This window comes from Pseudarthrobacter sp. Pseusp20, from assembly GCF_059492155.1.
In genome coordinates this window covers 2,664,391-2,721,632 of the sequence record NZ_CP168521.1, presented here as the reverse complement: position 1 = coordinate 2,721,632, position 57,242 = coordinate 2,664,391, and the positions used below count along the sequence as shown (strand labels likewise).

Annotated in this window: 54 protein-coding genes (2 of these 54 only partly in view); 42 read left to right on the top strand and 12 right to left on the bottom strand. The window is 66.3% G+C overall.

The features are described 5' to 3' along the window. Together ACEN9K_RS12500 and ACEN9K_RS12495 are read left to right on the top strand one after the other, a co-directional pair. Window positions 1–656, top strand: the 3' end of a protein-coding gene (locus ACEN9K_RS12500; protein WP_018769358.1) for an ABC1 kinase family protein. Its footprint begins 1,057 nt before the window's first position; only the last 656 of its 1,713 coding nucleotides appear in the window; its start codon lies beyond the left edge, outside the window; its stop codon occupies window positions 654–656. A 68-nt stretch (window positions 657–724) separates the two neighbouring features. Continuing rightward, the gene (locus tag ACEN9K_RS12495) at window positions 725–1,474 is read left to right on the top strand and encodes a lipoate--protein ligase family protein (protein WP_495634476.1); all 750 of its coding nucleotides are present in this window, start codon (window positions 725–727) and stop codon (window positions 1,472–1,474) included. 39 nt (window positions 1,475–1,513) lie between these two features. Here ACEN9K_RS12495 and ACEN9K_RS12490 read toward each other — a convergent pair whose 3' ends face one another. Then, window positions 1,514–1,771, bottom strand: coding sequence for a mycoredoxin (locus ACEN9K_RS12490; protein WP_018769356.1), 258 nt, complete (start codon window positions 1,769–1,771; stop codon window positions 1,514–1,516). 132 nt (window positions 1,772–1,903) lie between these two features. Between ACEN9K_RS12490 and ACEN9K_RS12485 the strand changes: the two genes are divergently transcribed. Continuing rightward, complete coding sequence (locus ACEN9K_RS12485) at window positions 1,904–2,665, top strand: SOS response-associated peptidase (RefSeq protein ID WP_081620193.1); 762 nt, start codon at window positions 1,904–1,906, stop codon at window positions 2,663–2,665. A gap of 96 nt (window positions 2,666–2,761) precedes the next feature. Here the strand turns inward: ACEN9K_RS12485 and ACEN9K_RS12480 are convergent, their stop codons facing one another. After that, window positions 2,762–3,184: a VOC family protein gene (locus tag ACEN9K_RS12480; protein ID WP_223991672.1), complete on the bottom strand. Its 423-nt coding sequence runs from the start codon at window positions 3,182–3,184 to the stop codon at window positions 2,762–2,764. 19 nt (window positions 3,185–3,203) lie between these two features. Between ACEN9K_RS12480 and ACEN9K_RS12475 the strand changes: the two genes are divergently transcribed. Next, window positions 3,204–3,524 (top strand): chorismate mutase, encoded by a 321-nt coding sequence (locus ACEN9K_RS12475; protein WP_051081370.1) that lies wholly within the window; start codon window positions 3,204–3,206, stop codon window positions 3,522–3,524. 27 nt (window positions 3,525–3,551) lie between these two features. On the opposite strand, the gene ACEN9K_RS12470 is transcribed toward ACEN9K_RS12475, so the two are convergent. Continuing rightward, window positions 3,552–3,941 (bottom strand): hypothetical protein, encoded by a 390-nt coding sequence (locus ACEN9K_RS12470; RefSeq protein WP_018769352.1) that lies wholly within the window; start codon window positions 3,939–3,941, stop codon window positions 3,552–3,554. A gap of 132 nt (window positions 3,942–4,073) precedes the next feature. Between ACEN9K_RS12470 and ACEN9K_RS12465 the strand changes: the two genes are divergently transcribed. The 6 genes from ACEN9K_RS12465 to pdxS all read left to right on the top strand — a co-directional run bounded on the left by ACEN9K_RS12465 (window position 4,074) and on the right by pdxS (window position 12,342). After that, window positions 4,074–4,424: a DUF6504 family protein gene (locus ACEN9K_RS12465; RefSeq protein WP_018769351.1), complete on the top strand. Its 351-nt coding sequence runs from the start codon at window positions 4,074–4,076 to the stop codon at window positions 4,422–4,424. 19 nt (window positions 4,425–4,443) lie between these two features. Then, window positions 4,444–7,935, top strand: coding sequence for a DNA polymerase III subunit alpha (locus ACEN9K_RS12460; protein ID WP_144599777.1), 3,492 nt, complete (start codon window positions 4,444–4,446; stop codon window positions 7,933–7,935). 115 nt (window positions 7,936–8,050) lie between these two features. Next, window positions 8,051–10,060 (top strand): threonine--tRNA ligase, encoded by a 2,010-nt coding sequence (gene thrS, locus ACEN9K_RS12455; protein ID WP_056390502.1) that lies wholly within the window; start codon window positions 8,051–8,053, stop codon window positions 10,058–10,060. Between the two features lie 17 nt (window positions 10,061–10,077). Further along, window positions 10,078–10,665, top strand: a complete 588-nt coding sequence (locus ACEN9K_RS12450; protein WP_018769348.1) for an HIT family protein — start codon at window positions 10,078–10,080, stop codon at window positions 10,663–10,665. Continuing rightward, window positions 10,655–11,278, top strand: coding sequence for a phosphatidylinositol phosphate synthase (gene pgsA / locus ACEN9K_RS12445; protein ID WP_134164696.1), 624 nt, complete (start codon window positions 10,655–10,657; stop codon window positions 11,276–11,278). Before ACEN9K_RS12450 ends, pgsA begins: the two co-directional genes overlap by 11 nt. A gap of 137 nt (window positions 11,279–11,415) precedes the next feature. Continuing rightward, the gene (gene pdxS / locus ACEN9K_RS12440) at window positions 11,416–12,342 is read left to right on the top strand and encodes a pyridoxal 5'-phosphate synthase lyase subunit PdxS (protein ID WP_026265780.1); all 927 of its coding nucleotides are present in this window, start codon (window positions 11,416–11,418) and stop codon (window positions 12,340–12,342) included. Window positions 12,343–12,573: 231 nt separating this feature from the next. Here pdxS and ACEN9K_RS12435 read toward each other — a convergent pair whose 3' ends face one another. After that, entirely contained in the window at window positions 12,574–14,586 is a 2,013-nt protein-coding gene (locus ACEN9K_RS12435) for a M3 family metallopeptidase (protein WP_495634475.1), read from the bottom strand. Window positions 14,587–14,731: 145 nt separating this feature from the next. On the opposite strand from ACEN9K_RS12435, the gene ACEN9K_RS12430 reads away from it, so the two are divergent. Then, a complete protein-coding gene (locus ACEN9K_RS12430) occupies window positions 14,732–16,114 on the top strand; it encodes a ferredoxin reductase family protein (protein ID WP_495634474.1) in 1,383 nt (460 codons plus the stop codon). 48 nt (window positions 16,115–16,162) lie between these two features. On the opposite strand, the gene ACEN9K_RS12425 is transcribed toward ACEN9K_RS12430, so the two are convergent. After that, entirely contained in the window at window positions 16,163–16,918 is a 756-nt protein-coding gene (locus ACEN9K_RS12425) for a type 1 glutamine amidotransferase family protein (RefSeq protein ID WP_134164698.1), read from the bottom strand. Further along, the gene (locus ACEN9K_RS12420) at window positions 16,915–18,207 is read right to left on the bottom strand and encodes a Mur ligase family protein (RefSeq protein ID WP_208324258.1); all 1,293 of its coding nucleotides are present in this window, start codon (window positions 18,205–18,207) and stop codon (window positions 16,915–16,917) included. The genes ACEN9K_RS12425 and ACEN9K_RS12420 overlap by 4 nt, the downstream gene beginning before the upstream one ends. Before the next feature lie 90 nt (window positions 18,208–18,297). Between ACEN9K_RS12420 and pdxT the strand changes: the two genes are divergently transcribed. From pdxT to ACEN9K_RS12375, 9 genes are all read left to right on the top strand, one after another. After that, window positions 18,298–19,008 (top strand): pyridoxal 5'-phosphate synthase glutaminase subunit PdxT, encoded by a 711-nt coding sequence (gene pdxT, locus ACEN9K_RS12415; RefSeq protein WP_056390487.1) that lies wholly within the window; start codon window positions 18,298–18,300, stop codon window positions 19,006–19,008. A 3-nt stretch (window positions 19,009–19,011) separates the two neighbouring features. Beyond that, window positions 19,012–19,767 (top strand): YebC/PmpR family DNA-binding transcriptional regulator, encoded by a 756-nt coding sequence (locus ACEN9K_RS12410; protein WP_018769340.1) that lies wholly within the window; start codon window positions 19,012–19,014, stop codon window positions 19,765–19,767. 62 nt (window positions 19,768–19,829) lie between these two features. After that, window positions 19,830–20,408 (top strand): crossover junction endodeoxyribonuclease RuvC, encoded by a 579-nt coding sequence (ruvC, locus tag ACEN9K_RS12405; protein WP_018769339.1) that lies wholly within the window; start codon window positions 19,830–19,832, stop codon window positions 20,406–20,408. 89 nt (window positions 20,409–20,497) lie between these two features. After that, window positions 20,498–21,142 carry a Holliday junction branch migration protein RuvA gene (ruvA, locus tag ACEN9K_RS12400; protein WP_018769338.1) on the top strand — a complete coding sequence of 215 codons (645 nt, stop codon included), beginning with the start codon at window positions 20,498–20,500 and terminating at the stop codon, window positions 21,140–21,142. Continuing rightward, window positions 21,135–22,220, top strand: a complete 1,086-nt coding sequence (gene ruvB / locus ACEN9K_RS12395; RefSeq protein WP_018769337.1) for a Holliday junction branch migration DNA helicase RuvB — start codon at window positions 21,135–21,137, stop codon at window positions 22,218–22,220. The genes ruvA and ruvB overlap by 8 nt, the downstream gene beginning before the upstream one ends. A 212-nt stretch (window positions 22,221–22,432) precedes the next feature. Beyond that, window positions 22,433–22,840 carry a preprotein translocase subunit YajC gene (yajC, locus tag ACEN9K_RS12390; protein WP_144599771.1) on the top strand — a complete coding sequence of 136 codons (408 nt, stop codon included), beginning with the start codon at window positions 22,433–22,435 and terminating at the stop codon, window positions 22,838–22,840. 99 nt (window positions 22,841–22,939) lie between these two features. Then, window positions 22,940–24,697 carry a protein translocase subunit SecD gene (secD, locus tag ACEN9K_RS12385; RefSeq protein ID WP_018769335.1) on the top strand — a complete coding sequence of 586 codons (1,758 nt, stop codon included), beginning with the start codon at window positions 22,940–22,942 and terminating at the stop codon, window positions 24,695–24,697. Continuing rightward, window positions 24,697–25,713: a protein translocase subunit SecF gene (secF, locus tag ACEN9K_RS12380; RefSeq protein WP_056390484.1), complete on the top strand. Its 1,017-nt coding sequence runs from the start codon at window positions 24,697–24,699 to the stop codon at window positions 25,711–25,713. Before secD ends, secF begins: the two co-directional genes overlap by 1 nt. A 149-nt stretch (window positions 25,714–25,862) precedes the next feature. Continuing rightward, window positions 25,863–28,253 (top strand): RelA/SpoT family protein, encoded by a 2,391-nt coding sequence (locus tag ACEN9K_RS12375; RefSeq protein ID WP_026265777.1) that lies wholly within the window; start codon window positions 25,863–25,865, stop codon window positions 28,251–28,253. On the opposite strand, the gene ACEN9K_RS12370 is transcribed toward ACEN9K_RS12375, so the two are convergent. The 3 genes from ACEN9K_RS12370 to ACEN9K_RS12360 all read right to left on the bottom strand — a co-directional run bounded on the left by ACEN9K_RS12370 (window position 28,134) and on the right by ACEN9K_RS12360 (window position 31,545). Further along, window positions 28,134–28,907: a hypothetical protein gene (locus ACEN9K_RS12370; RefSeq protein WP_495634473.1), complete on the bottom strand. Its 774-nt coding sequence runs from the start codon at window positions 28,905–28,907 to the stop codon at window positions 28,134–28,136. The genes ACEN9K_RS12375 and ACEN9K_RS12370 overlap by 120 nt on opposite strands. A 102-nt stretch (window positions 28,908–29,009) precedes the next feature. Then, the gene (locus ACEN9K_RS12365) at window positions 29,010–30,659 is read right to left on the bottom strand and encodes a DUF349 domain-containing protein (RefSeq protein ID WP_495634472.1); all 1,650 of its coding nucleotides are present in this window, start codon (window positions 30,657–30,659) and stop codon (window positions 29,010–29,012) included. A 67-nt stretch (window positions 30,660–30,726) separates the two neighbouring features. Then, entirely contained in the window at window positions 30,727–31,545 is an 819-nt protein-coding gene (locus tag ACEN9K_RS12360; protein ID WP_134164700.1) for a peptidylprolyl isomerase, read from the bottom strand. 229 nt (window positions 31,546–31,774) lie between these two features. On the opposite strand from ACEN9K_RS12360, the gene hisS reads away from it, so the two are divergent. Then, window positions 31,775–33,145, top strand: coding sequence for a histidine--tRNA ligase (gene hisS, locus ACEN9K_RS12355; protein WP_018769329.1), 1,371 nt, complete (start codon window positions 31,775–31,777; stop codon window positions 33,143–33,145). A gap of 8 nt (window positions 33,146–33,153) precedes the next feature. Here the strand turns inward: hisS and ACEN9K_RS12350 are convergent, their stop codons facing one another. After that, window positions 33,154–34,407: an APC family permease gene (locus tag ACEN9K_RS12350; RefSeq protein WP_056390475.1), complete on the bottom strand. Its 1,254-nt coding sequence runs from the start codon at window positions 34,405–34,407 to the stop codon at window positions 33,154–33,156. A gap of 96 nt (window positions 34,408–34,503) precedes the next feature. On the opposite strand from ACEN9K_RS12350, the gene aspS reads away from it, so the two are divergent. Together aspS and ACEN9K_RS12340 are read left to right on the top strand one after the other, a co-directional pair. Next, a complete protein-coding gene (gene aspS / locus ACEN9K_RS12345) occupies window positions 34,504–36,300 on the top strand; it encodes an aspartate--tRNA ligase (protein ID WP_018769327.1) in 1,797 nt (598 codons plus the stop codon). Between the two features lie 88 nt (window positions 36,301–36,388). Beyond that, a complete protein-coding gene (locus tag ACEN9K_RS12340; protein WP_495634471.1) occupies window positions 36,389–37,189 on the top strand; it encodes a GNAT family N-acetyltransferase in 801 nt (266 codons plus the stop codon). An 18-nt stretch (window positions 37,190–37,207) separates the two neighbouring features. On the opposite strand, the gene ACEN9K_RS12335 is transcribed toward ACEN9K_RS12340, so the two are convergent. After that, on the bottom strand, window positions 37,208–37,876 hold the full coding sequence (locus ACEN9K_RS12335; RefSeq protein ID WP_056390471.1) for an acVLRF1 family peptidyl-tRNA hydrolase: 669 nt from the start codon (window positions 37,874–37,876) through the stop codon (window positions 37,208–37,210). Window positions 37,877–37,952: 76 nt separating this feature from the next. On the opposite strand from ACEN9K_RS12335, the gene ACEN9K_RS12330 reads away from it, so the two are divergent. The 14 genes from ACEN9K_RS12330 (at window position 37,953) to nusB (ending at window position 51,539) form a co-directional block, all read left to right on the top strand. Then, complete coding sequence (locus ACEN9K_RS12330) at window positions 37,953–39,434, top strand: replication-associated recombination protein A (protein ID WP_056390468.1); 1,482 nt, start codon at window positions 37,953–37,955, stop codon at window positions 39,432–39,434. 168 nt (window positions 39,435–39,602) lie between these two features. Next, window positions 39,603–40,229, top strand: a complete 627-nt coding sequence (rpsD, locus tag ACEN9K_RS12325) for a 30S ribosomal protein S4 (protein WP_009357431.1) — start codon at window positions 39,603–39,605, stop codon at window positions 40,227–40,229. 144 nt (window positions 40,230–40,373) lie between these two features. Then, window positions 40,374–40,748, top strand: coding sequence for a DUF948 domain-containing protein (locus tag ACEN9K_RS12320; protein WP_018769323.1), 375 nt, complete (start codon window positions 40,374–40,376; stop codon window positions 40,746–40,748). Window positions 40,749–40,765: 17 nt separating this feature from the next. Next, window positions 40,766–40,996: a DUF6167 family protein gene (locus ACEN9K_RS12315; protein ID WP_222430050.1), complete on the top strand. Its 231-nt coding sequence runs from the start codon at window positions 40,766–40,768 to the stop codon at window positions 40,994–40,996. 123 nt (window positions 40,997–41,119) lie between these two features. Further along, a complete protein-coding gene (gene alaS, locus ACEN9K_RS12310) occupies window positions 41,120–43,798 on the top strand; it encodes an alanine--tRNA ligase (RefSeq protein WP_142072760.1) in 2,679 nt (892 codons plus the stop codon). Window positions 43,799–43,805: 7 nt separating this feature from the next. Then, a complete protein-coding gene (ruvX, locus tag ACEN9K_RS12305) occupies window positions 43,806–44,405 on the top strand; it encodes a Holliday junction resolvase RuvX (protein WP_056390463.1) in 600 nt (199 codons plus the stop codon). After that, on the top strand, window positions 44,402–46,138 hold the full coding sequence (gene mltG, locus ACEN9K_RS12300; RefSeq protein WP_056390459.1) for an endolytic transglycosylase MltG: 1,737 nt from the start codon (window positions 44,402–44,404) through the stop codon (window positions 46,136–46,138). Before ruvX ends, mltG begins: the two co-directional genes overlap by 4 nt. Further along, on the top strand, window positions 46,135–46,995 hold the full coding sequence (locus ACEN9K_RS12295) for a shikimate dehydrogenase (protein ID WP_056390456.1): 861 nt from the start codon (window positions 46,135–46,137) through the stop codon (window positions 46,993–46,995). Before mltG ends, ACEN9K_RS12295 begins: the two co-directional genes overlap by 4 nt. A 23-nt stretch (window positions 46,996–47,018) precedes the next feature. After that, complete coding sequence (gene aroC, locus ACEN9K_RS12290; protein WP_026265774.1) at window positions 47,019–48,218, top strand: chorismate synthase; 1,200 nt, start codon at window positions 47,019–47,021, stop codon at window positions 48,216–48,218. Beyond that, a complete protein-coding gene (locus ACEN9K_RS12285; RefSeq protein WP_018769316.1) occupies window positions 48,218–48,787 on the top strand; it encodes a shikimate kinase in 570 nt (189 codons plus the stop codon). The genes aroC and ACEN9K_RS12285 overlap by 1 nt, the downstream gene beginning before the upstream one ends. Beyond that, window positions 48,784–49,875, top strand: a complete 1,092-nt coding sequence (aroB, locus tag ACEN9K_RS12280; protein ID WP_056390453.1) for a 3-dehydroquinate synthase — start codon at window positions 48,784–48,786, stop codon at window positions 49,873–49,875. The genes ACEN9K_RS12285 and aroB overlap by 4 nt, the downstream gene beginning before the upstream one ends. After that, a complete protein-coding gene (locus ACEN9K_RS12275) occupies window positions 49,875–50,393 on the top strand; it encodes a hypothetical protein (RefSeq protein WP_018769314.1) in 519 nt (172 codons plus the stop codon). Before aroB ends, ACEN9K_RS12275 begins: the two co-directional genes overlap by 1 nt. Before the next feature lie 172 nt (window positions 50,394–50,565). Further along, window positions 50,566–51,129: an elongation factor P gene (efp, locus tag ACEN9K_RS12270; protein ID WP_018769313.1), complete on the top strand. Its 564-nt coding sequence runs from the start codon at window positions 50,566–50,568 to the stop codon at window positions 51,127–51,129. Beyond that, window positions 51,129–51,539: a transcription antitermination factor NusB gene (gene nusB / locus ACEN9K_RS12265; protein WP_018769312.1), complete on the top strand. Its 411-nt coding sequence runs from the start codon at window positions 51,129–51,131 to the stop codon at window positions 51,537–51,539. The genes efp and nusB overlap by 1 nt, the downstream gene beginning before the upstream one ends. 64 nt (window positions 51,540–51,603) lie before the next feature. Here the strand turns inward: nusB and ACEN9K_RS12260 are convergent, their stop codons facing one another. Continuing rightward, on the bottom strand, window positions 51,604–52,875 hold the full coding sequence (locus ACEN9K_RS12260) for a PrsW family intramembrane metalloprotease (RefSeq protein ID WP_018769311.1): 1,272 nt from the start codon (window positions 52,873–52,875) through the stop codon (window positions 51,604–51,606). Window positions 52,876–53,060: 185 nt separating this feature from the next. On the opposite strand from ACEN9K_RS12260, the gene pyrR reads away from it, so the two are divergent. The 5 genes in view from pyrR to carA are tightly spaced (each overlapping or abutting the next) and all read left to right on the top strand, a layout consistent with a single transcriptional unit that may run on beyond the window. Continuing rightward, complete coding sequence (gene pyrR, locus ACEN9K_RS12255) at window positions 53,061–53,648, top strand: bifunctional pyr operon transcriptional regulator/uracil phosphoribosyltransferase PyrR (RefSeq protein ID WP_018769310.1); 588 nt, start codon at window positions 53,061–53,063, stop codon at window positions 53,646–53,648. Next, a complete protein-coding gene (locus ACEN9K_RS12250) occupies window positions 53,645–54,673 on the top strand; it encodes an aspartate carbamoyltransferase catalytic subunit (RefSeq protein WP_018769309.1) in 1,029 nt (342 codons plus the stop codon). Before pyrR ends, ACEN9K_RS12250 begins: the two co-directional genes overlap by 4 nt. After that, window positions 54,673–56,013, top strand: a complete 1,341-nt coding sequence (locus ACEN9K_RS12245) for a dihydroorotase (RefSeq protein ID WP_018769308.1) — start codon at window positions 54,673–54,675, stop codon at window positions 56,011–56,013. The genes ACEN9K_RS12250 and ACEN9K_RS12245 overlap by 1 nt, the downstream gene beginning before the upstream one ends. Continuing rightward, on the top strand, window positions 56,013–56,531 hold the full coding sequence (locus tag ACEN9K_RS12240; protein ID WP_018769307.1) for a PH-like domain-containing protein: 519 nt from the start codon (window positions 56,013–56,015) through the stop codon (window positions 56,529–56,531). The genes ACEN9K_RS12245 and ACEN9K_RS12240 overlap by 1 nt, the downstream gene beginning before the upstream one ends. Then, on the top strand, window positions 56,512–57,242 hold the 5' portion of the coding sequence (gene carA, locus ACEN9K_RS12235; RefSeq protein WP_488314587.1) for a glutamine-hydrolyzing carbamoyl-phosphate synthase small subunit. Its footprint extends 568 nt past the window's final position; only the first 731 of its 1,299 coding nucleotides appear in the window; it begins with the start codon at window positions 56,512–56,514; the stop codon falls past the right edge of the window. Before ACEN9K_RS12240 ends, carA begins: the two co-directional genes overlap by 20 nt.

Genomic DNA, 57,242 nt, shown 5'->3' with positions numbered 1-57,242 from the left:
CACGCGACGGCAAGGGACTCGTGGCGGCGATCAACGACGTCGGCGTCCTGATGCCGTCGGCGGACAGCGTGGGCCTGGAACGCGCCATGACCCAGCTCTTTGCCCGCTTCGGCGGCATGGGCTTTGCCGAGCTCCGCGAAGTCGACCCCCGGGAGTTCCGGGATTTCGCGGTGGAGTTCGGCGACGTGGTCCGCTCGCTGCCGTTCCAGCTGCCGGAGAATTTCCTGCTGATCATTCGAGCCATGTCCCTGACCTCCGGTGTGTGCAGCGCGCTGGATGAACGTTTCAACCTCTGGGACTCGGTGGAACCCTACGCGGCGCAGCTGCTGCGCGACGAGCGCGGCAACGTGGTGCAGGACGTGGCCCGGCAGGCGCTCGATGCCGCCGGTATTGCCTTGCGCCTGCCCGGCAGGCTGGACGCGCTGGCCGGCCGGCTTGAGGAGGGGTCGCTGGAGGTGGCTGTTCCGCGGCTGGAGCGGCAGGCGGCGCGGCTGGAACGGGCGGGACGGCGCGCGGCCTCCGCCGTGGTTTTCGCTGCCCTGCTGGTGGCCGGCGCCATCGTCCGCGCCGACGACCTGGCGGCCGGGAACGCGCTGATGGCCGCGTCGTCCCTTCCGCTGCTGCACGCCCTGTGGGCCGGGCGCCGGGTTCGTTAAGGCGGTTGCCGCCGTCGGGCGTAACCTAGGGATGGCCTGCCCGCACCCGACCCAGGAGTTTCGCAACAATGCACCACACCGGTACTGGACTCCGCACGCTTACCGTGGTGCGGCAGGACGTGTCCCTCGGCGCGGGCCGTGACCTCGAATTCGGCCTGGAGCTGCTGGCCAGGGCCAGGAGCGGCGGCATCGGCCCCACCCTGCGGCTGTACCGGCCGGCTCCCACTGTGGCGTTCGGGCAGCGGGACACCCGCCTGCCCGGCTTTGACGCCGCCGCCCGGGCCTGCCGGGACAACGGCTTCGAACCCCTGGTCCGGCGGGCGGGGGGACGCGCGGCCGCCTACCACCGTGGCACCCTTGTGTTGGACCATATCGAACCGGACGCGGACGCCGTCGCCGGTTCCAAAACCAGGTTCGGTTACTTCGGTGAGCTCTTTGCGCAGGCGCTGCGGGGCGTTGGGGTGCAGGCGGCGGTGGGGGAAATCCCAGGCGAGTACTGTCCCGGTGAATTCAGCGTGCATGGAACGGATCCAGCGGACAACTCCCGGCGGGTGAAACTGGTGGGTACCGCGCAGCGTGTGGTCTCGGGTGGCTGGCTCTTCAGCTCCGTCATCGTGGTGGAGGATTCCGCGCCGATCCGCAAGGTCCTCACCGACAGCTATGCCGCGCTCGGCCTGGACTGGGACCCGGCAACCGCCGGTGCCGCCAACGACCTGGTGCCCGGCCTTGACGTGGCAGCCGTTGAGCGGTCCCTGCTGGAAACATATGCGGGCCATGCCACCCTGGAAACTGCTTCCTTCAGCAGCCTGGGGGCATGACCCGCACTAAAGTTGCGGCGATGCCGCGCCTTGGGCCGGTCAGGCAGCCAGCCGGCTCTTGACCTCGGCAGCAGACGGGTTGGTGGCTGCGGAGCCGTCCGGGAAAAGCACGGTGGGAACCGTACGGTTGCCCCCGTTCAGCTGCTCCACGAGTTCGGCAGTGCCGTCCACCTCTTCGATGTTGACTTCCGTGTAGCCGATGCCCTGCGCGTCCAGCTGCTTCTTGAGCCGGTTGCAGTAGCCGCACCAGGTGGTGGAGAACATCGTGATGGTGCCGGATTCGGGAGTGAAGTCCACAGGGATCTCCTATACGTCGCTTGAAAGGTTTCCTTACCGTCAACCGTAGCGTGGCTGCCGGTATTCCCCGGTGCCTGACGCCTGGAACGGCGCCGGATGACAGTTTGTGGCGGGCGGTGGCAAGCTGGTGCCATGTGTGGACGCTACGTAATGGCACGTGCCGTGGGGGACCTGCTGGCTGAGTTCGATGCCGAGCTGGAGAGCGAGGTGAGCATCCCGCCGTCGTGGAACGTGGCACCCACCGATGCCGTCCCCATCGTGCTGGAGCGCCTGGTGGATGACAGTGCCGCGCCCCGGCAGGTGCGCCAGCTGCACGTGGCACGCTGGGGCCTGGTCCCGTCCTGGGCCAAGGACCCCGGAATCGGTTCCCGCATGATCAACGCCCGGAGCGAATCGGTGCTGGAGAAGCCGGCGTTCCGGAAGGCAGTCCAGTCCCGCCGCTGCGCGGTCCCGGCCGATGGCTACTACGAATGGAAGCAGGGACCTGGGAAGTCGAAGCAGCCCTACTACGTGCACCCGGGCACGGACCACGGGCTGGTCTTCGCCGGCCTCTACGAGTGGTGGAAGGACCCCTCCGTTCCCGAAGGGGATCCGGGCCGCTGGCTGCTCTCAACGTCCATCCTCACGGCAGACACGCCTCCGCCGGGGTCTGAATCCACCATCTTCGGGAAGCTGACGGAGCTGCACGACCGCGTCCCCCTGCCCATGGACAGGGACACCATGGAGGCATGGCTGGATCCGCAGGCGGATGACGCCGCCGGACTCGTGGACCTGGTGCGGTCCGGCGTCAAGAATGCCGCGGCCGACTGGCGGGTGGAGTCGGTGGGCAAGGAAGTGGGCAATGTCCGCAATAACGGCCCCGAACTGATCCGCCCGGTCGAAGCCCTGTTCTAGCTGCCCTGTTCTAGCTGCCCTGTTCTAGCGCCCTGTTTTCCCAGCCCTGTTTTTCAGCCCAGCTCCAGCAGCCGCACCCCATGGTGAGGCCGGGGATCAGACGGTGACCCTGCCGGCGTCGTCCACTCCCCACGTGGGGTTGTACGCCACTTCCCAGCGGAACCCGTCGGGGTCGGCGAAATACCCCGTGTAGCCGCCCCACGGCTGGGTGACCGGCTCGGCAATGATGTCAGCGCCGGCCTTCGCGGCCTCTTCCATGACCCTGTCCACGTCCCCGGGACCGGCGACGTTGTGGCTGAGGGTGATGCAGGGGATGCCGGCGGGAGGGCTGGTGCCCGCTTCGGCCTGCATCTGGCGGACGTCCCACAGGGACAGCACCAGGCCGTGGTTCACCTGGATGAACAGCACTTCCCCGGCAACCTCACGGTGGACCGGCCAGCCAAGGCCATCAACGTAGAAGTCGCGGGATGCCTGAACATTGCGGACTCCGAGGGAGATAAAGTCGACTCTTGGCTCCATGCTTCGATACTGTCAGATGATGGCGACAATTCAAGGAAACGATAGGGATGCCCGGGCCGACAAGGAACAGCTCGCTGCCGTTCGGGTTGCCGTTGATGAGGTGGATGAACAGATTGTCACCCTCATTGCCCGCCGCGAACGGCTGATCAGGATCGCCGGGACCCTCAAGGGTGATGACGCAGAGGTGCGTGCCCCGGGACGGGTGGAGCGGATCATCGAGCACGTCCGGTCCGCCGCAGAGAAAAAGGACATCGATCCGGACATCGTCGAAGCAACCTACCGGGCGATGATCTCCGCGTTTATTGAACTTGAACTGCGGATCCACAAAGAAAACAGCTGACCTGTTCCGGGGGCTGGCGGAGGAGCCCTAAAGGGCTTCCTCCACCGGCACCCCGTGCTGGAACTCCCGGCCGTCCGCCTCACTGAAGGCTGACAGGACATGGCCCTGCCCCAGCCCGGTCAAGGCCGTCGCGGGAAAGCTCCCGGTAATGCTGTTGTCCGAGTGGGACACTCCCGACAGGTCGTAGTCTTCCTCGATTCCCTGGTCCCGGTTGAACGAGTAGCAGGCGATTGCCTCCCCGTTCATGAACTCAATGCACAGCCGTCGTTGCATGGAATAATCCGGCGAGGCTCCCATCAGGCCCACCACATAGGCCCCGGAGTCCGGAATGGTGCCGTCGATGTCGAACCGTGCAACCAGGGTGGAGTCCTGGGTCTTGATGCTTGCCTGCTTCAGGAGTGCGTCATCGGTACTCATGCCATCATCCTGCTCCCTGCCGCACGCTCCGTCCACCCCCGCCTATGTTTTGCTGCCTCCCCGGCGTAGACTGGATTCGTTCGAATACATATTCGAATAAGGGTCAAAATCTGCAGCTGCAGGGAGGCGCACGTGGGCATGTTCAGCGAGTCCGTTGACGTGGTGTGCTCCGCTTCCGGGCAGCCGGAATCCCTGACGTGGGCAGGAACGTCATACATCGTCTGTGCCGAACCTGTCCGCTGGTATGAACGCCGGCAATGGTGGGCAGAGGATACCCGGGCTCCGCTGGGAAGCGGACCGGGCGTGGTGGACCACGAAATCTGGCGGGTCCAGGTACTGCCTGCCAAAGTGGCGTCCCGCCCGATGGGGCCAGGAGAACCTGCCGTTGCCGAACCCCTCACCCTTGACCTGACCCGCCATATCCGCAGTGGCCGTTGGCGGCTGCTGCGGATCCATGACGGCCTTCGCCCCAAAACCGCATGAATCCCCACCTCCCATCACCATGAGCTTTACCCACCTCCACGTTTCCACGGCATTTAGTGCCCACTACGGTGTCTCCTGGCCTGAAGAGCTGGCAATGGCGGCCGCAGCCGACGGCGCAACGGCCCTTGCCTGCACCGACCGGGACGGGCTGTACGGCACCATCAAGCACCTCAAGGCCTGCATGGCGGCGGGCATCGACCCCATAGTGGGGGTGGACCTTGCAGTATTTGACGACGACGGCGATCACCGCACACAGGTATCCGGCAGGGTGGTGGTGCTGGCCCGCGGCCACAACAACGGTGCCGGGTACCGTGCGCTGTGCCGGCTGGTTTCCGATGCCCACGCCAGGACCTCGGGGAAAGCCGGGGGAGCGGTGCCCGCCGCGGTCACCCGTGCCGAACTCGCCTCCCGCACCCTTGACCCCCAGACCCTCAAGCCGGTGCTGACCGTCCTGATTGGACCGGATTCCGACGTCGGACGGGCCATGGGTGGCCGGCGCTACCTGCGTCCACGGACCCTGTTCAAGCAATGGCTGGATGCCATGCCCGCTGGAACGGTCGTGGCGGAAATTGTCTCCCAGCTCAGCGCTCCGGGGACTCCCTTCAGCACCGCACATGCAGTCCGCATGCTCAGGCTCGCAGAGGAACACCACGTACCCGCCATCCTCACCAACGCCGTCAGGTACTGTGCCGCAGACGGCGCACCAACCGCCGACGTCCTGGATTCTGCCCGGACCCTGAAGTCCCTTCCGGAACTTGCAGGTGAACCGCTCCTGCAGCCCACCGGGCAGGGCTGGCTGAAAACCTCCGAACAAATGCTGGGACTGGGAAAGGAAATCATTTCCGCTGCCGGTTACGGTGCAGCAGACCTCAAACAGCTGATGGCGCAAACAGAGGCGCTCGCCGACCTCTGCCGGATCGACCCCAGCACCGATATGGGGTGGAAGCAGCCAGTGGTTCCGGAAGCATCGGTTATTGGGATCAGCCAGGATCCGCACGCCGAACTGATCCAGCGCTGCCATGCGGGAATCGGCAGGCGTTTCCCGGGGATCTCAGGAAAACCCGAACAGGAGATGCTGTCCCGGCTGGAGCATGAGCTTGGCATCATCCGGAACCTGGGTTTCTCCGCCTATTTCCTGACGGTGGCGGAGGTATCCCGCATGATCCAGGACATGGGGGTCCGGGCGGCCGCCAGGGGCTCAGGAGCCTCAAGCCTGGTCAACTACCTGATCGAGGTCAGCCATGTGAATCCCCTCCAGCATGACCTGATCTTTGAACGTTTCCTTTCCAACGACCGGGCCACCCTCCCTGACATTGACATCGATGTGGAAAGCGCGGAACGCCACAACGTGTACCACAGGATTTTTGACCGGTTCGGCCCGGAGCGCGTCACCCTGATGAGCATGCAGAACGGGTACCGGGCCCGGGGGGCGGTTCGCGACGCCGGGCTGGCGCTGGGCATGGACGACGGCGAGGTGGGGGAGATCGCCAAGCAGTTGTGGCGCTTCTCCGCCCGGAAGTTCCGTGAAGCACTGCAGGAAAAGCCCGAACTCCGGGAGTTCGCCGGCCGGGTGGAGCAGCGCGACACGGACGGGAACCAGCAGCTTGACCTCCTGGTGGACCTGACCGAACGCCTGGACCGGCTGCCCCGCCACATCTCCATGCACCCGTGCGGAGTGATCCTGGGCGATGCCACACTCCTGGACCGCACCCCGGTCCAGCCAAGCGGCCTGGGGCTGCCCATGAGCCAGTTCGACAAGCACGACATGGACCCCATGGGCATGCTCAAACTCGATGTCCTGGGGGTGCGCATGCAAAGCGCCATGGCCTTCGCAGTCCGGGAGATCATCCGCATCCACCCCAGCAAGAAGGACGTGGTGGAGGCAGGAAGGCACCCGGCAGGACCTGACGGAACAGGCCCTGACTACATCGCCGGGGACGGCCGGATCGACCTCAACGCCGTTCCCCTCGACGACGAACCGACATACCAGCTGATCAGGAGCACGCACACCCTTGGCTGCTTCCAGATTGAATCCCCGGGGCAGCGGGAGCTGATTGGAAAGATGGCACCCCGGGAGTTCAACGACCTCATCATCGATATTTCACTGTTCCGTCCCGGCCCCATGAAATCCGACATGGTGCGGCCCTTCCTGGAACACCGGCACGGGTTCGCCCCTGAGGTCTACCCCCACCCGGACCTTAAACCGGTGCTGCAGGAAACCCATGGGGTCACGGTGTTCCACGAACAGATCCTGAAAACCCTCGACATCATGACCGGCTGCGGGCTTGCCAAAGCCGACGAGTTCCGCAGGGCGCTGAGCAGCGACGACGGTGAAGCCAGGGTGGAGGAATACTTCCGGCGCAATGCAAAAACCAGGGGATACACCCCCGAAGTAGTGGACAAGGTATGGGGGACATTGAAGTCGTTCGCCAGTTTCGGCTTCTGCAAAGCCCACGGTGCTGCCTTCGCCGTCCCCACCTACCAGTCCGCCTGGCTTAAGACACACCACCCGGAAGCCTTCCTTGCCGGCTTATGGGAGCACGACCCCGGGATGTATCCCAAACGGCTGCTGGTGGCCGAAGCCCGCAGGCTCGGGATACCCATCCTTCCGCTGGACATCAACCGGAGCAAAGCTGAATACCGGGTGGAGCGGATCGAGTCCGGCCAGGACGCCGGCAGGCTGGGGATCCGGCTCAGCCTGAACGGGATCTACGGGCTGTCCGCAGCCGAATTGAAGCGGATAGTGGCAGGCCAGCCATATGATTCACTGGCAGACCTCCGCGCGCGCTCGCGGCTCAGCAAGCCAAGCATCAGGCGGCTCGCCCAGCTGGGAGCCTTTGATGCCCTGCACCGGGAAGCCGGGGGAACAGCCAACCGGGCCGACCTGGTGCAGCACCTGCAGCAGCTCCAGTCGGCCACTGGCGCGCGCAAAGGCGCCGACATCCTGGAGGGACAGCTGTCCCTACCCTTGGGCGATATTGAACTGCGCAACATCAAGCCCGGGCTTCCAGCCCCCACGCTGGTGGAAAACGTCCGGGCGGAACTGGACCTCATGGCCGTCGATGTCAGCACCCATCTGATGGAAAGCCACCGTCCCCTGCTGGAAAAGCTGGGTGTCACCACAGCCGATAAACTCCTCAGCCTGCGCAACGGGACCGAAGTGCTGGTGGCCGGGGTGCGGGTGGCAACCCAGACCCCTCCCATGCGCGGCGGACGAAGGGTGGTGTTCATCAGCATCGACGACGGCACCGGCTGCGTTGATTCGGTCTTCTTCCACGAAGCCCAGGAAAGTGCAGGGCCACTCCTGTTCGGCACCCGCCTGCTGCTGATCCGCGGCACCACCCGAAGGACCGGCCCCCGGGGGATCAGCCTGAGCGCAAGCATGGCCTGGGACCTCAGCCGCACCGAGACGCTGCCCTTCCCGGAGTCCTCGCCTGCGGCTGCCCAGGACGGCCCGCATCCCCTGGACGGCATCAGCAGGACGCTGGCGATTACCGGCTTTAACGGGTGAGCGTGCTGTGCGCCGCGTTGGTGGGCTCAACCGGAACCGATAGCATTGACGGTGGCTGGCTGTGGTCCCCGTATGCCACAAGCTATGAAGCCTCAACTTTGAATAGGAGACACCCGTGTCAGATGCCCAGCAGATCACCCTTCTCGTCGATGGCGAAGAGACCAAGGTGACTACCGGGACAACCGGTGCGGAACTCTTCTTTGAGCGCCGTGATGTTGTTGTGGCCCGCGTCAACGGCGAGCTGAAGGACCTGGACCAGGAACTGCCCGAAGGCGCCGAGGTGGAAGGCGTAACCATTGATTCGCCCGACGGCCTGAACGTCCTGCGCCACTCCACCGCCCACGTGATGGCACAGGCAGTGCAGCAGCTGCGCCCCGACGCCAAACTCGGCATTGGCCCCTACATCACCGACGGTTTCTACTTCGATTTCGACGTCGCCGAGCCTTTCACCCCCGAGGATCTCAAGACCCTCGAAAAGATGATGCTCAAGATCGTCAACCAGAACCAGAAATTCGTCCGCCGCGTGGTCAGCGAGGACGAGGCCCGCGAAGCCATGAAGAACGAGCCCTACAAGATCGAACTGCTCGGCAAGAAGAACGACGCTGCCGAGGCAGGCGAGGGCGTGAACGTCGAGGTCGGCGCCGGTGACATCACCATCTACGACAACGTGGAGCGCAAGGAAGGCACCACCGTCTGGTGTGACCTCTGCCGCGGCCCGCACCTGCCCAACACCAAGATGATCTCCAACGCCTTCGCGCTGACCCGTTCGTCGTCGGCGTACTGGCTGGGCAACCAGAAAAACCAGCAGCTGCAGCGCATCTACGGAACCGCGTGGCCCACCAAGGAAGCGCTGAAGGCATACCAGGAGCGCATTGCCGAGGCCGAACGCCGCGACCACCGCAAGCTCGGCTCGGAACTCGACCTCTTCTCCTTCCCGGACGAACTGGGCTCCGGTCTGCCCGTCTTCCACCCCAAGGGCGGCATCATCCGCAAGGAGATGGAGGACTACTCCCGCCAGCGCCACGTCGAGGCCGGCTACGAGTTCGTCTACACCCCCCACATCACCAAGGGCCACCTCTACGAGGTCTCCGGCCACCTGGACTGGTACAAGGACGGCATGTTCCCCGCCATGCACGTGGACGCCGAACTCAACGAGGACGGCACCGTGCGCAAGCCCGGCCAGGACTACTACCTGAAGCCGATGAACTGCCCCATGCACAACCTCATCTTCCGCTCCCGCGGCCGGTCCTACCGTGAACTGCCCCTCCGGCTGTTTGAATTCGGATCGGTCTACCGCTACGAGAAATCCGGCGTGGTCCACGGCCTCACCCGCGTCCGTGGAATGACACAGGACGACGCCCACATCTACTGCACCCGCGAGCAGATGAAGGACGAACTCACCAAGACCCTGACCTTTGTCCTGGACCTGCTCAAGGACTACGGCCTGAACGACTTCTACCTGGAGCTGTCCACCAAGGACCCGGAAAAGTACGTGGGCGACGACGCCACCTGGGAGGAAGCCACCAGGACCCTTGCCGAGGTGGCCCAGGAGTCCGGGCTGGAGCTGGTGCCCGATCCGGGCGGAGCGGCGTTCTACGGCCCCAAGATTTCCGTGCAGGCCAAGGATGCACTGGGCCGCACCTGGCAGATGTCCACCATCCAGCTGGACTTCAACCTGCCCGAACGCTTCGAACTGGAATTCCAGGCCGCCGATGGCAGCCGGCAGCGGCCGGTGATGATCCACCGTGCGCTCTTCGGCTCGGTGGAGCGGTTCATGGGCGTCCTCACCGAGCACTACGCCGGCGCGTTCCCCGCCTGGCTGGCTCCGGTCCAGGTGGTGGGCATCCCCGTGGCGGAGGCGTTCAACGAGTACATGTTCGACGTCGTCGACCAGCTTAAGGCCGAGGGCATCCGCGCCGAGGTGGATACGTCCTCGGACCGGTTCCCCAAGAAGATCCGCACCGCCAGCAAGGACAAGATCCCGTTCGTGCTGATCGCCGGCGGCGACGACGCGGAGGCCGGCGCCGTTTCCTTCCGTTTCCGCGACGGCAGCCAGGACAACGGCGTGCCCGTGTCGGAAGCGGTCAAGCGGATCACCGACGCCGTCCGCAACCGGACCAGCTAGCGAACGGAAGCAGCACAGTGCAGGAGAACACAGGCGCAGGATATCCAGGCGATGCCGGCGTTACCGACGACTTCGCCCTCGCCGGTGTCCCCGACGCCTTCCAGCGCCTGTGGACTCCGCACCGGATGGCCTACATCAAGGGCGGGCAGCACCAGTTCAAGAATGAGAACGACTGCCCGTTCTGCGTGGGCCCCGCCCGCACCGACGAAGAGGCGCTCATCGTCTACCGCGGCCGGACCTGCTACGTGGTGCTGAACCTGTTCCCCTACAATCCCGGGCACCTTCTGGTGTGTCCGTACCGGCATATTCCGGACTACACGGACCTCACTGTCGAAGAAACCGCCGAATTTGCCGACCTAACCCAGACGGCAATGCGGGTCCTGCGCAAGGTGTCCAATCCCGGCGGCTTCAACCTGGGCATGAACCAAGGGGTTGTGGGCGGAGCCGGCATCTCGGCGCACCTGCACCAGCACATCGTTCCGCGGTGGGGCGGGGACGGCAATTTCTTCCCCATCATCGCCCAAACCAAGGCCATCACCCAGACCCTTGACGAGGTCCGGAGACAAGTGGCCGAAGCCTGGCCCGGGGAGTCGGATGCTGAATAGGCATGCCCGCGGTTTTTTCACCGCACTGTTCACCCCGCTGGCCCGCTGGCTCCTGAAGATCGGTGTCTCCCCGGATGCGGTAACCATCCTCGGAACTGCAGGTGTTGCGGCCGGAAGCCTGGGCTTCTACCCGCTGGGGCAGCTCTTCTGGGGCACGCTCTTCATCACTGCTTTCATCTTCTCGGACGTCCTGGACGGCATCATGGCCCGGATGCAGGGTGTGAAGAGCCGCTGGGGGAACTTCCTCGACTCCACCCTGGACCGGGTTGCCGACGGTGCCCTCTTCGCCGGGGTGTCCGTCTGGTTCTTCACCGGCGGCAACAACATGGCCATCGCCGTGGCCGCCCTGCTCTGCCTTGTCCTGGGCATGGTTGTCTCCTACGCCCGGGCGAAGGCGGAGTCGCTGGGCTTCACGGCCAACGTGGGGATCGCCGAGCGGGCGGAACGCCTGGTATCCATCCTGGTGGTGACCGGCCTGACCGGCCTGGGCCTCCCGCCGGTGGTGCTCCTGGTCACACTGGTCCTCCTGGCGGCGGCCAGCCTCATCACCGTCGTTCAGCGCGTTGTCTCGGTACGCCGGCAGGCATTGGCAGAGCCCACGCCCGCAGATTAGACATGATTAAGCCTGCCGTGCGGCGGGGGACTAGTATATAAGTGCCCGGTCAAGCGACCCGGCAATCCGTGCGTGCACCTCCGGCAGCTGCCGCCGCATGCCCGGCGAAGATCATCTGTCTACCCATAGGGGTTTTTGTGTCTACACCTGATGTAAGCAACGAGGCCGGTTCGTCCGCGAACAGCGTCACGGGCAGCAGCCGCGTGAAGCGTGGCATGGCCGAGATGCTCAAGGGCGGCGTCATCATGGACGTCGTCAACGTCGAGCAGGCCCGCATCGCCGAAGACGCCGGTGCCGTGGCAGTCATGGCGCTGGAGCGTGTTCCGGCCGATATCCGTGCCCAGGGCGGCGTGTCCCGCATGTCCGATCCCGACATGATCGACCAGATCATTGATGCCGTGTCCATCCCGGTCATGGCCAAGGCCCGCATCGGCCACTTTGTCGAGGCCCAGGTCCTGCAGTCCCTTGGTGTCGACTACATCGACGAGTCCGAGGTCCTGACCCCCGCCGACTACATCAACCACATCGACAAGTGGAACTTCAAGGTTCCCTTCGTCTGTGGCGCCACCAACCTCGGTGAGGCCCTGCGCCGCATCAACGAGGGCGCGGCCATGATCCGCTCCAAAGGCGAAGCCGGCACCGGCGACGTCTCCAACGCCACCGGACACATGCGCAAGATCCGCTCCGAGATCGCCCGGCTGTCCTCCCTGCCCGAGGACGAGCTCTACGTCGCGGCCAAGGAACTGCAGGCCCCGTATGAACTGGTCAAGGAAGTTGCCGCCGCCGGCAAGCTGCCCGTCGTCCTGTTCACCGCCGGCGGCATCGCCACCCCCGCTGACGCGGCCATGATGATGCAGCTCGGTGCCGACGGCGTCTTCGTCGGCTCCGGCATCTTCAAGTCCGGCAACCCCGCCCAGCGCGCGGCCGCCGTCGTCAAGGCCACCACCTTCTTCGACGATCCCGACGTCATCGCCAAGGCCTCCCGCGGCCTCGGCGAAGCCATGGTGGGCATCAACGTCGACGAGATCCCCCAGCCGCACCGCCTCGCCGAACGCGGCTGGTAACTCCCTCCTCGCGTCCTCTTTGGGCGCCTGGCGGCGCTGATCCTCTGCACGCTATTCCCCGCGCCTCGTTTGGCGGCTTTGTCGCTGGTCGGGGCGCGGGGCCCCTTTTACGCGTGCTGCCGGATCACCCCCGCCTGTCGCTGGTGGTCACCTCGCCTAAGTAATGACGACGCCGGTTCCTCACCTTCTTTCGGTGGGGGACCGGCGTCGTACTTCTTTAAGGTCAGGGGGTTACTCCAGGCCGCGGCGCCTTAGCAGGGGGTCCAGCTGTGCGTCGCGGCCCCTCACGATGCGGAACGATTCCAGCGGGTCGCGGCTGTTGCCCCGGGAGAGCAACTCCTGCCGAAAGCGTTCGCCGTTCGCCCTGGTTAGGCCGCCGTTCTCCTTGAACCAGTCAACGGTCTCTGCGTCCAATACTTCGCTCCAGATATAGGAGTAGTAGCCCGCCGCGTATCCGTCCCCGGCGAAGATGTGCTGGAAGTACCCGGTGCGGTACCGGGGCGGAATCAGGCGATGGGCGATCCCGGCGGAAGCCAGGGCCTTGGCCTCAAACTCCAGCACATCGTCAGGGGCACCGCCCGGTTCCAGCACATGCCACGCCAGGTCAAGAAGGGCAGCTCCCAGGTATTCGGTGGTGGCGAATCCCTCGCCCCAGAGCCGGGATTCCTCCAGCCGGTCCACGATGTCCTGCGGCAGCGGCTCGCCGGTGATGTGGTGGCGTGCGTAGTTGGACAGTACATCCGGCCACATGATCCACATTTCATTCACCTGCGACGGGTACTCCACGAAATCCCGCGGCACCGCGGTGCCTGAAAAGCGCGGATAGGTAACGCTCGACAACAGGCCGTGCAGCGCGTGGCCAAACTCGTGGAAAAGGGTCCGCAGTTCGTCCAGGGTGAGAAGCGTCGGTTCACCCGCGGGCGGCTTGGAAATATTCAGGGTATTGATCACCACGGGCCGGGTGCCCAGCAGCGCCGATTGGTCCACGAGCGAGTTCATCCAGGCGCCGCCGCGCTTCGATTCGCGCGCGTAATAGTCGCCCAGGAACAGCCCCAGGGCGGAGCCGTCCTCGTGGCGGACCTCCCAGATACGCACGTCAGGGTGGTAGCCGTGGAGGTCGGTCCGCTCGTGGAAGGTGACGCCGTACAGGGATGTGGCCGCAAAAAACACGCCGTCGTTAATGGTGCGGTTGAGTTCAAAGTACGGCCGGAGCGCCTGTTCGTCGACGTCGTACTTTTCCCGCCGCACCTTGGCCGAGTAGTAGGCCCAGTCCCACGCTTCCAGCGGGTGGCCGGCAACCCCGGCCAGCGCCGCCGCCTCGGCGTCGGCATTGCGGATGGCGGCCGGCGCCATCCGGCCCAGCATGGTCCGGACCGCTTCGAAGTCCGGCGCCGTCTGCCGGTCAACCACAAGTTCGGCATAGTTGGCGAACCCCAGCAGCCGTGCCTTCTCCGCCCTCAGCCCGGCCATGTCCCGGGCCAGGTCCAGGACATCCAGGCTGCCGCCGTCACTGCCCCTCGCCACGGAGGCTTCGAACAGGCGACGGCGGATGTCACGGTTCTCGAGTGCGGCGAGGGCAGGCTGGTTGCCGGGCTGGATCAGGGTGAGCAGGTATTTGCCGTCGTGTCCGGCGTCGCGGGCTGCAACCGCTGCGCTGGCGACGTCGTCGGCCGGCAGCCCCGCCAGGTCGCCCGCGTCATCCAGCAGCAGTGCGGCGGACTTCATTCCTTCCTTGACCCGCTGGCCGAACTCGGTGCCCAGGCGCGCCAGTTCGGCGTTGATGGCGCGCAGCCGCTCCTGGCCCGGCGCATCCAGCTGGATGCCTGACTGGCGGAACTCTTTGAGGTATTCCTCCACCAGGCGGGCCGACTCGGGATCGCAAGTGTCCGTATCGATGGCGGCGAAGCGTTCGAACAAGGCCCTGTTGAGGTACACCTCGTCCTGGTGGGCCTGGAAGCGCGGGGACAGTTCTGTCTCCAGCTCCCGGATTTCCTGCGACGCATCTGCCGACACCAGGGTGAAGAACGCCGCGGCTGACCGGTTCAGCAACTGCCCGGAACGTTCCATGGCCAGGGCCGTGTTCTCGAATGTCGCGGGCTGGGCGTTGCCGGCGATGGCCCCGATCTCGTCCAGGTGCGCGGACAACCCTGCGTTGATGGCTTCACGGTACTGCTCCACGGCGATGGTTTGGAACGGTGGAAGGCCGTAGGGCAGGGGACTGGCGGAAAGGAGCGGGTTCGTCATGGGGTAAACCTTTCACAGCGGGGCACGCTTCTCAATCGGGGGATGGAGGATGCGCTCCCAGCCTGTGTCCCTACAATTGCCGCTATGGGGCCCGGCACGGGCCGCAATCGACGCGACCTGCATGGCACGCGCAAAAGGCAGGGCAATGACGAAGGGACCGTGGCCCATGACCAAGGTTGGCAGCAGGCCCGGGACCGACTTCCTGGGCATTCCGTTCCGATGGCTGGGGCCCGGCGCCATCACGGTGCTGGTGGCGGTGTACGGCGTCTTCTGGTTACTGGCACGCCCTGCCGGCGAACCTGTCCTGGGGCACGTTGGGCAGCTCTTCGGTGGCGAGTCCGTCTTGTTGTATTCGATCGCGCTGGTCCTGGTCAGCACCCTCCCTCACGTCGAGCCGATTTTTGGTGGCATTGACCACGCCGCCATTTGGCACCGCAGGGCGGCGATTACGGCAACCATCCTGTTGCTGCCCCATATTGAACTTGCCGCCAATCCGGAAGCAACCAGCCTGGGCAAGACGTTGGCAGTGGTCGCCATCAGCGGCCTGGCCGCGTTGGTGGTGTGGGCAGTCCTGCCGCGCTGGCGGACGATGCTTCCCGCACCTCTCCGCCGCCTGGTCCTGGCATCTCTTGGAACCCAGCCGGTCCAAATGGCGGCCCGCGTGCTGGGTGGCTACGAGCGGTGGCGGGGCTTCCACCGGCTGACCGGCTTGTTCCTGGCCGCCGGCTTCCTGCACGGCCTGCTCGACGCCAGCGCGTTTGAGGCCGTGCCCGCGCTCCGGTGGAGTTACGTGGTTATCGGCGGGACGGGACTGGGGTTCTACGCCTACCGCGAGCTGCTGTCGCGGCATTTCCTGCCGCACCACGACTACCAGGTTGCGTCCGTCCGGCCCGTTGCGCCGGACCTGGTGGAAGTGGCGCTCCGTCCCCTGGGCCGGCCGCTGGATTTCAGGCCGGGCCAGTTCGCCATGGTCTACCTGGAAACAGCAGAGGGCTGGCAGCGGCACCCATTCTCCATCTCGGGACCGGCAGAGGAAGGTGGAATCAGCATCACGGTCAAGGCGCTGGGCGACCATACAGCCAGGCTTCCGGACGTGGTCCAGCCGGGGATGCCGGCCGTGGTCGGTGGGCCCTACGGACGCTTTGACCGGCACCGCGGCACGTCCCATCAGGCCTGGATCGCCGGCGGTGTGGGAATCACGCCCTTCCTCAGCTGGCTGCGGTCACTGGACGGGGAGCTCCACGAAGACGTCCACTTCTTCGTGACCTCGGCAGGTCCGTCGCCCTTTGCCGACGAGATCACTGCCGCCGCCTGGAATCAGCCACGGCTCACGGTCCATCTGGTGGACACCGAGGCGGATGGCCGGCTCACCCCGGAGGCAGTCCTGGCCGCAGTGGGAACCGAACCACGCCAGCTGTCGGTTTTCATGGGCGGACCGGATCCCATGCTGCGGCAGTTCCGCAAAGCCTTCCGGGCCGCCGGAGTCCGCCGGGCCAACATCCACCGGGAGTACTTCCAGTGGCGTTGACCGGGATGCCGCACCTCTGCCGGTAACCCGGGTCAGTAGTCTTTTTGGTCAGCGCGGCCGGCGGGCAGCGTGCTCCCGGGCCAGGACGGCAAAGGTGTCGTCCGGGTTGCCGGGGGAGAAGCTGCCGAACTTGCGCTCCGCTGCGGTGCGGATGAGGAAGTCGGCGATGGCGGGGTTCTTCGGCAGCAGCGAGCCGTGCAGGTAGCTGGCCACGATGTTGCGGTAGCGGGCCCCTTCATGGCCGTCGTTGCTGTTGTTACCCGTTCCCTTGGCCACGGTACCGAGTGGCCGCACACCGCTGCCCAGCGTGGTTTGGCCGCTGTGGTTTTCGTAGCCGAGGACGTCGCCGAACTCATTGGTTGAGACTTTGACGTTGCCGATCAGGCGCTCGTCGGTGCCGTGGGTTTCCACGTCCAGGATGCCGATGCCCGGGATGACAGCGCCGGTGCGGGTTTTGAAGAACCGGCCAAAAAGCTGGTAGAGGCCGCAAATGACCAGCATCGGCGCACCATCCTCGGCCAGCTCCTTGAGCTGGCCGGCCCGGGCCTGCAGGTCGTCCTGGATCACCAGTTGCCCGCTGTCCTGCCCGCCGCCGCCGACAATGATGTCCACGCCCTCGGGAAAAGGATCGCCCACGTTGTATTCGAGCAGTTCAGGGGTGTACCCGTGCCAGGAAATGCGGCGCTGCAGGACCAAGGCATTGCCCCAGTCGCCGTAGATGTTCATGTCGCGCGGGTACAGCTGCACCACCCGGAGGGTGCCCTTGGACTGACCGCCGGCCGTCGCTGCTTCTGCAGGATTCACGAGACAACCTCCACGGTGGTGATTTTGGACAGCTCGCGGCGGATGGCCAGCATAGCGGTGTAGGTGCAGAAAATCCGTTTGGGCTTGCCCTGGCCCTCCCGGATAAAGGCTGCCAGGGCGGCCGGGATGTCGGTCTGCACCGCTCCGACCTGGACGTCGTCGTACTGGAGCCGCAGCGCCATGTCGTAGGCGCGCGACCCGCTTATCATTTCCACCCCCGCCCCGCGCAGGGAATCAAATTCCACGTCCCACAGCCAGGACATGTCCCGCCCGTCCGCGTAGTTGTCGTTGATGGCGATCATGGTGGCGTACCCGGCGGCGGGGAAGGATTTCAGTCCCAGCCGGAAACCGCTGGGGTTCTTCACCAGCACCAGGTCCAGCGGCTGGCCGTCCACGGTGAGGCTTTCGCCGCGGCCGAAGGCCGGCGCCACCCGGGACAGCGCGTCCAGCAAAGTGGCGTGGTCGGCGGTGGCGGCGCCACTGCCGCAGATGCTGCGGGCCAGCGTCAGCGCAGCAGCCGCGTTAAAGATGTTGTAGACGCCGCGCAGCTTCATCGCCGTGGTGACCGTCCCGCCGTCGTACTCAAACTCGGCGCTGTCCGCGCCCACTTTGCGGAGCACGACGTCGGCTGCCGGCTTTTCCGGCAGGCCCGCCGGCGCGGGGCTCCCCGGAGCGGCACGCATGTCGTCGTCATTGGGAAAGGTGCCCAGCAGTGAGTCGTCAAGGCCGAAGTACTTGACCTCCTGGCCGGTCAGTGTATCCGCGATCCTGGCAACGCGGGGGTCCTCGCGGTTCAGGACCACGGTTCCTGTGGTCTTGGAAGCGATGTGCTGCAGGAGCTCTGCCGTTTTGTCGATCTCGCCGAAACGGTCCAGTTGGTCACGCAGAACGTTCAGCAAGAGGCAGTAGCGGGGCGGGACGCTGTTCACGAAATGGACCGCATGGGCTTCGTCCAGTTCCAGCACCGCGACGTCCGCGTCCAGCCTGCCGCGCCAGTCCACCTCGCCGAGGAGGGCCGCCGCCACGCCCCGGGTGAAGTTGCTGCCGGTCCGGTTCGTGAAGACCTTCAGGCCCTGGCTCTCCAGCAGTTCGACCACCATCTTGGTGGTGGTCGTCTTGCCGTTGGTACCGCTGACCACCGCCACACCATGGGGCAGCGTGGTGAGCGTCCGCCGCATGAAGCCGGGATCGATTTTTTCGACCACCAGTCCTGGAAGTGCGGACCCGCCGCCCCGCAGCCGGGACACCCTGCGGACCAGCTTGCCGAGCGGAACACTGAAGAAGACCATGTTTTGAATATATCCCAGCAGCGGCATGCAACCTTTGCCGGGGCCTCCGAGTGGCAGCAGCCATGGAGGGAGGGCCCGTATGCTGGAGGGATGACGAATCCCCCCTCTGCTGCTCCTGCGCGCGTGGGCTCAGGCCTGCGGATCGGCGTCCTGGCCCTCCAGGGAGACTTCCGCGAACACCTCCGCGCCGCCGAAGCCACCGGCGCGCAGGGCGTGGCTGTCCGCCGCCCGGAGGAGCTGGACGGCCTGGACGGCCTTATCATTCCCGGTGGCGAATCCACCACCATCGACAAGCTGGCGAGGGCCTTCGACCTTGCAGACCCGCTCCGGAAGTACATCGCCGAGGGACTGCCGGTCTATGGCTCCTGCGCAGGGATGATCCTGCTTGCCTCGGACATCGCCGATCCTGCCACCGATCTTTCGGGCGCCCCCCAGCAGACGTTCGGCGGCCTGGACATCACCGTCCGCCGCAACGCCTTTGGCCGGCAGCGCGAGTCCTTCGAAACCGATCTGGAGTTCAAGGGCCTGGAATTCAGCGCCACGGAATCAGGCGTGGCACCCGTGCACGCTGTCTTCATCCGCGGTCCGTGGGTGGAGCGGGTCGGTGCGGACGTGGAGGTCCTGGCGAAGGTGGAACCGGCGGACCCCGGCCAGGCGTCCCACGCCGCAGCGCTGCCCGGGACGGCTAGAATTGTCGCAGTGCGTTCCGGCCAGCTGCTGGCCACCTCCTTCCACCCGGAAGTGACCGGCGAGAAACGCGTACACGAACTTTTTATCCGCATGATCAGAGGAGAAGCGTAAAGCATGTCAGGCCACTCCAAATGGGCAACGACCAAGCACAAAAAGGCGATCATTGACAGCCGCCGCGCAAAGTCGTTTGCCAAACTGATCAAGAACATCGAAGTTGCCGCCCGGATGGGTGGACCGGACCTCGCCGGCAACCCCGGCCTGGAACTGGCCGTTACCAAGGCCAAGAAAACGTCCGTCCCCAACGACAACATTGACCGCGCCATCAAGCGCGGCGCCGGGCTCACCGGTGAAGTGGTGGACTACACCGAAATCATGTACGAGGCCCGCGGGCCCCAGGGCTCAGCCCTGCTGATCGAGTGCCTTACCGACAACAAGAACCGGGCGGCTTCCGAAGTAAGGCTGGCCATCTCCCGCAACGGCGGCACCATCGCGGACCCGGGCTCCGTCAGCTACCTCTTCACCCGCAAGGGTGTTGTGAACCTGCCCAAGAACGGCCTGAGCGAGGACGACGTCCTGATGGCCGTCCTCGACGCAGGCGCGGAGGAAGTCAAGGACAACGGCGAGACCTTCGAGATCCATTCGGAGCCGGGAGATCTTCCCGCCATCCGCGAAGCACTCAAGGAAGCCGGCATCGAGTACGACACCGACGAAGTTGAGTTCGTGCCCTCAATGCAGGTTGAGCTGGATGTGGACGGCGCCCGCAAGTTCCTGAAGCTTGCCGACGCCCTCGAGGACCTCGACGACGTCCAGAACGTGTACAGCAACGCCGACCTCAGCGACGAAGTCCAGGCCGCCCTGGAATCCGAGTGACGTCCCGCCTTGCCGGCTAGTGCGTCCCCGGAGGCTGTGCCGGGCACTTCGATGGGGGCCGGGTGACACTCCGCGTCCTCGGCGTTGATCCCGGCCTCACCCGGTGCGGCATTGGCGTGGTGGATGTTGAGCGGAACCGGCGGGCCAGCATGGTGGCCGTCGGCGTGGTAGGCACGTCCCCCGAGGAGACGCTGGACCGGCGCCTGCTGGTGATCGCCACGGCAATTGACGAATGGCTTGACCGCTACGAGCCGGACGTCCTCGCCGTCGAACGCGTCTTTTCCCAGCTCAATGTCAGCACGGTGATGGGCGTAGCCCAGGCTTCCGGCGTGGTCATCGCTGCGGCGGCCCGCCGGGGAATTCCGGTGGCGCTGCACACGCCATCAGAGGTCAAGGCCGCCGTGACCGGGAGCGGGTCCTCCAACAAGGACGCCGTGACCAAGCTGGTCACTAAGATCCTCCGCCTTGACGCGCCGCCGCGTCCGGCCGACGCCGCCGACGCGCTGGCGCTGGCCATCACGCACGCGTGGCGGGCCGGAAGCGGCGCGGCCGTGGCCACCACGGGTCCCGGCAGTTCATCCCTGACGCCCGCGCAGCGGGCATGGGCGGAGGCGGAGGCGAAGGCGCGCCGTGCACGCTGATTGTCCCTGCTGCTTGCTAGGGTATTCGTAAATATGTTCGGATAGCCGGGCCCTCACTGTGAGGCCGGCGGTACAACGGGAGCCCGGCCTTGATCAGTTTCCTCCGCGGAACCGTAGCGCATGTTGGCCTGTCCACGGCCGTGATAGACCTCAACGGTGCCGGGATGAGCGTCAACGCCACGCCCCAGACGCTCAGCAGGCTGCACGTGGGTGAACAAGGCCAGCTGTTCACCTCCCTGATCGTGCGGGAAGACTCGCTGACGCTCTTTGGCTTCGCCTCCGACGACGAACGCGAGGTCTTCGACATCCTGCTGAGTGTCAGCGGCGTCGGTCCCCGGCTTGCGCTTGCAGTCCTGGCCGTCCACGATCCCGAAGCAATCAGGGTTGCCGCGCACACAGGGGACAGCAAGACCTTCACGAAGGTCCCCGGAATCGGCCCCAAGGTGGCCGGCAGGATAGTGCTGGAGCTGGCTGGAAAGCTCGTCCCGCACGGAACCGCCGCGGCCCCCGGTGCCGCCACGCCCGCAGAAGCTGCCTGGAAGCCCCAGGTGGTGGCTGCCATGACCAGCCTGGGCTGGTCCGAAAAGGACGCCTCCACCAGCATCGACAAAGCCCTTGCGGAGGACCCGGAAGTGTCCTTCCGCGGCAACGTGCCCGAAATCCTGCGCACCACCCTCCGCTGGCTGGGCCAGGACGGCGCCCGGGCAGGCAACCGCGTAGGCACCCGTGGCTGAACCGTCCCTGGTCGCAGCGGGGGAGGAGCCGGAGGAGCGTGCCATTGAGGCGGCGCTCAGGCCCAAGAACCTTGACGACTTCGTTGGCCAGCACCGGGTGCGCAAGCAGCTGTCGCTGGTGCTCCAGGCGTCCCGGATGCGCGGACGGACTGCCGACCACGTGCTGTTCTCCGGGCCGCCCGGCCTGGGCAAGACCACCCTGGCGATGATCGTTGCCGCCGAGATGAACGCGCCGCTGCGCCTCAGCAGCGGACCTGCCATCCAGCACGCCGGCGACCTCGCAGCAATCCTGTCCTCGCTCTCTGAGGGCGAGGTCCTGTTCCTGGACGAGATCCACCGCATGTCCCGGCCTGCAGAGGAAATGCTCTACATGGCAATGGAGGACTTCCGCGTTGACATCGTGGTGGGCAAAGGGGCCGGTGCCACCGCCATCCCGCTCGAGCTGCCGCCGTTCACCCTGGTGGGCGCCACCACCCGCGCGGGACTGCTGCCGGGACCGCTGCGCGACCGGTTCGGCTTCACCGGGCACCTCGAGTTCTACTCGGTTCCGGAGCTGGAACTGGTGCTGCGGCGTTCTGCCGGACTGCTGGACCTGAAGGTCAACTCGGCCGGCTTCGCCGAAATCGCCGGCCGTTCCCGCGGCACTCCCCGTATTGCCAACCGGCTGTTGCGGCGCGTCCGGGACTGGGCGCTGGTGCACGGCGTCGAACAAATCGACGCCAGGACCGCGTCCGCTGCCCTGGATATGTATGAGGTGGACAAAAAGGGACTGGACCGGCTGGACCGGGCCGTCCTCGACGCACTCATCACCAAGTTCGGCGGCGGTCCGGTCGGACTGTCCACCCTCGCCATCGCCGTCGGTGAAGAAACCGAAACCGTTGAGACAGTCGCCGAACCGTTCCTGGTCCGGGAGGGCCTGCTGGGCCGTACGCCCCGCGGCAGGATTGCCATGGCACCGGCATGGACGCACCTGGGCTATGCCATCCCGTCCGGCGTCTTCGCGCAGGAGCAACTGGACCTTTTCGAGCCCGCCGGGGGCGATGCCGCGGCGGGGGACTGGGCCCCGGAGAGCCAATAGCAGGCTCCCTTCAGCTTTTCCCTTTAGACTGGTATGACGCCCGGCACGTTCGGGTCTTTGTTTCGCGGGTGGCCCTGACGCCCCCGTCGCTTGGGGAAGGAACATGTCAGGCGTTCTGCCTGCACCGCAAACCCGCCCCGGCCGAAGCGAAGCCAACGTCGCCGGAAAACCCAGCTACACCACGCTAAAGAACGGAATTCCCCTTGGATCCAATGTCAATTCTCCTGTTCGTCATGCTCGGCGTATTCATCTTCATGATGTTCCGCCGCAACAAGAAGACGCAGCAGCAGCAGGCAGAGCTCCAGTCGAAGTTTGCCCCGGGCGTGGAGGTCATGACCAGCTTTGGCCTTTTCGGCCGGATCGTGGACATCGACGAGGCCGAGAACAAGGTCACCCTTGAACTTTCCCCCGGCAACCTGGCCACTGTGCACCGCCAGGCCGTCACCAAGGTCGTTGAGCCGGTGGCAGAAGCCGCCGCCCAGCCGGCCGACGCCTCCCCGGTGGTTCCGGATGATGCGTCCTCCCTCACCACCCCGGAGTCCGGAAGCACCGCAACAGGTGCCGAGACTCCCGAGGAAACCCTGAAGCGCCTCAACGACGAGGGCAAAAAGGACAGCTAGGCCCGCTGGCCCCTTCCTCCCTCTACCGCTGCGGACCACCGCCGGCGCAGGCAGCAGCCCGCTCCGGCGGTTTCTCCGCGAACAAGAGAAAGATCGACAATGGCACGAACTGGCCGCAAGAAACCAGGGCTCCGCGTCCTGGTCTGGCTTGGTGTAATCCTGGCAGCGCTGACCGCCGTCCTGGCCGGCGGCACCATTGCCGGACAGGCCAGCTGGGCACCCAAGCTGGCGCTGGACCTCGAGGGCGGCACCCAGATGATCCTGGCCCCGAAGGTGGAGGGCGGTTCGGACATCAACGAACAGCAGCTCAACCAGGCGGTGGCGATCATCCGCCAGCGCGTTGACGGTTCCGGCGTCTCCGAGGCGGAAATCAGCACCCAGTCAGGGCGCAACGTGGTGGTCAGCCTTCCCGGCACACCCTCTGCCGAGACGCGCAACCTGATCCAGGCCTCGGCGGACATGAACTTCCGCCCTGTCCTCCTCAATGGCGACGGCGCAGCAGTTCCTGCCGAGTCGCAGACGCCGGAGGACCAGCTGCCCAAGCCGACCGCCGAGCCTGCCAACAGCAGTGACACCAACTGGATCACGCCCGAGATCTACAAGCAGTTCGAGGCACTGGACTGCAACAGTGCCGCTGCGGAGAAAGCCCAGCGGTCGGATCCCACCAAGCCGCTGGTGACCTGCGAGCCGGCCACGGACAAGTCGCCGGCCATCAAGTACATCCTGGGTCCCGTGGAGGTGAAGGGCAGCAACATCGTCACCTCGTCCTTCCAGCTGCAGCAGGGCGCACAGGGGGCTGTCACCAATGAATGGGCCGTCAACATCCAGTTCGACGCCGAGGGTACAGCCAAGTTCAAAGAGGTCACCGAACGGCTCAACCAGTTCTACGTGGCAGCCGGCGGCCAGTCGGGCACCGACCCCAAGTCCCAGTTCGCCATTGTGCTGGATGACCAGGTCATCTCCGCCCCGCGTTCCCTGGCTGTCATCACTGACGGCCGTCCGCAGATTACCGGTGGCTTCAATGAGAAGACGGCCAAGGCACTCTCCGACCAGTTGAAGTTCGGCGCCCTTCCCATCAGCTTCGACATCCAGAGCGAGCAGCAGATTTCCGCCACGCTCGGTGGCGAACAGCTGCGCATGGGCCTGCTGGCCGGCCTGATCGGGCTCCTGCTCGTGGTGGTCTACTCGCTGTTCCAGTACCGTGCCCTGGGCTTCGTCACCATCGCATCGCTGGTGGTGGCCGGTGCCCTGACGTACCTGGCCATCGCGATCCTGGGCTGGACGGAGAACTATCGGCTGTCACTGGCCGGCGTGGCCGGCATCATCGTGGCCATCGGCCAGACGGCAGACTCCTTCATCGTCTACTTCGAACGCATCAGGGATGAACTGCGTGAAGGGCGCGGCCTGGTATCCGCCGTCGAAAACGGCTGGAAGCGCGCCAAGCGCACCGTCCTCGCCTCCAAGGCCGTTAACCTCCTGGCCGCACTGGTCCTGTACTTCGTGGCAGTGGGCAACGTCCGCGGCTTCGCCTTCACCCTGGGCCTGACCGCCATCGCCGACCTCATCGTGGTGTTCATGTTCACCCACCCCACGCTGCAGCTCCTGGCCCGTACCCGGTTCTTCGGTGAAGGCCACAAGTTCTCCGGCCTCGACCCCGAACGGCTGGGTGCCGTCCCGCTGTACCGCGGCGCCGGACGCGTCCGCACCCCGGAGGACAAGCCCGTGGTGGTCCGCACCAAGAACACAGGGGCGGCTGCCGAGGCCGAGCGCCGCATGACCATCGCCGAGCGGCGCCTGGCAGAGAAGCAGGAACAGTTGGCTGGTTCGTCCAAGACCTCCGCGAAGGAGAACAAGTAATGTCAGGCTTCGCTACTTTCGGCAACGAGCTCTACACCGGGAAGCGCTCCTACGACTTCGTCGGCGCCAAGAAGATCTGGTTCATCATCGCAGCGGTGGGCGTGGCCCTGTCCATCCTTATCCCGGTGGCCAAGGGCGGCTTCAACCTCGGCATCGAATTCCGCGGTGGTTCCGAATTCACCGTGTCCAACGTCAAGACCACCGATGCCTCCATCGGTGAGAAGGCCGTGACTGATGTGGTGTCGGGCAGTGTTCCGCGGGTAGCCAACGTGGCCGGCAACACCATGCGCATCCAGACCGACAAACTGACGGATGACGAGACCCTCCGGATCAAGGAGGGCCTCACCACCGCCTACGGCGTTACCGACAACGAGGTGACCTCCACGTTCGTCGGGCCCACCTGGGGTGCAGACGTGACCAAGCAGGCACTGATCGGCCTGGGAGTATTCGTGCTGCTCGCGGCCCTGCTGATGGCCCTGTACTTCCGTACCTGGAAGATGTCCCTCTCGGCGCTTGCCGGCATGGCCGTCACCATGTTCATCACGGCCGGGGTCTATGCCCTCAGCGATTTCGAGGTCACCCCCTCGGCCATCATCGGGTTCCTCACCGTCCTCAGCTACTCGCTGTATGACACCGTGGTGGTTTTCGACAAGATCCGCGAAAACACGGCCGGGATCGACGCGTCCACGCGTCGGACCTTCGGCGAGGAAGTCAACCTTGCCGTCAACCAGACGCTGGTGCGCTCCATCAACACCATGATGGTGGCCATCCTTCCCGTGGGCGCCATCCTGTTCATTGGTGCCGGCCTCCTGGGCGCAGGAACCCTGCGTGACCTGTCCCTGGCACTGTTCGTCGGAATCCTCATCGGTACAGCGGCAACCATCTTCGTGGCGGCGCCGATGTACGCCTGGCTCCGCCAGGGCGAACCGGAGCTGGTGAAGCAGGCAAGGCGTGTTGAGCAGCGCCGCGCAGGTGCAGCTGAACGGGCAGTTCCGGCATCGCCGGCCAAGGCCTGATCAGCAACCACCGGCAGCTTTAAACCCCCCAAAGGCCGGGCGGCGCGTACTTTGCGCCGCCCGGCCTTTGCCTGTGCAGGCCCGGTTATAAAAGTCGCTGCCCGGAGGAATAGACTGGGGTAATTAAGACGGTGGTGAGGGGTACTTCATTGGAAGAACGTTCGGCGTCAGCGCCAACGGCACAGGAGGAAAAAAATCCTGCCGGCATGCAAGCCGGTGCGGCACCTTCTGCGCGCCCGGGCTCATTGGTACCTGTCGATAACTCAGGATCCCGCCCCACGTTTCCCGGCCGCAGGGAGCGCACACGCTCCCGGCTTGCCCGCCTGACCGGACGGGGAACCGCCACATACTCACCCATCCTCGAGCCGCTGCTGCGGACCGTACGCGCCAACAACCCCAAAGAGGACTTCGACCTCATCCAGCGTGCGTTCGACGTCGCCGAGCGCAGCCACCGCGGGCAAAAGCGCAAGAGCGGGGATCCGTATATCACCCACCCGGTGGCTGTGGCCACCATCCTTGCGGAACTGGGCCTCAGCGGCACCACACTGGCAGCCGCCCTGCTCCACGACACGGTCGAGGACACTCCCTACACCCTGGCGGACCTGAAACGGGACTTCGGGCCGGAAGTGGCCATGCTGGTGGACGGCGTCACCAAGCTCGACAAGGTCAGCTTTGGCGAGGCCGCACAGTCCGAGACGGTCCGCAAAATGGTCGTGGCCATGGCCAAGGACATCCGGGTCCTGATGATCAAGCTGGCGGACCGGCTGCACAACGCCCGCACCTGGCGCTTCGTGTCGGCTGAATCGTCCGCCCGCAAGGCCCGCGAAACCCTGGAGATCTTCGCGCCGCTGGCGCACCGGCTGGGCATGAACACCATCAAGTGGGAACTTGAGGACCTGTCCTTCGCTGCGCTCTACCCCAAGGTGTACGAAGAGATCGTGCGGATGGTGGGGGACAGGACGCCGGAGCGGGAGAAGAGCCTGGGTGTCATCCGTGACCAGATCACTGAGGACCTGCGCGCTGCCCGGATTAAAGCCACCATCACCGGCAGGCCCAAGCACTACTACTCCATCTACCAAAAGATGATTGTCCGCGACAAGGACTTCGACGACATCAACGACCTCATGGGCGTCCGCGTCCTGGTGGACTCGGTCCGGGACTGCTACGCCGCCCTGGGCACCCTGCACTCGCGCTGGAACCCCCTGCCCGGCAGGTTCAAGGACTACATCGCGATGCCCAAGTACAACATGTACCAATCCCTGCACACCACGGTGATTGGCCCCGGCGGCAAGCCGGTGGAAATCCAGATCCGCACGCACGAAATGCACCGCCGGGCGGAGTACGGTGTTGCGGCGCACTGGAAATACAAGGACCAGCCCAACCGCACCGCCGTCGGTCCCGGAAGCCCGCGCGACGGAGACATGGGGTGGCTGCGCTCACTGGTGGACTGGCAGCAGGAAACGTCCGATCCCGGCGAGTTCCTGGACTCACTGCGTTTCGAAATCAATGCGCGCGAAGTGTTCGTGTTTACGCCCAAGGGCGAAGTCATGGCGCTCCCGGCAGGATCGACTCCCGTGGACTTCGCCTATGCCGTGCACACCGAGGTGGGCCACCGCACCATCGGCGCCAGGGTCAATGGAAAGCTGGTTCCGCTCAACAGCGAGCTGAACCACGGCGACTGGGTGGAGATTTTCACCTCCAAGGCCGAGGGGGCAGGTCCCAGCCAGGACTGGCAGCATTTCGTCAAGAGCGCCAGGGCGCGCAACAAGATCCGCCAATGGTTCAGCAAGGAACGCCGCGAAGAGGCAATTGACCGCGGCAAGGAACTGCTGACCCGTGCCATGCGGAAACAGAACCTTCCGCTGCAGCGGCTGATGACGCACGAGGCCCTGGCCGCCGTGGCCGAGGAATTCAAGTACGCGGACATCTCCGGCCTGTACGCCGGTGTGGGCGACGGGCATACCTCCGCCCAGTCGGTCATGGAGAAACTCATTGAAAGCCTGGGCGGCAACGAGAGTGCCGATGATGACGTCGAAGAGGTCAGCATCCCCACCCAGGTCAGCAAGGCCCGCTTCTCCGACTCCGGCGTCGTGGTCCGTGGAGTAGGCGATGTATGGGTGAAGCTGGCGCGCTGCTGCACGCCCGTTCCGCCGGACCCGATCCTTGGCTTCGTGACCCGGGGATCCGGCGTGTCCGTGCACCGCACCGACTGCACCAACATCTCCGACCTGAAGGACCAGCCGGACCGGATCGTGGACGTGGACTGGGCACCCACCCAGTCGAGCGTCTTCCTGGTGGAAATCCAGGTTGAGGCCCTGGACCGGAAATCCCTGCTCTCGGACGTGACGCGGGTCCTGTCCGACAACCATGTCAACATCCTTGCTGCCAGCGTCCACACGTCCACCGACCGCGTGGCCATTTCAAGATTCGCTTTCGAGATGGGCGACCCCAAATACCTCAGCCACGTCCTGAGCGCCGTCCGCAGGATCGACGGAGTTTTCGACGTCTACCGCACCACCGGGAACAAGCGCCGGAGCTAGCAGGGCAAGCTTTTCCAAAGCAGCCCGCTTGTGCGGGACCCTTGGGGTGGCCTCAATGGCGCGCACCAGCAGGCGCAGCCTGACATCCTGCTGCGGCCGGGCCAGCAATCCCGCCAGGGCGGGGACGGCCCGTTCAGCATCCACATGCAGGGCGATATCGAGTGCGGTCCGCAGCGGGCTGGAGACCATCAGTCCGCCGAGGCTGATCACATCGAAGGGCCCGAGCTTCACTTCGTGCAGCGTGCAGCCCCGGGTGTTCCGGAGACTGGATACCCTTCGCTTGGCGTCCACCAGCAGCGCCAGCCTCTCCGGTTCCGCTGCGCAGCCGTAAATCCAGGCCGCCGTCATGCGCCCGGCGACAACACGTTGCCGTATGGCCGCCGGGACGATTCCGGCTGCTGCCCTGGCCCGGAGCTGCGGCGATGCCGGTATTCCGGGGAGGGTGTAGCCATGCTGGTGGAAGCGGGCCAACAGCCCGTCGGCCGCCAGGGACTGCAACTCGGGAGCGGCGAAGGGCACGCCGGGTGCGTACAGGTCGGGAAAACGCGGCGGCGCGGCCGCCTCCCCAACGTTTGCCTGACAGCCCGGCCGTACGCCGGCAGCGGTGGCTTCCCTGCCGGGACCGGCGGCGGAGGGGATTGGAGATGAGGCCATGCCTTCATCCTGCCCCGACGCCGTTAACAGGCACAGGCCCGGCCCGGAGTATGTGGATAACACCCGGACCGGGCCTGTGCCCGTCAGTTCACGACAGAAAAATCAGGCAAGCTCGCTGGCGGAACGCTGGATCTGGTCGAGCCATGCCTGGCGTGCCTCGAGTGCTTCCTGGGCGGCCTTGATCTTGCGCTGGTCGCCGCTCTTCTCAGCCCTGGCAAGGTCTTCCTGGAGCCCGGCAATTGCGGATTCCAGCTGCGAGAGCGCGCTGTTGGTGCGTGCCTTGCGCTCGGGGTTGGACCGCTGCCACTGCTCTTCCTCAGCGTGCCGCACGGCGTCTTCAACCTTCCGCAGCCCGGCCTCGACCCGGCCCATGTCCGCGCGGGGAACCTTGCCGGCTTCCTCCCAGCGGTCACGAACGGACTGAAGGGCTTTCTTGGCCGCTGCCAGGTCCTTTACCGGCAGGATGGCATTGGCCTCGGCCAGCAGCGCCTCCTTTACCGTGAGGTTTGCTGCGTACTCCTGGTCGATCTCCTCGTTGGCAGCCTGGCGGGACGTGAAGAAGACGTCCTGGGCGGCGCGGAACCTTGCCCAGAGCGCGTCGTCGTCCTTCCGGCTTGCCCGCGGTGAGGCCTTCCACTGGTCCATCAGCCGGCGGTACTCACCGGCAGCGAAGCCCCAGTCGGTTGATGTTGAGAGCGCCTCAGCCTCGGCAATCAACTTCTCCTTGGCGGCCTTCGCGGCAGAGTTGTTGCTGTCCAGCTGGGAGAAATAGGCACGGCGGTGCCGGTCGAAAACGGTGCGGGCGGCACGGAACCGCTTCCACAGGGCATCTTCGTTGCTGCGGCCCAGGCGGACGCCGCTCTTCTGGGCCGTCTTCCAGTTCTCGAAGAGCTCGTTCATCCGGGCGCTGGAGGTCTTCCACTGCGTCTGCGCCGGATCCTGGCCGGAGATTTCCTCTGCTTCAGCGACGATGGCTTCACGTGCTGCCAGCTCGGCGGCACGCACGGCGTCGTGCTCCGCCTTTTCGGCCTTTTCCAGCTCGGTGATCTGGCCTGCCAGCGCGTCCAGGCGCGCCTCCGCTGCACGGAGGTCGCCCACCATGTTGCGCTCGGCGAGCTGTTCCCGCAGGTGCGTCACGGTCTTCTGCATGTCGGTGCTGGGTGCCTTGGAGCTGACCCGCTGCTCCAGCAGGACGATCTGGGCCACGACGTCGTCGTACTTCCGCGCGAAGTAGAGCAGCGCTTCGTCGTCGCTGACACCCGGGTACTGGCCCACGGGGTGTTCGCCACCGTCGATGCTCAGGTAGACGTGTCCGTCCCCCTCCACCCGGCCCCATTTGGAGGCTTCGGCAACGGACGTACCAGGTGCAGCCGGAGCCGTAACCGCGGCCGGAGCGGCAGCGGCAGGCTTGGGACGCGACGCGAACGCTGCCGGTGACGGTGCAGACGGCCGCGGAGCGGGGGCAGGAGCCGGTGCCGCGGCAGGTGCGGAGGTCTCCGCTGCGGCGGTCCCTCCAGCCTGGTCTTCAGCGCCGTGGTCCTCGGTGGCCAGGGCCCCGCTGGCCGGGTCCCCGATGGCCTGGCTTTCGGCGGCCTGGGCTTCGTCAGCCTGCCCGTTGCCCTCATCGGAAGCGGCGGCTTCAGGGGTCACGGGGGACTGCCCGGCATTGGCATCAGTACCGCCAACCTCGGCCGGAGCCGCTGCTTCGGTCATGTCTGTTGCTGTTTCGTCGGATTTCTGACTGTCTGTCACCGCTAAAAGTCTTTCGCTTGGAGGGAAATACTCACGTACTGCACCGCGGCCTGGCCGGCCCGGCTTCCTACTTCAGAGAGAACGAGTCTATCGTGACTGGTTGTTTTGGCGCGCCGTCCGTGTCGCCGGCTCCCGGGGTGATGCCTGCGGCAGCGATGTTGGATACAACATCAAGCCCGGATGTCACCTTCCCCACCACGGTATAGCCGCCGGCAGCATCGGCCGGAATGACCGTGTCCTTGTAGACAATAAAGAACTGTGTCCCGTTGCCGTACGCGTTGTTCCCCGTGCGGGCCACGGCGATGGTGCCGGCAGGGTAGGTGTTGTCTGCGGGCGTGTTTTCCAGCGGACCCCACGTGTAATTAGGGTCGCCCTGTCCGTCCCCGTTGGGGGAGCCGCACTGCAGCACGCCGAACTGGTCCGCAGTGGTGAGCCGGTGGCATGACTTGCCGTTGAAATAGCCTTCGTCGCTGAGGGACTTGAAAACGGCTGCTGCCTGCGGAGCCTTGGTCCCGTCCACTTCCACGCCGAGCGCGCTGCCGTTCAGCAGCAGTTCGCCGGTGAACGTCTTGCCCGCCGCCGTGTCCGCGGACGGGATGTTGGGCCCGTTGGTGGCCGGCGCCGAGGGTGTCGCGGAGGCGCTTGCAGAGGTGGATGGTTCCGTCAGTCCCGCCTGCGCGGCGGCATATTCGTCCTCAGTGGGGTTTCCGGCGAAGGCGGTGAGCTGGAGGACGACGGCGAGCAGCACGGCGGCGGTTCCGGCGCCGGCGGCCACGAGGTTGTCGCGTTTCCGCCGCTTCTCCTGGTCGCGCCGGAGCTCACGCTTGGCTTCCATCTGCTGGATGCGCCGTTTTGCTTCGCGTGCACTGCGTGAACTGGCCGCCAAGGGTCCTCCTCGTCGTCGGGCTGCTGGTGCCCGGCGGTTGGCCGCGGGGCGCAGGTGTTAAGGGCCAGGCCGTGCGGGTCCGCCGCATTAGAGATGCACACGGATGACGCATAAACTGGCTGCCGCACATAGTTTATGCATGGCTGGCTGTGCTGCCGCCGAACGACCGCCGTTGCGGGCGCGGCCGGCAGCTCCGGCGCACCTTCCATTCCTAAGGAGAACCTTCCCCATGGCACGCACCGCCTCCCTGTCCGGATTCCCCGAGTGGCTTCCCGAGGAGCGGCTGGTGGAGCTGCATGTGCTCGATACCCTGCGCCGGGTTTTTGAACTGCATGGTTTCACCTCGATCGAAACCCGCGCCGTGGAGACAGTGGGCCAGCTGCTGCGCAAGGGCGAGATCGACAAGGAAGTGTACGGGCTCAGCCGGCTCCAGGAGGACGAGAGCGAGAACCCCGTTAAAGCCGGCAAGGCCGATCCCCACGCGCTTGCCCTGCATTTCGACCTGACCGTTCCCTTCGCCCGGTACGTGGTGGAAAACGCCGGCTACCTGGCCTTCCCCTTCCGCCGCTACCAGATCCAGAAAGTGTGGCGCGGCGAGCGGCCCCAGGAAGGCCGGGCCCGCGAGTTCACCCAGGCGGACATCGACGTGGTCGGCGACGGCGAGCTTCCGTTCCGCTACGACGTCGAGATCGCCTTGGTCATCGCCGAAGCACTCAGTGCGCTGCCCATCCCCGATTTCCGTCTCCGGATCAACAACCGCAAACTGGCGGAAGGCTTCTACCGGGGCATCGGACTCGATGACACCGCAGGCGTGCTGCGCAGTATTGACAAACTCGAAAAGATCGGTCCGGCAAAGGTGGCCGAACTGCTCAAGACCGAGCTCGGCGCAACCGACGAGCAGGCTGCCAAGGCGCTTCAACTGGCTGCCATCCGAACGGAAGATACGTCCTTTGTGGACCAGGTCCGTGCCCTGGGTGTCAGCAGCGAACTCCTGGACGAGGGCCTGGACGAACTGGAGCAGGTCATCGATGCCGCCGTGCAGCGGGCGCCCGGCAAGGTACTGGCGGACCTCAGCATCGCCCGTGGCCTGGACTACTACACCGGCACGGTGGTGGAAACCGTCCTGGTGGGCCACGAACAGTTGGGGTCCATCTGCTCCGGCGGCCGGTACGACGCCCTGGCGTCGAAGGGCAACCGCAAGTTCCCGGGCGTTGGCCTCTCCATCGGCGTCACCCGCCTGGTGTCCCGGATCCTGAGCCAGGACCTGGCCAAAGCCTCCCGCTCTGTTCCCACTGCAGTGCTGGTGGCCCTGAACCATGACGACAGCTGGGGCACTGCCCAGGATGTCGCCGCCCTGCTGCGCAGCCGGGGAATCCCCACCGAAGTGGCTGCCAAGGCCGAGAAGTTCGGCAAGCAGATCAAGTTCGCGGACCGCCGGGGAATCCCGTTCGTCTGGTTCACGGACGAGGACGGCACCCACCAGGTCAAGGACATCCGCACCGGCGAGCAGGTGCTGGCCGCCCCTGAAACCTGGATGCCGCCGCTGGAGGACCTGGCAGTGCAGGTTGAGACAACCGCGGCCGCCGCGGCGTCGGTCTAGCCGGGCGCTTATGTCCGGTGCCGGTGCTGCCGGAACCGCAGCACCAGCCAGCGCCCCACCACGCCGGCGGCAAGGACTGCGGCCATGGTCAGCACCGACGCAGCCGGCAAAGTGAAGGCCAGTACCACGCAGCCCACGAAACCCAGCGCGTTAAGCCACCGGGGAGCGTAGCCGGGATGGGCGGAAAGGGTGAATGCTGACGCGTTGGCTACCGCGTAGTAGACCAGCACGCCGAAGCTTGAGAAGCCCACGACGGTCATCACGTTGGTGGTCAGGAGCAGCAGGATCACGACGGCGGCCACGGCCAGTTCGGCGACGAACGGAACGGTGTGGGGACCGCCCACCCTGGCCAGAGGCCCCGGAAGATCGCGCTCCCTGGCCATGGCCAACGTTGTCCTTCCCACGCCCGTGATCAGCGCGAGGAGTGCGCCCAGGCACGCGGCCGCTGCTCCTGCCTGCACCAGCGGTGCACCCGCTGCCAGCCGGCTGTCCAGCACTGCGTCCAGCAGGGGAGTGCCCGTGGACCCCAACCGCTCTCCGAGGTGGGCCTGCAGGAGCAGGGCCAGCAGCAGGTAAATGGCGAATGCGCCCGCCAGGGCCGCCAGGATGGCGCGGGGGATGGCACGCGCCGGATTCCTGACCTCCTCGCCCAGCGTGGCGATCCGGGCATAACCGGCAAACGCGAAGAACATCAGCCCGGCGGCAGGCAGGACGCCCTCCACCCCGCCGGAATGCGCGCCTCCCGGCAGTGGCGCGGGGTGCGGACCCAGCACGGCGGCGGTGCCAACGAACACCAGTGTTGCCAGGACCAGGCACAGCAGGATCCTCGTCAGCAGGGCTGTCCTGGTGATGCCCAGCAGGTTGACGGCGGTAAGGGCCACGACGGCGGCCACGGCAACCGGGACGGCGTAGTCCCGCGCCACATAGCTGCCGAACGTCAACGCCATGGCCGCGCAGGAGGCCGTCTTGCCCGTGACGAAACCCCAGCCGGCCAGGAAGCCCGGCCATTCGCCCAGCTGTTTCCGGCCATAGACGTAGGTCCCGCCGCTGGTGGGGTACTTGGCGGCGAGGGCTGCCGATGCCACGGCGTTGCAGTACGCCACCAGCCCGGCAACAGCCACGGACAGGACCAGCAGATTCCCTGCCAGTGCCGCGGCCGGGGAGAACACCACGAACACTCCGGCACCCAGCATGGAGCCCAGTCCGATGGCGGTGGCATCAAAGGTTCCCAGCCTGCGTTGCAGCTGCTGCGGTTCGCTCATGCGGCGGCAGTCCCTTTCCAGCGGGTAAACTCGGACGGGATCGTTCCCGCAACGATCATATTGACTTCCCACTGTTTTCCCGCAGAAAGGCGTGCTGTGCTGCGCACACATGACCTCGGATCCCTTCGCTCCGAGCACATTGGACAAACCGTAACCCTGGCCGGCTGGGTGGGCCGCCGCCGTGATCACGGTGGTGTGGCATTCGTGGATTTGCGCGACGCTTCGGGCGTGGCCCAGGTGGTGGTCCGCGAGGAGGAAGTGTTCCACGGACTGCGCAATGAATACGTCCTGCAGATCAAGGGCACCGTTTCCAGGCGTCCTGAAGGCAACGAGAACCCGGCGCTGGCCACGGGCGAAATCGAGGTCATCGCCGAGGACGTCACCGTCCTCAACACCTCCGACCCGCTGCCGTTCCAGATCGACGAGCACGTGGAAGTCGGCGAGGAAGCGCGCCTCAAGCACCGCTACCTGGACCTGCGCCGTCCCGGCCCCAGCCGCAACCTGCGCCTCCGCTCCGAGGCAAACCGGGTGGCGCGCGAACTGCTCCACCATGAGGGCTTCGTGGAGATCGAGACGCCCACGCTGACACGTTCGACGCCGGAAGGCGCCCGTGACTTCCTGGTTCCGGCACGCCTGGCTCCGGGGTCCTGGTACGCGCTGCCGCAGTCCCCGCAGCTGTTCAAGCAGCTGCTGCAGGTGGGCGGCTTCGAAAAGTACTACCAGATTGCCCGCTGCTACCGGGACGAGGACTTCCGCGCGGACCGCCAGCCGGAATTCACCCAGCTGGACATTGAGGCCAGCTTCGTGGACCAGGACGACGTGATCCGGCTGGGCGAAAACATCGTCAAGGCGGTGTGGCAGCTCATCGGCGTCGACATCCCCACGCCCATCCAGCGGATCACGTACGCCGACGCGATGGCGCGCTACGGCTCGGACAAGCCGGACCTGCGCTTTGGCCAGGAACTGACCGAGCTCACGGATTTCTTCAAGGACACCAACTTCGGCGTCTTCAAGGCACCCTACGTTGGGGCCGTCGTCATGCCCGGCGGCGCGTCGCAGGCACGCCGTGCCCTTGATGCCTGGCAGGAGTGGGCCAAGCAGCGCGGCGCCAAGGGCCTGGCGTATGTCCTCTACAAGGAGGACGGCGAGCTCGCCGGACCGGTCGCCAAGAACCTCACCGAGTTCGAGCGCGCCGGCCTGGCTGACGCCGTGGGCGCCAAGCCCGGGGACTGCATCTTCTTCGCCGCGGGTGAGAAGACGCCGTCGCGGGCCCTGCTGGGTGCTGCACGCGTGGAGATCGGCCACCGTACCGGCCTGATCGATCCCAACGCCTGGGCTTTCTGCTGGGTGGTGGACGCGCCGATGTTCGAGCCCGCAGCAGCCGCTGTTGCCTCCGGTGACGTCGCCGTCGGCGGAGGGCAGTGGACCGCCGTCCACCACGCCTTCACCTCGCCCAAGCCCGAGTTCCTTGACACCTTCGACAAGGATCCGGAATCGGCGCTCTCCTACGCCTACGACATCGTGTGCAACGGCAACGAAATCGGCGGCGGCTCCATCCGTATCCACCAGCGGGACGTGCAGGAGCGCGTCTTCGAGCTGATGGGCCTGGACAAGGAGGACGCCCAGACCAAGTTCGGCTTCCTGCTGGAGGGCTTTAAGTACGGCGCCCCGCCGCACGGCGGAATCGCCTTCGGCTGGGACCGCGTGGTTTCGCTGCTGGCGGGCGTCGAGTCCATCCGCGACGTCATCGCCTTCCCGAAGTCCGGCGGCGGCCACGACCCCCTCACCGATGCCCCGGCCCCCATCACGCCGCAGCAGCGCAAGGAGGCAGGCGTGGACTTCAAGCCGGAGGCCAAAAAGCCGGAAGTGAAGAAGCCCGAAGAGAAGCAGTAGCATCACGCAACGCTGCCGCAAGGCAGCGGCCAAGGGAGGTTCCCCGGATCACCGGGGAACCTCCCGCCTTTAACGAAGGAGCTGTCAGTTGTCCGCCCCGGGCAAAAGTGAACCCGCACCACTGGACCTCGAAGCCGCCATGGATGCCGCCTGGCCGGCCCTGGAACGGTACGACGCCGGGGGCTGGGTCCTGCGCGCAGCAGGCGGAGTGACCCAGCGCGCCAACTCCATCTGGCCGCGTGCCGTCACCGCGGATTTGCAAGGTGACAGCCTCCGGGGCCTGCTCGCCGACGCCAGGTCCTGGTACCGCAGCCGCCGGCTGCCGGTCATCTTCCAGCTGTTCGACACCCCCGCAACAGCCGCGCTGCACGACCTGCTCGACGCTGAAGGCTTCACCCGGCAATCCGGGACCGTAGTCATGACCCGCGGCCCGATGACTGGAGGAACCGCGGACGCTGCCGTTGAAGTTTCCCGGGAACCCTCCGCGGACTGGCTGCGCGTCTGGTGGGAGGTGGACGGGCGCGGCGGGGAGGACGCCCTCGCCACCGCCAGGGAAATCCTGCTGGGCTGTCCTTCGATTTACGCGCTTGTCCGTGACGGAGCCGGGCTGCCCGCCGCCGTCGGGCGCCTCGCCCTTCCCGCCGGAAGCGCCCAGGGCGGGCTGTACTGCATGGCCACCCGGGCTGAAGCGCGCCGCCGCGGCTACGGAACTGCTGTCCTCCAGTCCTTGCTGCAGGCCGGTGCGGAGCAGGGGGCGGGGAAGTACTGGCTCCTTGTCACCGCCGCCAACCATGGGGCGCAGGCGATGTATGCCAACGCCGGGTTCACGGAAGCCGGGCGTTACCTGTACCGGCAGGAACGCCCCCGCCGCGCCCTGACAGGCTGCTGACCAGGCAACAGCCGTGCGCTATCCGGATGCGTCGGTCACCGTGATCCGGACCGAGCAGGCGTCCACCGCGGCCTTCTTCAACACGGCGGCCCGGGGCTCGGCGACGTCGAGCCACGCGAGGCGTGGCAGGCGAGCGTAGTCACGCAGGGCAGGTTCCTGGAGGACAAGGTCGGCCAGGGGCCGGTCGCCGCCGGGCACCAGGTACTCGAAGGCCGCACTACGGAACACGTCCGCCGCCTGGCCGGCCACGGCCGCAACCAAAGCGTCCGCCTGGTTGGAACGGCGGCGGGCAAACCGCTGCTGGGACTGTCCGCCCGCAGCCGTACGGGACTGGACGTACCTGGTGCCTGCCTTGGATGCCAGCAGGATGCCTTCGCTTGCCACCCCTATGCCGTAACCGCCGCGCCGCACCAGCAGCAGGCCCAGCCGTCGCGGTTGGGCCGCAAGGGCGGCCAGCCGCTCCAGCGCTCCGCTGCCGCGTCCCGGGCGTCCGTCGGCCGGCCACGGCGCCTGCAGGAGCGCTTCGGTGCCGTCGGCCGCCACCAGGCGGAGGCCGTCGTCGTCATCCTGCAGCCGGTAACCGCCATGCGAGGCGCCGAACCGGTCGGCCCAGCCCGGCAGCCGGCTGCCGGGCACGAACGCGGTGCGGACGGACGGCGGCCCGCCGTGGGCAACGGTGGCAGGCATGGGAGTTCCTTTGGTGTCAGGGCCGGGCGGAAGACGGAGGCGAAAAGCAGCGGTGGACTGGAAGTAGCCTATCTATGTGGATGATCTCTTCGGGCACGGACCAGAAAACGACGACGACGGTCCCGTCTCCGGGGCAAGCACCGGTTCCGGGGGCCAGGGTTCCAGGGGGCAGGGTTCCCGTAGCCAAGGTTCGCCGCGCAGTCCGCTGGCCGTCCGGATGCGGCCCCGCACCCTGGACGAAGTGGTGGGCCAGCAGCACCTGCTCGGCCAGGGTTCGCCGCTGCGGCAGCTGGCCGCAGGCGCCGGGGCGGACAGTACGGGCCCGGCCGGTCCCACCTCCCTCATCCTCTGGGGGCCGCCCGGTACGGGAAAGACCACGCTGGCGCACGTCATCGCGCGCGGACCGGGACGGAAATTCGTGGAACTGTCCGCCATCACCGCCGGCGTCAAGGACGTCCGCCGCGTCATGGACGACGCCCTGACGGCCAGGGACCTGTACAAGACCACCACGGTGCTGTTCCTTGACGAGATCCACCGCTTCAACAAGGCCCAGCAGGACGCGCTGCTTCCCGGCGTCGAAAACCGTTGGGTGGTCCTGGTGGCTGCCACCACGGAGAATCCTTCCTTTTCGGTGGTCTCACCCCTGCTGTCCCGCTCCCTGCTCCTCACGCTCAGGCCGCTGACGGATGCCGACATCGAGGGCCTCCTGGTGCGGGCCGTCGAGGACCCGCGCGGGCTGGGCGGGAAGGTCCGGCTCAGCGACGAAGCGCTGGAACACCTGGTCCGGCTGTCCGGCGGGGACGCGCGAAGGGCGCTCACTGCATTGGAGGCTGCGGCCGGCGTCGCCTTCGGTGACGCGGACGACGTCGAACGTTCCGTGGGGGAGGAGGGTGCAGCTGCTGAGCCGGTCACTGCTGAGCCGGTCACCGTGGAGTTGCGCCACACCGAGCGTGCGCTGGATGCGGCCGCCGTCCGCTATGACCGTGCCGGTGACCAGCACTACGACGTGGCCAGCGCATTCATCAAGTCCATCAGGGGCTCGGACGTGGATGCTGCCCTGCATTACCTTGCCCGGATGCTTGAAGCCGGGGAGGACCCGCGGTTCGTGGCGCGGCGGATCGTCATCTCGGCGGCAGAGGATGTGGGCATGGCCGACCCCACGGCGCTGCAGACCGCCGTGGCCGCGGCGCAGGCGGTGCAGCTGATCGGGATGCCGGAGGGACGGATCATCCTGGCTGAGGCCGTGGTCCACCTCGCCACCGCGCCAAAATCGAATGCCGCCTACATGGGCATCAACAAAGCCATCGCGGACGTGCGCGCGGGACTCGGCGTCGGCATTCCCGCGCATCTGCGGGATGCGCACTACCCGGGCTCCAAGCAGCTGGGACACGGCGTGGGGTACAAGTACGCCCACGACGCCCCGCACGCGGTGGCAACGCAGCAGTACCCGCCGGACGACCTGGTGGGCCGCGACTACTACCAGCCCACCGGCAACGGAGCGGAACGGGACATCGCCCAGCGGCTGGAGCGGTTGCGGAAGATTGTGCGGGGCAAGTAGCCGCCATGGTAGGCTGGATGTTCGTCTGGCAAGGCACGGACGCACAATCTCCCCAATTCGTTGAGAAGGTTATGCCCTGCGCCCAGTAGCAAAAGGCAGCGGTTGGCCGATGCTCTCCATCGTGGAGGCCAGTAACACTGACACACCGCAGATATTGGAAGGACACTAGTGGCTAACAACACTCGTGCTCGCCGTCAGGCCCGCCTCTCGCGGTCCCTCGGCATCGCTCTGACCCCCAAGGCCGCCAAGTACATGGAGCGCCGCCCGTACGGCCCCGGTGAGCATGGCCGTGCCCGCAAGAAGCAGGACTCCGACTACGCCGTACGTCTGCGCGAAAAGCAGCGTCTGCGCGCCCAGTACGGCATCCGCGAAGCACAGATGACCCGTGCCTTCGAAGAAGCCCGCCGCACCAAGGGCCTGACCGGTGAAAACCTCATCGAGCTGCTCGAAATGCGTCTCGACGCCCTGGTCCTGCGTGCCGGCTTCGCCCGCACCATCGCCCAGGCCCGCCAGCTGGTTGTGCACCGCCACATCATGGTTGACGGCGTCCGCGTTGACCGCCCGTCGTTCCGCGTCGGCGAGGGCCAGCTGGTCCACGTCCACAGCCGCAGCGAGACCATGGTTCCGCTCCAGGTTGCCGCAGCCGGCGCACACCGCGACGTCCTGCCTGCCGTTCCGGCCTACCTGGACGTCAAGCTGGAAGCCCTGCAGGCACGCCTGGTCCGCCGCCCCAAGCGTTCGGAAATCCCGGTGACCTGCGAAGAGCAGCTCGTCGTCGAATTCTACGCACGCTAAATCCCAGCAGCGTATCCAAAGAAGCCCGTGGCACGCGCCGCGGGCTTCTTTGTATGTAAGGTACTTGGGGGACATCTGCGCAACGGGCATTCCGTCACGCCGCGGATGGGGCTCAATCACAGAATTTCGAGGAGATGAACGTCTATGACTGGTGGCGATATTGCCGGCCTGATCGCTGCCGGGGTGTTCGCGCTCCTGGTGCTGCTGCTCGCGGTCCCCATCCTGAAGCTGGGGAAAGTCTTCGACGAAGTGCGGACTGCCATCAGGTCCATCAGCGACGGCGCCACGCCCCTGATGGATGAGGTAACGGCCACCGTTTCCACCACCAACCAGCAGTTGAAGAAGGTGGACGGTATCGCGTCCAACGTCTCCGACGCATCCGCCAACATTTCCGCCCTGTCCTCGCTGGTGGCCGCCACGGTAGGCTCGCCGCTGATCAAGGTTGCGGCGTTCAGCTACGGCGTGCGCAGCGCCGTCGCCAACCGCCGGAAGCCCGCTGCCGGCCGCCGCAGCCGCTAGATTCGAAGAGAACGAATATGAAAAGAATTGTCTGGATGGGAATCGGCGTGGCCATTGGGGTCATTGCCTTCCGCAAAGTGAGCCAGGCCCAGTCCACTCTTGGACCTGAGGGCCTCAACCGTGCGGTAGGGCGTCTTGCCGACGGGGTGTACGACTTCGCGGATGCCGTCCGCGCAGGGATGCGCGAACGGGAAACCGACCTGCGGACCGCCCTTGGCGTCGAGTCCGCGGAACTGGTCCGCCGCTGAGCCCGCGGGGCACAACCGGCACCAGCCAACAACCGGCAGGAACCCGATCCGGGAACCTTGCCACCTGAACGAAATTTCCGTGCCGCCCGGCGGGACGGACCAAGAAGGGTAAGAAAACAGCTCATGAAGTCGCAGGAGATCACAAAGCGCTGGGTGGACTTTTTTGTCAGCAAGGGCCACACTGCGGTTCCCTCCGCATCGCTGGTCTCCAGCGACCCCTCCCTGCTGTTCACGGTGGCCGGCATGGTCCCGTTCATTCCGTACCTCACTGCCCGCGAGGAAGCGCCCTACTCCCGCGCCACCAGCGTGCAGAAGTGCATCCGCACCGGCGACATCGAGGAAGTGGGCAAGACTGCCCGCCACGGCACCTTCTTCCAGATGTGCGGCAACTTCTCGTTCGGCGACTACTTCAAGGAAGACGCCATCAAGTTCGCCTGGGAGCTCCTCACCAAGAGCGTTGACGACGGCGGCTACGGCCTTGCGCCCGAACGTCTGTGGGTGACGGTCTACGAAGAGGACGACGAAGCCGAGGAACTGTGGCTGAAGAACACCGGCGTCCCGGCTGAACGCATCCAGCGGATGGGGAAGTCGGACAACTACTGGCACACCGGCCAGCCCGGACCCGCCGGCCCCTGCTCCGAGATCTACTACGACCGCGGTCCCGCCTACGGCGTTGACGGCGGCCCCATCGCCGACGAGAACCGCTACGTCGAGATCTGGAACCTGGTGTTCATGCAGTACCAGATCGAAAACGTCCGCTCCAAGGTGGACTTCGACGTCGTCGGCGAGCTGCCCAAGAAGAACATCGACACGGGCCTGGGCATGGAACGCCTTGCCATGATCCTGCAGGGCGTCGAGAACATGTACGAGACCGACCAGGTGCGGCCGGTCATCGACAAGGCCGCCGAACTGTCCGGCAGGGAATACACCTCCGCCGAAACCCCGGACGACCCCCACCACACCGACGACGTGCGCATGCGCGTGGTGGCCGACCACATCCGGTCGGCACTGATGCTGATCTCCGACGGCGTGACCCCCTCCAACGAGGGCCGCGGATACGTCCTGCGCCGCCTCATCCGGCGTGCCGTCCGTTCCATGCGCCTCCTGGGTGTGGAACAGGCCTGCCTGCCTGATCTGCTGCCCGTCTCGCGCGACGCCATGAAGGGCGTCTACCCGGTGGTGGAGACCGATTTCGACCGGATCAGCCGCATTGCCTACGCCGAAGAGAAGGCGTTCCTGCGCACCATCGCGTCCGGCACCGCCCGGTTGGAAGAGGCCGTGAAGGAATCCAAGGCCGCCAACAAGCCGCTGTCCGGTGCGGACGCCTTCACGCTGCACGACACTTACGGCTTCCCCATCGACCTCACGCTGGAGATGGCGGAGGAAGCGGGACTCAAAGTGGATGAGGCGGCCTTCCGCGGCCTCATGCAGGAACAGCGCCAGCGCGCCCAGGCCGATGCCAAGGGCAAGAAGGGCGGCCACGCCGACCTCACCGTCTTCCAGGACATCCTGGCCCAGGGCGAGACGGTCTTCACCGGGTACACCGAGCTTGAGGGCGAGTCGCGCGTTCGCGGCCTGCTCAGCGCCGGCCGCCAGGTGCAGCAGGCCGCCACCGGCGACGAGATCGAACTCGTCCTGGCCGAAACCCCCTTCTACGCCGAAGCCGGCGGCCAGGCCGCCGACACCGGCCTGATCACCGGTGACGGATTCGTCGTCGAGGTCCTGGACGTCCAGCGGCCCGTAAAGGGCCTGAGTGTCCACAAGGCGATTGTCCGCGAAGGCGAAATCGGCGCTGACTCGCTGGTGCGCGCCGCCGTCGACCGTGAACGCCGCCATGCCGCTGAGCAGGCCCACACGGGCACGCACATCGTGCATGCCGCGCTGCACCAGATCCTTGGTCCGGAGGCCACCCAGCGTGGATCCTTCAACAAGGCGGGGTACCTGCGCTTCGACTTCGCCTGGGGCGAAGGCCTGAGCACCGCCACGCGGTCCGAAATAGAGGAAGTCTCCAATCTGGCCATCCGCAACAACTACGCGGTGGAAACGAAGATCATGGGGCTGGCAGAAGCGAAGGCCATGGGCGCCATGGCCCTTTTCGGGGAGAACTACGGCAGCGAGGTGCGCGTGGTGGAGATCGACGGCGCGTGGTCACGCGAGCTGTGCGGCGGCACCCACGTTGCCAACACCTCGCTGATCGGCAGCCTGTCGCTCCTGGGCGAACAGTCCGTCGGCTCGGGCAACCGCCGCGTGGAGGCTTTCGTTGGCATGGAGGCCTTCCGCCACCTTGCGGCTGAGCGTGCCCTGGTGACCGAACTGACGGACCTGTTGAAGGTCCCGTCCGGCCAGCTCGCCGACAGGATTTCCGCCACCCTGGCCAAGTTGAAGGCCACCGAGAAGGAACTGGACCGGCTCCGCAAGGAACAGCTGGCCGCTTCCGCTGCGCAGCTGGTCAACACCGCCCAGGACGCCGCAGGCGTCAAGGTGCTGGCCCACGACGCCGGCACCGTCAGCGGAGCCGATGACCTTCGCGGCCTGGCCCTTGACCTGCGCAACCGGCTCGGTTCGGCAGCTGCCGCCGTGGCTGTGGCCGGCGTCGCCAACGACCGTCCACTGATCCTGGTAGCCACCAATGAGGCAGCCAGGGAGGCCGGCGTCAAGGCCGGTGCCCTGGTCCGGGTGGCTGCCGGTGTCCTCGGTGGTGGTGGCGGCGGCAAGGACGACGTCGCCCAGGGCGGCGGAACCGACGCCGGAAAGGTCGGCGCTGCCCTGGCAGCCGTCGTCGACGCCATTTCAAGGCGCTAACCACGTTATGACCGATCCTGTTGCTGCCGGCGGCTACCCCCAGGGCGTCAAACTGGGGGTGGACGTCGGCACCGTCCGGGTGGGCGTGGCCGTCTGCGACCGCGACTCCATCCTTGCCACGCCGTACAAGACCCTCGACCGGAATGCCAGGAAAAACTCGGACGTGCGCGTCATCGCCAAACTGGCGGAGGAACTCGGCGCGGTGCAGGTTATCGTCGGGCTGCCCAGGACGATGAAGGGCGAAGAACATGCCTCGGCCAGGATGGCCACGGACTATGCCCTCCTCCTCGCCGCGGAGTTTTCACGGCGCGGTCTTGCCGTTCCGGTGAACCTCGTGGATGAGCGCCTCAGCAGTGTCACGGCCCACCGGAACCTGCACGAAGCTGGCATGAGCAGCAGGGACCACCGTAAAGTAGTGGATCAGGTCGCGGCGGCGGGTATTCTTCAGCACGCCATCGACATGCAGAAAGCCAGGGGAGCGGATGTCGGCTCACGCGTGACAGCGCCACCCCCGTCCGTGGACCTGGGGGCCGGTGGGACGGACGAAACCGTCCGCGCCATCCCCGCAGACACGGCCCAATCTTCAGATAATGGAAGGCAACAGTGAGCCCTGCCAACATTGACGACACCTTCGGCCGGCTGGATACCGGGGCTGGGAGGCCGTTGACCCGCAAGGAACTGCGGGCACGGGAGAAGAGCCTCAATACCGGTGGCCAGGACGCCGTGCCCGAGCAGGCCTATGAAACCGGCGACGTCCCGCCGCCCCCGGCCGCACCGCCTGCGGCGCCGTCGCCAGCAGCGGCGCCCACGTTTGCTCCGCTGCCCGGCGCAGGTGATGTTCCTGCGGCACCGGAGGCACCCCCGTCCATCCAGGACGAAGAGCCCGCAGGTCCTTCCCACGCGGACCCTTTCGACGGCGACGCTGCCGCCCCGGACGCCCCTGCGCCCCTTGGACATCACGACGACGTCCCGCACCATGGCAACGTCGGCGGCCATGACGCCGTCGGACACCAGGACGCTGTCACGCTTCATGACGATGTGCACCATGAAGTCGCCCTGCACCACGACGCCGCCGGGCACCAAGACCACGTGCACCACGCAGCGGACCTGCACCACCCGGACCTGCACGACTACCAGGAAGTGCACGACGACCATGTCCACCACGCCGCCGGATACCACGACGATGCCCACGTGGACGCACCGCACCACGATGTCCACCACCACGACGCGGACCATGGATTGCTGCCCGGCTCATCGGCAGCCCAGGTAGTGCCGCGCCCCTCGAAGAAGGTCCGGCGCCGGCGCAGGCTGCTCGCCCTGTTCCTGACCCTTGCCGTTTTTGTGGCGGCTGTGGCCGTGGGAGCCCAGTTCCTCAAGCCACTCCTGGGCAACGGCAAGCCTTCGGACTTCCCGGGTCCCGGATCGGGTGAGGTCCGGATCACGGTGGCAAGCGGCGAGGGAACCCGATCGGTCGCCACGGAACTGGAGAACCAGCGCGTCGTGGCCAACGCCGACACGTTCATGCAGGCGTTCCATGCCTCCGGCGGCACATTGTCGCCGGGCGACTACACCTTCAAAACCGAGATGAAGAACGCGGACGCGGTCAACATCCTGGCGGGCAAGGACAAGACGAAGGTCATTTACTTCGCCCTTAGCGCGGGCCTCAGGATTGGCGAATCGCTGCAGGCGATCTCGGAGGGCTCGGGGATTTCCGTGCAGCAGCTGCAGGCCCTCAGCAACCAGCCCGCACAGTTTGGCCTGCCCGCCAACGCCAAGAACCTCGAAGGCTACCTGGCACCGGGTGAGTACCGTTTCCCGCTGGGAACCCCGGCCAAGGACATCCTGCAGGCGCTGGTGAAGTCCACCACCGATGAACTCGTGTCGCAGGGCATCACGGACCCCGCCAAGCAGTACCAGGCCGTTATCGTGGCCAGCATTGTCCAGGCCGAGGGCGGACAGGCAGACTACGGTGACGTGGCGGGCGCCATTTACAACCGGCTCAAGCCCAATGACCAGACCGGTGGCTTCCTGCAGGTTGACTCCGCCGTCACGTACGGCCTTGGCACCCGGAGCTTCAACTTCACGGACGAGCAGCGCCAGGACAAATCCAACCCCTACAACACCTACGCCAATCCGGGGCTGCCGCCGGGACCCATCGGTTCTCCCGGCAAGACCGCCATCGATGCGGCCGCCCGGCCCAAAGCCAATGACTACCTGTACTGGGTGACCATCAATTTGGACACCAAGGAAACCAAGTTCGCCAAGACACTGGCTGAACACAACGCGTACGTCGAGCAGTACAACGCGTGGTGCCAGGCCAACGCGGGCCGCTGCACATGACTCTGCGGGCTGCCGTGCTGGGCCACCCGATCAGCCACTCGAAATCCCCGGCGCTGCATCTCTCGGCATACGGGCAGCTGGGCGCGGGCATCAGCTACACGGCCATCGACGTCACAGAGGAGTTGCTGCCGTCCTTCATGCGCCAGATCCGGCACCAGCCGGGCTGGCGCGGGCTCTCCGTCACGATGCCGTTGAAGACGGCGATGCTCCAGGAAGTGGACGAGGTACGGGGAGTCGCGCAGACCCTCGGCGTGGTGAACACCGTTACCTTCGAGGACTCAGCCGGCGGCATCAAGACGGTGGGCTCCAACACGGACGTTGCCGGGATCGTCAACGCCCTGTGCCATGCGGGCACCCCCGCAGCACCAACGGCTGTCATCCTTGGTGGCGGCGGGACCGCTGCATCGGCCATCGCTGCCCTGAAGGAACTGGGCACCGGAACGGTGCAGGTCTTCGTCCGCGATGCCTCACGCACAGCAGATGTCCGTGCAGCCGCGGACAGCCTGGGAGTTGCCCTGGAGGTCCGCCCCCTGGCTGGAGCCGCGCGCCCCACGTCGGAAGCCGACGTCGTGATTTCCACCCTGCCGCCCCGTGCGGCAGACGGACTCGCAGCCGAAGTGGCCGCCTTGAAAGCTCCGACGCCCGGCGTGCTGCTGGATGTTGCCTACGATCCGTGGCCCAGCCTGGTTGCCTCGGTATGGCAGGCCGGCGGTGGCCGCGTGGTGCCGGGGCTGGAGATGTTGCTTTACCAGGCAGTGGAGCAGGTGCGGCTCTTCACCCGTCGCGGGGAAGACGTTAATGCAGCTGTCATAGATGTGATGTGTGACGCAGTCGGCCTTGCCCGGCGGGCGTTCTGACCGCCCTACGTGGCAGGATGGAAATTATGCGTTGGTTGACTGCCGGTGAATCCCATGGTCCGGCTCTGATGGGAATTATTGAGGGCGTCCCCGCCGGTGTGGAAATCACCAGCGGGCACATCGCAGACTCCCTGGCCCGCCGCCGCCTTGGCTACGGCCGCGGTGCGCGGATGAAGTTCGAGCAGGACGTGGTCACCATCCTCGGCGGTGTCCGGCACGGCATCACCCAGGGCGGCCCCGTTGCCATCCAGGTGGGAAACACCGAATGGCCCAAATGGGAGCAGATCATGTCCGCCGACCCGGTGGCCCCCGAACTCCTCGCCGACCAGGCGCGCAACGCGCCCCTGACGCGTCCCCGTCCGGGGCACGCGGACTTCACCGGCATGCAGAAGTACGGCTTCGACGAAGCGCGTCCGGTGCTGGAACGCGCCAGCGCGCGGGAGACCGCCACCCGGGTGGCGCTGGGCACCGTAGCGGCGCAGTTCCTCAAGCACCTCGGCATTGAGCTCGTCAGCCACACCGTGTCCATTGCCAGCGTGACGGTGCCCGAAGGCCGTCCGTTGCCCGTACCGGGCGATGTCATTGCCCTGGATACCGACCCCCTGCGCTGCTTCGACCGTGACACGTCGAACGCCATGGTGGCCGAGGTGGACGCCGCGCACAAGGAAGGCGAAACACTGGGCGGCGTGGTGGAGGTCCTTGCCTACGGCCTCCCGCCGGGACTTGGCAGCTACGTGCACTGGGACCGCCGGCTGGACGCCAGGCTTGCTGCGGCCCTCATGGGGATCCAGGCCATCAAAGGCGTGGAGGTGGGCGACGGCTTCCTCACCGCAGCCCGCCGCGGTTCTGCCGCCCATGACGAGATCGTCCGCGACGGCGGCGGCCGGATTGTGCGCGCCAGCAACCGTGCCGGCGGCATCGAAGGCGGCATGAGCATCGGGGATGTCCTCCGCGTCCGTGCAGCCATGAAGCCCATCGCCACCGTGCCGCGTGCCCTGCGGACCATCGACGTCAGCACCGGTGAACCGGCCAAGGCCCACCACCAGCGCTCGGACGTTTGTGCAGTCCCGGCCGCCGGCGTGGTGGCCGAGGCCATGGTGGCCCTGGTCCTCGCCGAGGCTGTCATCGAAAAGTTCGGCGGTGACTCCGTGGCGGAAACCGCACGCAACATCAAGGGTTACCTGGACAACATCCCGGCATCCCTGGACTCGATCGGCCAGTAGTGCTCCACCGCAGCAGTACCGGATCTGTCGGCGACCGGCCGATTGTGCTCATCGGCCCCATGGCCGTGGGCAAATCGGCCATCGGCCAGCAGCTGGCGCAGCAGTTGGGCGTCCGGTTTGTCGACACGGACGCCGTGATCGTTGCCGGGCACGGATCCATCGCCGAGATCTTCGCGGGCCGCGGTGAACACGCCTTCCGGGAAATTGAGGCGCGGACCGTCGCCCGCGCCGTTGAGGAAGCCGAAGGGACAACCACTGTTATTTCGCTCGGCGGGGGAGCGGTGCTCGACTCGGGGACGCAGCAGCTGATCAGCCACTGCACCGTCGTGTACCTGGAGTGCGACGCCGACACCGTCGCCGACCGGATTGCCCGGAACTCCGGCCGGCCGCTCCTTGCCGGCGACGCCATGGGCCGCTGGACAGCAATGTTCGCCACCCGCAGGCCGGTCTACGAGAAGCTGGCCGACATCACCCTGGACGTCCGCCACGGCTCGATACCCGAGCTCGGCGGCCGGCTGGAAGCAGCACTGCGGAACCACGCAGCTGCCAAACAGGAAGTTGAAAAGTGAACACCCAATCAACAGTCATCAACGTCACCGGCGAGGGTGCCGGCAACAACTACGGCGTCGTCGTCGGGCGCGGCCTGCTTGGTGACCTTCCCGCGCTGCTCGGGGAGCGCGTCCGCCGGGTCCTGGTGATCCACCCCCGCGCCCTGCGCCTCACCGGCGACACCGTCCGCGATGAACTCGCAGCCGCCGGTTTCACCTCCCTCACCGCCGAAATCCCGGACGCCGAAGAAGGCAAGCACATCCAGGTGGCAGCTTTCTGCTGGCAGGTCCTGGGCCAAAACGACTTCACCCGCTCGGACGCCATCGTCGCCGTCGGCGGCGGGGCAGTGACCGACCTGGCAGGCTTCGTCGCCGCCACCTGGCTGCGGGGGGTCAAAGTCATCCACATGCCCACCAGCCTGTTGGGCATGGTGGACGCGTCCGTGGGCGGCAAGACCGGCATCAATACCGCGGAGGGGAAGAACCTCGTCGGCGCCTTCCACCCGCCCGCCGCCGTCCTGGCGGACCTGGACACCCTGGACACGCTGCCGAAGAACGAGATCATTTCCGGACTGGCCGAGGTGATCAAGTGCGGCTTTATTGCCGATCCCGCCATTCTTGACCTGGTGGAAAAGGACCCGGCCACCGTGGTTGACCCGCGCTCCGACGTGCTCCGGGAACTCATCGAGCGGGCTATCGCCGTCAAGGCGAAAGTTGTTTCCGAGGACCTCAAAGAGTCCGGGCTGCGGGAAATCCTGAACTACGGACACACCCTGGGACACGCCATCGAACTGGTGGAACGGTATTCCTGGCGGCACGGCGCCGCCGTGTCCGTGGGCATGATGTTCGCAGCGGAACTTGCCCGCAGCGTGGGCCGGCTCAGCGATACCGACGCCGACCGGCACCGGAGCATCCTGGAAGGCCTTGGGCTCCCGGTCACCTACCGGCGGGACCGTTGGCAGGGCCTGCTGGACGGGATGCGGCGCGATAAGAAATCCCGCGGCGACCTGCTGCGCTTCGTGGTGCTTGACGGCATCGCCAAACCGGGGATCCTCGACGTCCCGGACACCTCGCTGCTGTTTGCGGCCTACCAGGAAATTGCCTCCTGATGCAGGGCAACATGAGCGGAACCTCCGACTGGCCCGAGGCCGGCTTCCCGGGTATCCGGATCAATCCGGACACGCTGCTGCCCCAGGTCGTCAACGAGGACGCGGTGCGGGAGGCGTTGGCCGCCTCCACCGACCCCGCTGACCACATCTTCGTGCTGCTGGTTGAGGGCCACGCGTCCGAAGCTGCCGAACTGCTGGCCGAGGCACGCTTCAAGGACCCGGAATCATTCCTGCTCCGTGTGTTCGAAGCCGAGGTGCTCAGCGTCAGCCACCGCATGGACCGTGCCATTGGGTTGTTCCGGCAGCTCCTGGCTGAGGCGCACGGCACGCCGCGGGAGGCCCTGGCCCTGCTGTACCTGGGCCGCACGCAGTACGCAGCCGGCCAAACCTCCGCGGCGGTGGAGTCCTTCTCCAGGGCGCTTGACCTGGGGGTGGCGCAATCGGCGGATGCCGCCCAGATCTATTCCTCCACGGTGGCCCTCCAGCGTGCCAGGGACGTCCTGGACCTGGCCTGCTGAGCCGGCCGGCAGCGCCGGCGGAAAGGCCCGCTCCGATTTACCGGTAGAATGGTTGTGGAATTTTTGCATCCACGCGATTTTTGACAAACACGTGCAGGCGGGCCGTTGTGGCGTGCCCGCCCGGCATACAGCATCTGACCACGCGGCCAGACAAAGAAACCAGAGGAAACCAGTGGCAACCACTAACGACATTAAGAACGGAACGGTCCTGAAGCTTGAGGGCCAGCTCTGGAACGTCATCGAATTCCAGCACGTCAAGCCCGGCAAGGGCGGCGCCTTTGTGCGGACCAAGATGCGCAACGTGATGTCCGGCAAGGTTGTTGACAAGACCTTCAACGCCGGGCTCAAGATCGAGACGGCCACCGTGGACCGCCGCGACTACCAGTACCTGTACCAGGACGGTGCGGACTTCGTCTTCATGGACACCTCCGACTACGACCAGATCACCGTCTCCGGTGCCACGGTGGGCGACGCCACCAACTTCATGCTCGAGAACCAGATGGTCAACATTGCCATCCACGACGGCAACCCCCTCTACATTGAACTGCCGCCGAGCGTCGTCCTCGAAATCACCTACACCGAGCCGGGCCTGCAGGGTGACCGCTCTTCCGCGGGTACCAAGCCCGCCACGCTGGAGACCGGCTACGAGATCCAGGTTCCGCTGTTCATCGAGAACAACACCAAGGTCAAGGTGGACACCCGCGACGGCAGCTACCTGGGCCGGGTCACTGAGTAGTGAGCGCCCGCGGTAAAGCCCGCAACAGGGCACTGGATGTTCTTTTCGAGGCGGAGCAGCGCTCCGTTTCGGCGTTCGACGTGCTTCGTGCGCGCCGGGAAAAGACCGACCAGGTGGTCAACCCCTACACCCTGGAAATCGTCGAAGGCGTGCTTTCCCAGCAGGCAGCCATTGACGAGTTCCTGGAGACGTACTCGCAGGGCTGGAGCCTGGAGCGGATGCCGTCCGTAGACCGCATCATCCTGCGCATCGGCACCTGGGAGCTGCTCTACAACGACGACGTCCCCGACGGCGTGGCGGTCAGTGAGGCCGTCGCGCTGGCCAAGACGTTGTCCACGGACGAGTCGCCGCAGTTCATCAACGGCCTGCTGGGCCGGCTGCAGCAGCTGAAGCCTTCGCTGCTCGCGTAGCCTTTCCACCACGCAACAGGGCCCCGCCATCCGGCGGGGCCCTGTTGCGTGCAAGCGGTTCACATCATCCGGCCACTGCCGCCCTCAGGGACACGATCCGCTGGAGCTGCTGCCTTTCCTCGGCCTGGTGCAGCGGAACATCGCGTCCGCTCAGGATCCGCTGGCGGGTGTTGGCAAGCTGGGTGGCCGCCTTCACGAACTGCTTCATCTGCCGCTTCCTGCCCGAACCCGCAGCCCATGCCAGGACCATGCGCCTGCCGCCGCGGGTGGCCAGCAGTTGGACTTCCGCGGGCGTGAACCATCCCGCAGCGGAATACTCCATCAGCCGCTGCCGGGTGAGGCGGTTTTCGGCCACCCGCAGGAAGATGATGCCGCCCACTGCCAGCACGAAGATCGGTACCTGGACCATGATGTAGTCCAGCAGGAAGCCGCCGCCCATGCTGTTCCACCTGTTGTGCAGGAACATGGCCGGCAGCAGTCCCACGAAGAAGGCGCCGATCGAGGCGCCCGTGTGCCAGCGCCTGGCAGCGAAGCCCATGACCAGGCCTGTGGTGCCGGTGAAAATCGCATGGGCGAAGGGGGACATGACACCGCGGAGGAAGAACACCTGGGCGAAGTCGCTGGCCGGGGATGCCGATTCCGCGATGGCCCTGCCGAAGTAGAGGATGTTTTCGGTGAAGGCGAAGCCGCCGGCGATGGTGAAGGCAAACACCACCCCGTCCACGGGACCGTCGAATTGCCGGCGCGCCGCGAGGAGGAGGATGAGCAGGCCAAGGGACTTAGCGAACTCCTCGACGATGGGGGCCTGGACGGTGGCCATGTAGGTCTGCAGGTCTGGTTCGTCGGTGAACTGGAAGGCGATCACGAAGAACGGCTGGATGAGCAGGGTCACGGCAACGGACACCGCCGCACCCCACGTGAAGGCAAAGAACAACAGCCGCTTGGGTTCCGGTTCCCACCTGTCGATGATGTGGACCGCAGCCAGGACCACCGACAGCGGGACCAGCGATGCCAGGAAACCAATCAGGAAACCGGCGGCGCCGGTGTTGGACAGCAGGAACGGCACCACCAGGAAAAGGCTCAGGAAAGCAAGCACGCCGCCCGCAACCGTCAGGCCCGCCAGCCCGCTGCGGGTCCGCGATGCCCGCAGCGCGGCTTCCTGCGCCTGCGGCGGCACCACTGCAGCCAGCGGGTGGCCCTGGTGTCCGGGGGCGGCGCGGTAGTATTCGGGCTGCACCTGTCCCATCCAGCTGGGATTGGCCTGCCGGGGCAGGGGGCCGGTGGGCCTGCGGTAGGGGTCGTCGGGGAGGCCGGAGGAAGGCTGCTGCGGATACATCGGCATATCCGAAAGCCTAAGCGGGGGCCACCACACCACAAAGGACCGGGCCTCCCGCGCCGTTCGGGTGTGACCAGTACCGCGTCACCCGGGGACCGGCCGGGCAGGGACCGTGTGGTAATTTTGAACAGCAAACATTCCTTTTTTAATTCCGTCCTGTGAGGCGGGGAAAGGGGAGACGAGCGTTGACTTCCGTCACCAGCGCACCGGTTCCAGCCAGGGTTGTCCTCAGCCAGGCGGACATTGACCGGGCACTTACTCGTATCGCCCATGAGATCCTCGAAGCCAACAAGGGATCCCAGGACCTGGTCCTGTTGGGCATTCCCCGCCGCGGCTACCCACTGGCTGTCCGGCTGGCGGAAAAAATCGCCGCCGCGGACGCCACCGTTGACGCCGCCGCCATTGTGGGCCAGCTCGACGTCACCATGTTCCGCGACGACCTCTCCCACCAGGGGACACGGCCGCCGTACCCCACCAGGCTGCCCCGGACAGGCATAGACAACAAAGTAGTGGTGCTCATCGACGACGTCCTGTACTCCGGCCGGACCATCCGCGCCGCCCTGGATGCGCTGGTAGATCTCGGCCGCCCCCGCATCGTCCGGCTTGCGGTCCTGATCGACAGGGGCCACCGCGAACTTCCCATCCGGGCTGACCACGTTGGCAAGAACCTGCCCACGTCCTCCGCCGAGAAGGTCCGGGTCCGGCTCGAAGAAACAGACACGTCCGACGCCGGAACCCCGGTCAACGAAGTCGTGATCGAAGGCGGCGCATGAAACACCTCCTGTCCACCGAGGACCTCAGCCTTTCGAACGCCATCCGCATCCTTGACACCGCGGAGGAAATGTCTGCCGTGGGGGAGCGGGAAGTCAAGAAGCTTCCCGCGCTGCGCGGACGCACCGTGGTCAACCTCTTCTTCGAGGACTCCACGCGGACCCGCATCTCCTTCGAAGCCGCTGCCAAGCGGTTGTCCGCTGACGTCATCAACTTTGCCGCCAAGGGATCATCGGTGTCCAAGGGCGAATCCCTCAAGGACACCGCCCAGACCCTGTCCGCCATGGGCGCCGACGCCGTCGTCATCCGGCACTGGGCCTCCGGCGCGCCGCACCGGCTGGCCGCCACCGACTGGATCGACGCCGCAGTCATCAACGCCGGCGACGGCACCCACGAACACCCCACCCAGGCCCTGCTTGACGCCTTCACCATGCGCCGGCACTGGGCCCGCCTGGCCGGCACGCGTTCCGATGGGACTGACCTGAAGGGCATGCGGGTCGCCATCGCCGGCGACGTCCTGCATTCCCGTGTGGCCCGGTCCAACGTCTGGCTGCTCCGGACACTCGGGGCCGAAGTCACGCTGGTGGCGCCGCCCACCCTCCTGCCGGTCGGCGTCGACAAATGGCCCTGCAGCGTCAGCTACGATCTGGACCAGACCCTGGCCAACGGTGTCGACGCCATGATGATGCTCCGCGTCCAGGGCGAACGCATGAACGCCTCGTTCTTCCCCAGCACCCGCGAATACTCGCGCCGGTGGGGTTTCGACGACAACCGCCTCCGCGCCCTTGACGACCTGGGCATGACGGACACCATCATCATGCACCCGGGGCCAATGAACAGGGGCCTGGAAATCAGCGCCGCCGCAGCGGACTCACCCCGTTCCACCGTCCTGGCTCAGGTCCGCAACGGCGTGTCCGTGCGGATGGCCGCACTGTACCTGCTGCTCTCCGGGGATACCCGGGAACCAGCCGCCCACCGGGCACCGGCCTATGCCGCCGCGGCCCCGTCCCCCAAGGAGAGCAACTGATGGCAGGCAACACCGGAACCTACCTCATCCAAGGCGCCGCCATCCTGGGCGGCGACCCCGCGGACCTGCTGGTCCGTGACGGCATCATCGCCGAGATTGGCACCGGCCTTGACGCTGATGGGGCCACTGTCATCGACGCTGCAGGCCTGGTGGCCCTGCCGGGCATGGTCGATGTGCACACGCACCTCCGCGAACCCGGCCGCGAGGACGCCGAGACCGTGGAGACCGGAACACGGGCTGCGGCCCTGGGCGGCTACACAGCTGTGCACGCCATGGCCAACAGCACCCCCGTCGCGGACACCGCAGGCGTGGTGGAGCAGGTCTACACTCTGGGCCGCGCGGCCGGCTGGGTGGACGTGCGCCCCGTTGGTGCCGTCACCGTTGGACTGGCAGGGGAGCAACTGGCCGAGCTGGGCGCCATGGCCGATTCCCGCGCCCGGGTGCGGATGTTCTCCGATGACGGCATCTGCGTCCACGACCCCGTGCTGATGCGCCGCGCCCTGGAATACGTCAAGGCGTTCGACGGCGTCGTGGCCCAGCACGCACAGGAACCCCGACTTACAGCCGGGGCACAGATGAACGAGGGCGACGTCTCCGCGGTCCTCGGCCTGACCGGTTGGCCCGCGGTCGCCGAGGAAAGCATCATCGCCCGCGACGTCCTGCTGGCCCAGCACGTCGGCTCGCGGCTGCATGTCTGCCACGTATCCACGGCAGGCTCGGTGGAAATCATCCGCTGGGCCAAGGAACGCGGCATCGACGTCACGGCCGAGGTCACCCCGCACCACCTGCTGCTGACCGATGACCTGGTGCGCAGCTACGACCCCGTGTTCAAGGTCAACCCGCCGCTGCGCACCGACGCCGACGTCCAGGCATTGCGCGCCGGGCTGGCAGACGGGACGATCGACGTTGTGGGTACCGACCACGCGCCGCACCCCAGTGAGCACAAGGAATGCGAATGGGCGCAGGCAGCCATGGGCATGACCGGGCTGGAAACCGCCCTGTCCGTGGTCCAGCACGCCATGATTGAAACCGGCCTGATGACCTGGGCGGACTTCGCCCGGGTCACGTCCACGGCGGCCGCGACGATTGGCCGGCTGAGCGACCAGGGCCGGCCCATCGAAGCCGGGGAACCCGCCAACCTCATCCTGGTGGATCCGGCGGCGCGCTGGACGGTGGACCCCTTCCAGATGGCCACCATGGGCCGCAACTCGCCGTTCAAGGGCAGGGAACTCCCCGGCAAGGTGGTGGCCACCTTCTTCAGGGGGCACCCCACCGTCCTTGACGGCAAACTCAACACCCCGCACCCGGACTCCGCCGCAACCCCGGCAGGCGCTGCCTGATGGACAAAATCCTTCCCGGACTTGCCATGCTGGCGGTGGTCGCCGTCGTGTTCGTCCTCCTCGCCGTCGGCTGGCGCAACCGCCTCAAGCGCCAGTCCGACGTCGAACAACTGCCCCAGGTGCCCGCCGTGCCCGGTGAGCCCACCGCAACTGCCGAAGGGCAGTACGTGGCCACCACCACGGCCGGCGACTGGCTGGACCGCATTGCCGTGCATGGGCTGGGGATCCGCACCAATGCCACCCTCGCGGTGTACCCGCACGGCGTGCTCTATGAGCGGTCGGGTGCGCCTGCGCTGTACATCCCCGCAGCCTCCCTCTCCGATGTCCGGCAGGACAGCGGCATGGCGGGGAAGTTCGTGGAGAAGGACGGCCTGCTGGTGCTGGCATGGACGCACGGTGCCCACCAGCTGGACACCGGCTTCCGGACCCGCCGCGCCGCGGACAAGGACGTGCTCTACCAGGCCCTGCAGGATTTGATTTCGTCAGCCCCAGCGGCTGGTGCCACCAGTGGAAAGTAAGACAGTGAAAGCGAATACATTGACAGCAACCACCTCCGCTCCGGCAGCGCCAGCTGCGCTGGTACTCGAAGACGGGCGCATCTTCCGCGGCACCAGCTACGGCGCCACCGGCACCGCCCTGGGCGAAGCCGTCTTCGCCACCGGGATGACCGGATACCAGGAAACCATCACCGATCCCTCCTACGCCCGCCAGCTGGTGGTCCAGACGGCCCCGCACATCGGCAACACCGGCGTGAATGACGACGACGCCGAGTCCCGGCGCATCTGGGTGGCCGGCTACATTGTGCGCGACGCCGCGCGCCGGCCCTCCAACTGGCGCTCCGAACGGTCGCTGGACGAAGAGCTGGTGTCCCAGGGCATCGTGGGCATCCAGGGCGTGGACACCCGCGCCATCACCCGGCACCTGCGTGAGCACAAGACCATGCGCGCCGGCATCTTCTCCGGCGAGGCAGCCAAGGCCACGGACAAGGAACTGCTCGACGCTGTCCTGGCCAGCGCCCCCATGGAGGGCTCGCGCCTGGCCGAGGAAGTCAGCGTGGACGAAGCCTACGTCGTGGAGCCAAAGGACCACGGCTGGGACGGCGAACCCCGCCTCACCATCGCTGCAATCGACCTGGGCATCAAGGCCATGACCCCGGTCCGGTTCGCCGAGCGCGGCGTCCGCGTCCACGTGCTTCCCGCCACCGCCACCCTTGAGGACGTCAAGGCCGT

What these genes read in the sequence shown, in the direction of transcription:
- ACEN9K_RS12480 (WP_223991672.1), bottom strand. Translation starts at nt 3,184, where the DNA reads ATGGAGCCAAGAGTCGACTTTATCTCCCTCGGAGTCCGCAATGTTCAG.
- ACEN9K_RS12275 (WP_018769314.1), top strand. Translation starts at nt 49,875, where the DNA reads ATGCAGGGCAACATGAGCGGAACCTCCGACTGGCCCGAGGCCGGCTTC.
- secD (WP_018769335.1), top strand. Translation starts at nt 22,940, where the DNA reads ATGGCACGAACTGGCCGCAAGAAACCAGGGCTCCGCGTCCTGGTCTGG.
- ACEN9K_RS12420 (WP_208324258.1), bottom strand. Translation starts at nt 18,207, where the DNA reads ATGGTCTTCTTCAGTGTTCCGCTCGGCAAGCTGGTCCGCAGGGTGTCC.
- ACEN9K_RS12260 (WP_018769311.1), bottom strand. Translation starts at nt 52,875, where the DNA reads ATGTATCCGCAGCAGCCTTCCTCCGGCCTCCCCGACGACCCCTACCGC.
- ACEN9K_RS12320 (WP_018769323.1), top strand. Translation starts at nt 40,374, where the DNA reads ATGACTGGTGGCGATATTGCCGGCCTGATCGCTGCCGGGGTGTTCGCG.
- ACEN9K_RS12475 (WP_051081370.1), top strand. Translation starts at nt 3,204, where the DNA reads ATGGCGACAATTCAAGGAAACGATAGGGATGCCCGGGCCGACAAGGAA.
- ACEN9K_RS12470 (WP_018769352.1), bottom strand. Translation starts at nt 3,941, where the DNA reads ATGAGTACCGATGACGCACTCCTGAAGCAGGCAAGCATCAAGACCCAG.
- ACEN9K_RS12295 (WP_056390456.1), top strand. Translation starts at nt 46,135, where the DNA reads ATGACTCTGCGGGCTGCCGTGCTGGGCCACCCGATCAGCCACTCGAAA.
- ACEN9K_RS12315 (WP_222430050.1), top strand. Translation starts at nt 40,766, where the DNA reads ATGAAAAGAATTGTCTGGATGGGAATCGGCGTGGCCATTGGGGTCATT.
- ACEN9K_RS12335 (WP_056390471.1), bottom strand. Translation starts at nt 37,876, where the DNA reads ATGCCTGCCACCGTTGCCCACGGCGGGCCGCCGTCCGTCCGCACCGCG.
- ACEN9K_RS12495 (WP_495634476.1), top strand. Translation starts at nt 725, where the DNA reads ATGCACCACACCGGTACTGGACTCCGCACGCTTACCGTGGTGCGGCAG.
- yajC (WP_144599771.1), top strand. Translation starts at nt 22,433, where the DNA reads ATGTCAATTCTCCTGTTCGTCATGCTCGGCGTATTCATCTTCATGATG.
- ACEN9K_RS12430 (WP_495634474.1), top strand. Translation starts at nt 14,732, where the DNA reads ATGACGAAGGGACCGTGGCCCATGACCAAGGTTGGCAGCAGGCCCGGG.
- hisS (WP_018769329.1), top strand. Translation starts at nt 31,775, where the DNA reads ATGGCACGCACCGCCTCCCTGTCCGGATTCCCCGAGTGGCTTCCCGAG.
- ACEN9K_RS12435 (WP_495634475.1), bottom strand. Translation starts at nt 14,586, where the DNA reads ATGACGAACCCGCTCCTTTCCGCCAGTCCCCTGCCCTACGGCCTTCCA.
- ACEN9K_RS12485 (WP_081620193.1), top strand. Translation starts at nt 1,904, where the DNA reads ATGTGTGGACGCTACGTAATGGCACGTGCCGTGGGGGACCTGCTGGCT.
- pdxT (WP_056390487.1), top strand. Translation starts at nt 18,298, where the DNA reads ATGACGAATCCCCCCTCTGCTGCTCCTGCGCGCGTGGGCTCAGGCCTG.
- ACEN9K_RS12350 (WP_056390475.1), bottom strand. Translation starts at nt 34,407, where the DNA reads ATGAGCGAACCGCAGCAGCTGCAACGCAGGCTGGGAACCTTTGATGCC.
- ruvX (WP_056390463.1), top strand. Translation starts at nt 43,806, where the DNA reads ATGACCGATCCTGTTGCTGCCGGCGGCTACCCCCAGGGCGTCAAACTG.
- ACEN9K_RS12250 (WP_018769309.1), top strand. Translation starts at nt 53,645, where the DNA reads ATGAAACACCTCCTGTCCACCGAGGACCTCAGCCTTTCGAACGCCATC.
- ACEN9K_RS12240 (WP_018769307.1), top strand. Translation starts at nt 56,013, where the DNA reads ATGGACAAAATCCTTCCCGGACTTGCCATGCTGGCGGTGGTCGCCGTC.
- ACEN9K_RS12410 (WP_018769340.1), top strand. Translation starts at nt 19,012, where the DNA reads ATGTCAGGCCACTCCAAATGGGCAACGACCAAGCACAAAAAGGCGATC.
- ACEN9K_RS12245 (WP_018769308.1), top strand. Translation starts at nt 54,673, where the DNA reads ATGGCAGGCAACACCGGAACCTACCTCATCCAAGGCGCCGCCATCCTG.
- pgsA (WP_134164696.1), top strand. Translation starts at nt 10,655, where the DNA reads ATGCTGAATAGGCATGCCCGCGGTTTTTTCACCGCACTGTTCACCCCG.
- alaS (WP_142072760.1), top strand. Translation starts at nt 41,120, where the DNA reads ATGAAGTCGCAGGAGATCACAAAGCGCTGGGTGGACTTTTTTGTCAGC.
- ACEN9K_RS12460 (WP_144599777.1), top strand. Translation starts at nt 4,444, where the DNA reads ATGAGCTTTACCCACCTCCACGTTTCCACGGCATTTAGTGCCCACTAC.
- secF (WP_056390484.1), top strand. Translation starts at nt 24,697, where the DNA reads ATGTCAGGCTTCGCTACTTTCGGCAACGAGCTCTACACCGGGAAGCGC.
- ACEN9K_RS12370 (WP_495634473.1), bottom strand. Translation starts at nt 28,907, where the DNA reads ATGGCCTCATCTCCAATCCCCTCCGCCGCCGGTCCCGGCAGGGAAGCC.